Source organism: Streptomyces sp. NPDC088354 (assembly GCF_044753585.1).
Classification (GTDB): Bacteria; Actinomycetota; Actinomycetes; order Streptomycetales; family Streptomycetaceae; genus Actinacidiphila.
This window is the reverse complement of record NZ_JBIVNJ010000005.1, coordinates 261,370-319,040: the sequence shown is the minus strand read 5'-3', so window position 1 is coordinate 319,040 and position 57,671 is coordinate 261,370. Positions and strand designations below refer to the sequence as shown.

General features: G+C 73.8%; 47 protein-coding genes. 26 read left to right on the top strand and 21 right to left on the bottom strand.

Annotation, left to right across the window (positions count from 1 at the left end; all coding sequences use genetic code 11):
• Window positions 1-130 precede the first annotated feature (130 nt).
• The 6 genes from ACIP98_RS11435 to pstC all read right to left on the bottom strand — a co-directional run bounded on the left by ACIP98_RS11435 (window position 131) and on the right by pstC (window position 9,863).
• Window positions 131-1,051, bottom strand: coding sequence for a sortase (locus tag ACIP98_RS11435; protein ID WP_319658973.1), 921 nt, complete (start codon window positions 1,049-1,051; stop codon window positions 131-133).
• A gap of 75 nt (window positions 1,052-1,126) precedes the next feature.
• The gene (locus tag ACIP98_RS11430) at window positions 1,127-3,097 is read right to left on the bottom strand and encodes an Ig-like domain repeat protein (RefSeq protein WP_401975158.1); all 1,971 of its coding nucleotides are present in this window, start codon (window positions 3,095-3,097) and stop codon (window positions 1,127-1,129) included.
• A 131-nt stretch (window positions 3,098-3,228) separates the two neighbouring features.
• Complete coding sequence (locus tag ACIP98_RS11425; RefSeq protein WP_401975156.1) at window positions 3,229-5,850, bottom strand: hypothetical protein; 2,622 nt, start codon at window positions 5,848-5,850, stop codon at window positions 3,229-3,231.
• A complete protein-coding gene (locus tag ACIP98_RS11420; RefSeq protein ID WP_401975153.1) occupies window positions 5,847-7,547 on the bottom strand; it encodes a phosphate ABC transporter substrate-binding protein PstS in 1,701 nt (566 codons plus the stop codon). The genes ACIP98_RS11425 and ACIP98_RS11420 overlap by 4 nt, the downstream gene beginning before the upstream one ends.
• Entirely contained in the window at window positions 7,547-8,836 is a 1,290-nt protein-coding gene (gene pstA, locus ACIP98_RS11415) for a phosphate ABC transporter permease PstA (protein WP_401975151.1), read from the bottom strand. The genes ACIP98_RS11420 and pstA overlap by 1 nt, the downstream gene beginning before the upstream one ends.
• Before the next feature lies 1 nt (window position 8,837).
• Window positions 8,838-9,863 carry a phosphate ABC transporter permease subunit PstC gene (pstC, locus tag ACIP98_RS11410; RefSeq protein ID WP_401975148.1) on the bottom strand — a complete coding sequence of 342 codons (1,026 nt, stop codon included), beginning with the start codon at window positions 9,861-9,863 and terminating at the stop codon, window positions 8,838-8,840.
• Window positions 9,864-10,212: 349 nt separating this feature from the next.
• On the opposite strand from pstC, the gene ACIP98_RS11405 reads away from it, so the two are divergent.
• The 7 genes from ACIP98_RS11405 to ACIP98_RS11375 all read left to right on the top strand — a co-directional run bounded on the left by ACIP98_RS11405 (window position 10,213) and on the right by ACIP98_RS11375 (window position 21,568).
• Window positions 10,213-11,478 carry a cytochrome P450 gene (locus ACIP98_RS11405; protein WP_401975146.1) on the top strand — a complete coding sequence of 422 codons (1,266 nt, stop codon included), beginning with the start codon at window positions 10,213-10,215 and terminating at the stop codon, window positions 11,476-11,478.
• A complete protein-coding gene (locus ACIP98_RS11400) occupies window positions 11,475-12,716 on the top strand; it encodes an aminotransferase class I/II-fold pyridoxal phosphate-dependent enzyme (protein ID WP_319658980.1) in 1,242 nt (413 codons plus the stop codon). Before ACIP98_RS11405 ends, ACIP98_RS11400 begins: the two co-directional genes overlap by 4 nt.
• Window positions 12,713-13,900: a hypothetical protein gene (locus ACIP98_RS11395; RefSeq protein ID WP_319658981.1), complete on the top strand. Its 1,188-nt coding sequence runs from the start codon at window positions 12,713-12,715 to the stop codon at window positions 13,898-13,900. Before ACIP98_RS11400 ends, ACIP98_RS11395 begins: the two co-directional genes overlap by 4 nt.
• Complete coding sequence (locus tag ACIP98_RS11390) at window positions 13,897-14,805, top strand: NAD-dependent epimerase/dehydratase family protein (protein ID WP_401975143.1); 909 nt, start codon at window positions 13,897-13,899, stop codon at window positions 14,803-14,805. Before ACIP98_RS11395 ends, ACIP98_RS11390 begins: the two co-directional genes overlap by 4 nt.
• A 40-nt stretch (window positions 14,806-14,845) precedes the next feature.
• Complete coding sequence (locus ACIP98_RS11385; protein WP_319658983.1) at window positions 14,846-16,081, top strand: condensation domain-containing protein; 1,236 nt, start codon at window positions 14,846-14,848, stop codon at window positions 16,079-16,081.
• Between the two features lie 46 nt (window positions 16,082-16,127).
• Complete coding sequence (locus ACIP98_RS11380; protein WP_319658984.1) at window positions 16,128-17,204, top strand: glutamate--cysteine ligase; 1,077 nt, start codon at window positions 16,128-16,130, stop codon at window positions 17,202-17,204.
• A 704-nt stretch (window positions 17,205-17,908) separates the two neighbouring features.
• Entirely contained in the window at window positions 17,909-21,568 is a 3,660-nt protein-coding gene (locus tag ACIP98_RS11375; protein ID WP_401975139.1) for a CHAT domain-containing protein, read from the top strand.
• Window positions 21,569-21,598: 30 nt separating this feature from the next.
• Here ACIP98_RS11375 and ACIP98_RS11370 read toward each other — a convergent pair whose 3' ends face one another.
• Together ACIP98_RS11370 and ACIP98_RS11365 are read right to left on the bottom strand one after the other, a co-directional pair.
• Entirely contained in the window at window positions 21,599-22,498 is a 900-nt protein-coding gene (locus ACIP98_RS11370; RefSeq protein WP_319658986.1) for a hypothetical protein, read from the bottom strand.
• Window positions 22,499-22,500: 2 nt separating this feature from the next.
• The gene (locus ACIP98_RS11365; protein WP_319658987.1) at window positions 22,501-22,857 is read right to left on the bottom strand and encodes a hypothetical protein; all 357 of its coding nucleotides are present in this window, start codon (window positions 22,855-22,857) and stop codon (window positions 22,501-22,503) included.
• 33 nt (window positions 22,858-22,890) lie between these two features.
• Between ACIP98_RS11365 and ACIP98_RS11360 the strand changes: the two genes are divergently transcribed.
• Complete coding sequence (locus ACIP98_RS11360) at window positions 22,891-23,751, top strand: aminoglycoside phosphotransferase family protein (protein WP_319658988.1); 861 nt, start codon at window positions 22,891-22,893, stop codon at window positions 23,749-23,751.
• A 205-nt stretch (window positions 23,752-23,956) separates the two neighbouring features.
• Here ACIP98_RS11360 and ACIP98_RS11355 read toward each other — a convergent pair whose 3' ends face one another.
• The 4 genes from ACIP98_RS11355 to ACIP98_RS11340 form a co-directional block, all read right to left on the bottom strand.
• A complete protein-coding gene (locus tag ACIP98_RS11355) occupies window positions 23,957-24,664 on the bottom strand; it encodes a 3'-5' exonuclease (RefSeq protein ID WP_319659244.1) in 708 nt (235 codons plus the stop codon).
• 94 nt (window positions 24,665-24,758) lie between these two features.
• Window positions 24,759-26,006: an SAV2148 family HEPN domain-containing protein gene (locus ACIP98_RS11350; RefSeq protein WP_319658989.1), complete on the bottom strand. Its 1,248-nt coding sequence runs from the start codon at window positions 26,004-26,006 to the stop codon at window positions 24,759-24,761.
• A gap of 124 nt (window positions 26,007-26,130) precedes the next feature.
• On the bottom strand, window positions 26,131-27,429 hold the full coding sequence (locus ACIP98_RS11345) for a copper amine oxidase (RefSeq protein ID WP_401975134.1): 1,299 nt from the start codon (window positions 27,427-27,429) through the stop codon (window positions 26,131-26,133).
• A gap of 19 nt (window positions 27,430-27,448) precedes the next feature.
• Window positions 27,449-28,228, bottom strand: coding sequence for a Tat pathway signal sequence domain protein (locus tag ACIP98_RS11340; RefSeq protein ID WP_401975132.1), 780 nt, complete (start codon window positions 28,226-28,228; stop codon window positions 27,449-27,451).
• A gap of 318 nt (window positions 28,229-28,546) precedes the next feature.
• Between ACIP98_RS11340 and glgX the strand changes: the two genes are divergently transcribed.
• From glgX to ACIP98_RS11325, 3 genes are all read left to right on the top strand, one after another.
• Window positions 28,547-30,664, top strand: coding sequence for a glycogen debranching protein GlgX (glgX, locus tag ACIP98_RS11335; protein ID WP_319658993.1), 2,118 nt, complete (start codon window positions 28,547-28,549; stop codon window positions 30,662-30,664).
• Window positions 30,665-30,715: 51 nt separating this feature from the next.
• On the top strand, window positions 30,716-33,184 hold the full coding sequence (gene treY, locus ACIP98_RS11330) for a malto-oligosyltrehalose synthase (RefSeq protein WP_401975129.1): 2,469 nt from the start codon (window positions 30,716-30,718) through the stop codon (window positions 33,182-33,184).
• Window positions 33,185-33,255: 71 nt separating this feature from the next.
• Complete coding sequence (locus ACIP98_RS11325) at window positions 33,256-33,816, top strand: hypothetical protein (protein WP_319658995.1); 561 nt, start codon at window positions 33,256-33,258, stop codon at window positions 33,814-33,816.
• A gap of 46 nt (window positions 33,817-33,862) precedes the next feature.
• Here ACIP98_RS11325 and ACIP98_RS11320 read toward each other — a convergent pair whose 3' ends face one another.
• Window positions 33,863-34,438, bottom strand: a complete 576-nt coding sequence (locus ACIP98_RS11320; protein ID WP_319658996.1) for a DUF1707 and FHA domain-containing protein — start codon at window positions 34,436-34,438, stop codon at window positions 33,863-33,865.
• A gap of 276 nt (window positions 34,439-34,714) precedes the next feature.
• Here ACIP98_RS11320 and ACIP98_RS11315 point away from each other — a divergent pair, with 276 nt between their 5' ends.
• Window positions 34,715-35,623 carry a GNAT family N-acetyltransferase gene (locus ACIP98_RS11315; protein ID WP_401975125.1) on the top strand — a complete coding sequence of 303 codons (909 nt, stop codon included), beginning with the start codon at window positions 34,715-34,717 and terminating at the stop codon, window positions 35,621-35,623.
• A gap of 29 nt (window positions 35,624-35,652) precedes the next feature.
• The gene (gene treZ, locus ACIP98_RS11310; protein WP_401975124.1) at window positions 35,653-37,431 is read left to right on the top strand and encodes a malto-oligosyltrehalose trehalohydrolase; all 1,779 of its coding nucleotides are present in this window, start codon (window positions 35,653-35,655) and stop codon (window positions 37,429-37,431) included.
• Between the two features lie 23 nt (window positions 37,432-37,454).
• Here treZ and ACIP98_RS11305 read toward each other — a convergent pair whose 3' ends face one another.
• Complete coding sequence (locus tag ACIP98_RS11305; protein WP_319658999.1) at window positions 37,455-38,321, bottom strand: PPK2 family polyphosphate kinase; 867 nt, start codon at window positions 38,319-38,321, stop codon at window positions 37,455-37,457.
• 436 nt (window positions 38,322-38,757) lie between these two features.
• A complete protein-coding gene (gene zapE / locus ACIP98_RS11300; protein WP_319659000.1) occupies window positions 38,758-39,852 on the bottom strand; it encodes a cell division protein ZapE in 1,095 nt (364 codons plus the stop codon).
• 87 nt (window positions 39,853-39,939) lie between these two features.
• Between zapE and ACIP98_RS11295 the strand changes: the two genes are divergently transcribed.
• The 5 genes from ACIP98_RS11295 to ACIP98_RS11275 all read left to right on the top strand — a co-directional run bounded on the left by ACIP98_RS11295 (window position 39,940) and on the right by ACIP98_RS11275 (window position 44,083).
• Window positions 39,940-40,740, top strand: coding sequence for a pyrimidine reductase family protein (locus ACIP98_RS11295; protein ID WP_401975122.1), 801 nt, complete (start codon window positions 39,940-39,942; stop codon window positions 40,738-40,740).
• Window positions 40,741-40,909: 169 nt separating this feature from the next.
• Window positions 40,910-41,383 carry an indole-3-glycerol phosphate synthase gene (locus tag ACIP98_RS11290; RefSeq protein ID WP_319659002.1) on the top strand — a complete coding sequence of 158 codons (474 nt, stop codon included), beginning with the start codon at window positions 40,910-40,912 and terminating at the stop codon, window positions 41,381-41,383.
• A 104-nt stretch (window positions 41,384-41,487) separates the two neighbouring features.
• Window positions 41,488-42,879, top strand: a complete 1,392-nt coding sequence (murC, locus tag ACIP98_RS11285; protein WP_319659003.1) for a UDP-N-acetylmuramate--L-alanine ligase — start codon at window positions 41,488-41,490, stop codon at window positions 42,877-42,879.
• Between the two features lie 28 nt (window positions 42,880-42,907).
• Window positions 42,908-43,315 (top strand): peptide-methionine (R)-S-oxide reductase MsrB, encoded by a 408-nt coding sequence (msrB, locus tag ACIP98_RS11280; RefSeq protein WP_319659004.1) that lies wholly within the window; start codon window positions 42,908-42,910, stop codon window positions 43,313-43,315.
• Between the two features lie 141 nt (window positions 43,316-43,456).
• Window positions 43,457-44,083 (top strand): LysE family translocator, encoded by a 627-nt coding sequence (locus ACIP98_RS11275; protein ID WP_401975118.1) that lies wholly within the window; start codon window positions 43,457-43,459, stop codon window positions 44,081-44,083.
• Between the two features lie 7 nt (window positions 44,084-44,090).
• On the opposite strand, the gene ACIP98_RS11270 is transcribed toward ACIP98_RS11275, so the two are convergent.
• From ACIP98_RS11270 to ACIP98_RS11260, 3 genes are read right to left on the bottom strand one after another with little or no spacing between them, the layout of a single operon-like run.
• Window positions 44,091-44,762 (bottom strand): ABC transporter, encoded by a 672-nt coding sequence (locus ACIP98_RS11270; RefSeq protein WP_319659006.1) that lies wholly within the window; start codon window positions 44,760-44,762, stop codon window positions 44,091-44,093.
• Window positions 44,759-45,607 carry an ATP-binding cassette domain-containing protein gene (locus ACIP98_RS11265; RefSeq protein WP_401975115.1) on the bottom strand — a complete coding sequence of 283 codons (849 nt, stop codon included), beginning with the start codon at window positions 45,605-45,607 and terminating at the stop codon, window positions 44,759-44,761. Before ACIP98_RS11265 ends, ACIP98_RS11270 begins: the two co-directional genes overlap by 4 nt.
• A gap of 1 nt (window position 45,608) precedes the next feature.
• Window positions 45,609-46,286 carry an AIM24 family protein gene (locus tag ACIP98_RS11260; RefSeq protein ID WP_319659008.1) on the bottom strand — a complete coding sequence of 226 codons (678 nt, stop codon included), beginning with the start codon at window positions 46,284-46,286 and terminating at the stop codon, window positions 45,609-45,611.
• On the opposite strand from ACIP98_RS11260, the gene ACIP98_RS11255 reads away from it, so the two are divergent.
• The 5 genes from ACIP98_RS11255 (at window position 46,228) to ACIP98_RS11235 (ending at window position 51,457) form a co-directional block, all read left to right on the top strand.
• Window positions 46,228-47,031 carry a peptidyl-tRNA hydrolase gene (locus tag ACIP98_RS11255; RefSeq protein WP_401975113.1) on the top strand — a complete coding sequence of 268 codons (804 nt, stop codon included), beginning with the start codon at window positions 46,228-46,230 and terminating at the stop codon, window positions 47,029-47,031. The two genes, ACIP98_RS11260 and ACIP98_RS11255, sit on opposite strands and share 59 nt — an antisense overlap.
• A 120-nt stretch (window positions 47,032-47,151) precedes the next feature.
• Window positions 47,152-48,549 carry a DUF692 domain-containing protein gene (locus tag ACIP98_RS11250; RefSeq protein WP_319659245.1) on the top strand — a complete coding sequence of 466 codons (1,398 nt, stop codon included), beginning with the start codon at window positions 47,152-47,154 and terminating at the stop codon, window positions 48,547-48,549.
• A gap of 160 nt (window positions 48,550-48,709) precedes the next feature.
• Window positions 48,710-49,447, top strand: a complete 738-nt coding sequence (locus ACIP98_RS11245; RefSeq protein ID WP_319659010.1) for a DUF4142 domain-containing protein — start codon at window positions 48,710-48,712, stop codon at window positions 49,445-49,447.
• A gap of 13 nt (window positions 49,448-49,460) precedes the next feature.
• A complete protein-coding gene (locus tag ACIP98_RS11240) occupies window positions 49,461-50,639 on the top strand; it encodes a DUF1996 domain-containing protein (RefSeq protein WP_319659011.1) in 1,179 nt (392 codons plus the stop codon).
• Between the two features lie 71 nt (window positions 50,640-50,710).
• The gene (locus ACIP98_RS11235) at window positions 50,711-51,457 is read left to right on the top strand and encodes a TIGR04222 domain-containing membrane protein (RefSeq protein WP_319659012.1); all 747 of its coding nucleotides are present in this window, start codon (window positions 50,711-50,713) and stop codon (window positions 51,455-51,457) included.
• 57 nt (window positions 51,458-51,514) lie between these two features.
• On the opposite strand, the gene hemQ is transcribed toward ACIP98_RS11235, so the two are convergent.
• Entirely contained in the window at window positions 51,515-52,246 is a 732-nt protein-coding gene (gene hemQ, locus ACIP98_RS11230) for a hydrogen peroxide-dependent heme synthase (protein ID WP_319659013.1), read from the bottom strand.
• A gap of 4 nt (window positions 52,247-52,250) precedes the next feature.
• Window positions 52,251-53,720, bottom strand: coding sequence for a protoporphyrinogen oxidase (hemG, locus tag ACIP98_RS11225; protein ID WP_319659014.1), 1,470 nt, complete (start codon window positions 53,718-53,720; stop codon window positions 52,251-52,253).
• Between the two features lie 126 nt (window positions 53,721-53,846).
• On the opposite strand from hemG, the gene ACIP98_RS11220 reads away from it, so the two are divergent.
• Window positions 53,847-54,806, top strand: a complete 960-nt coding sequence (locus ACIP98_RS11220) for a DUF4349 domain-containing protein (RefSeq protein WP_319659015.1) — start codon at window positions 53,847-53,849, stop codon at window positions 54,804-54,806.
• Between the two features lie 63 nt (window positions 54,807-54,869).
• Here the strand turns inward: ACIP98_RS11220 and hemE are convergent, their stop codons facing one another.
• On the bottom strand, window positions 54,870-55,913 hold the full coding sequence (gene hemE / locus ACIP98_RS11215; RefSeq protein WP_401975107.1) for a uroporphyrinogen decarboxylase: 1,044 nt from the start codon (window positions 55,911-55,913) through the stop codon (window positions 54,870-54,872).
• Between the two features lie 89 nt (window positions 55,914-56,002).
• Here hemE and ACIP98_RS11210 point away from each other — a divergent pair, with 89 nt between their 5' ends.
• Both ACIP98_RS11210 and ACIP98_RS11205 read left to right on the top strand, forming a co-directional pair.
• Window positions 56,003-56,650 carry a DUF3000 domain-containing protein gene (locus ACIP98_RS11210; protein ID WP_319659017.1) on the top strand — a complete coding sequence of 216 codons (648 nt, stop codon included), beginning with the start codon at window positions 56,003-56,005 and terminating at the stop codon, window positions 56,648-56,650.
• A gap of 224 nt (window positions 56,651-56,874) precedes the next feature.
• Window positions 56,875-57,537: a response regulator transcription factor gene (locus ACIP98_RS11205; protein ID WP_319659018.1), complete on the top strand. Its 663-nt coding sequence runs from the start codon at window positions 56,875-56,877 to the stop codon at window positions 57,535-57,537.
• Window positions 57,538-57,671: the final 134 nt, after the last annotated feature.

Below are 57,671 nucleotides of genomic sequence, written 5' to 3'. Positions count from 1 at the left end.
CGGCGGTCTTCACGAGCGCGACAGGCGCGTCGGAGACGTCGGAGGCCTCGGCGGCCTCGGCGGCCTCGGCGGCCTCGGCGGCGCGGACGGGCTCTGCGGACTCGGCGATGTCGGTCATGGTTGGTTTCCTCTACAGCAGGTTCGGGAGCAGCTGGGTGACCTGGCCGGCGACCTGGAGGCCGACGACGGCCACCACCGGCAGGAAGACGATCCAGGTCTGGTGGCGGCCCCAGCGGTGCCAGGCCCACACGGCGGCGATGGAGACGAGGGCGAGCGCCTGCAGCCACATCACGAGCGGCCACGGCACGCCCGTTCCGGCGGCCATCGGCTGCTCGGAGTCGGGCAGGGTGCCGGACTGGATGACGGCGGGCGGGCTCTCGACGGTGGCGGACACCTGCTCGGCGTCGACGCGCAGCACACCGGCCGGCAGATAGGACGCGCCGGTCGCGGTCACCAGCACGAGCCGGCCCTTGCCGGCGGCGAGGGTGGCGGGCGCCGGGTCGCCGGCGCGGCGGATGTCCGTGACGCGGTAGGAGACCTTGCCCTGTCCGGTGGTGACCGTGAGCGGATCGCCGGCCCGCAGCCGCGCCAGGTGCCCGAACGGGCCGCCGTACGCGGCCGCGCGACCCATCAGCACGCTCGTACCGGCCTGGCCGGGCATCGGGGTGTCCCGGCGGTGGCCGGGGCCGTCGGCCAGCACCCGGGAGTCGGTCCCCTCCAGCACGACCTCGCGCACGTGCAGCGACGGAATGTCGATGAGCGCGAGCGGGGTCCCCGGGGCGAGCAGCTTGCCGTCCTGGTCGGTCTGCGCGACCGGGGCGGTGCCCAGCGCCAGGTTCGCGCGCAGTGCGTCGAACGCCCCGTGCTGCGCGGCCCGGTACTCCAGGTGGCTCACGACCACCAGTTGCGCGGTCAGTCCCAGCAGCAGCGCGGCCAGGGTCAGCAGCGCGCCCCGGGCGAGGTGCTGCGTGGTGGGTATCCGTGCGAGGGACAGCGTTACGGTGGCGCCCCGTTCACGGATACGGGGCGGATTCGGTGCGACGACCGTCACGGCGGTCTGCCTCCTGCGGATGCGGTCGGGGGGCGCCGGGGAGGCCGCGCGGACGCGGCCTCCCCGGCGGGTGGATCAGGTGGACTTGATGGTGAAGTTCGCGCCGTTGCGGGCGTTCACCGTCGAGGAGCCCAGGTAGCGCACGTGCAGCGTGTGCTTGCCCTTCTTGAGCTTCGGCAGGGTGACGGTCGTCTTGCCGGCGCTCAGGGTGCGGGTCGCGATCACCTTGGAGCCGTCGAAGATCTGCACCTTGCCGCTCGGGACGGTGCCCGAGGCGGTGACCTTCACCGAGACCTTGGCCTGCTTGGTGTGGCTGACCGAGACCGGGTGGGAGGCGGACACCGCGGGGGTGGCCTTGGTGACCGTCAGCCGCACGGTGGCGGTGGAGGTGTTCAGGCCGCCGTTGCCGGAGTAGGAGACCGTCAGGGTGTGCGTGCCGACCGGGAGGTGGCTGGACAGCGCGACGGACGCCTTGCCGTGGCTGTCGAGGACGGCCGTACCGCGCGTGGAGCTGCCTTCCTTCACCGTGACCTTGCCGCTCGGCTTGACCGAGTTGCTGCCGGTGACGGTGACGGCGATCCGCGGCGTGCGGCCGTAGGCGGTCGTGGCGGCGGCGGCGACGGTCTTGCTGGCGTAGCGGACCGCGCCGGTCCAGTGGGCCGGCTCCTCGCTCGCACCCACGAGGTTGTTCGCGACGAGGGTGGCGGAGTAAGTGCCGGCGGTCAGGCCGGTCGCCGTGTACGAGGTGGTGGTCGCCGTCAGGTCCTTGTTGACCACGACCGAACCGTCGGCGCGGGTGATCAGCACGCGGTAGTCGGTCACCGGGATCTCGTCGGCCGCGGGGCCGGCCCAGCTGAGCTTCAGGCTGCCGCTGCCGAGGGTGGCCTTGACCGCGGGGGTATCCGGCAGCTGCTGCTGGGTGCCGTCCTCCAGGCCGCCCTGCTTGGCGTGCCTGGCCAGGCTGATCGAGCCGTTGTACGGCTCGTTCATGAAGCCGAAGTCGTCGATGACGTCCTCGGCCGTCTCCGAGGCCAGGGCCGCGGTGTGGCTGCCGTTGGTGACGAAGATGTCGTACAGCGCCTTGTCGAAGAAGACGCTGGTCGGGTCGATCGCCCGGGTCGGGACGACGTTGTAGACGTCGCGGCCGAAGGTCGCGTTGTCGTAGTAGCCGGCGACCGGGGCGAGCTTGCCGTTGACCTTCGTGACCGGCGAGGTGGGGCCCTCGTCGTTGGCGAACTGGATGTTGGCCAGGTAGGCGCCGCCGGCGCGCGCCGTGCCGCTGTGGTCGGGGGCGATGCCGTTGTTCTGGGCGATCCAGCTGGCGACCGAGAACGGCACCAGGGCGCCGTCCGCCTTGAGGGCGTCGTCCGCCTGGTTCTCTTGGACAACCGTCGCGACCTTCGACACGATCTCGTCGTTGAGGCCGAGCGCGGAGACGAAGAACTTCCGGGTACCGGAGCCGCCCTGTGGGATGAAGGGGTGGACGGCCTGGCCGTTCAGCTCCTTCAGCGTGCCGCTGTAGATGTCGTGCAGCTGGTCGACCGTCAGGTTCTGCAGTTCGGAGCCGCGGGCGGCGACGCCCACCGCGTCCCGCGCCATCGGAATGTAGGTGAGGGCGGTACCGCTGGCGCTGGGGCCGCCCGAGGAACGGGCGAAGCTCACCTGGCCCTTGATGGCGACACCGTCGCCGTTGGGGTACTTGCTGCCGGACAGCGACGCGCTCAGAGCGATGCGTCCGTTGCCCGAGCCGTTGGGCCGGTTGAACGCGACGCCCTTGTCCCGGGTGGTGATCGTGGCGGAGCCGACCGCGTCGTAGGACGCGATGCGGGCGCTGCCCGAGGACACGGCGGTGCCGGCGTAGCTCTTGCCGTTGACGGTGTCGCCCGCGAGCGCGTTGAGGACGTCCTGGGTGGTGTCGGAGCCGACGCCGACCAGCTGGCGGAAGGCACCGGCATCCGGGTCGGCCTGGGCCGGGCTCGCGAGAGCCAGGCCGCCGGCCACGACGGCGGCCACGAGGGCCACGGCCGTAAGGCGCGTAGAGCGCATGAAAGGTCTCCTGCTCATGAACGTGAAACCGGTCGTTGCCAGGAATCTGGCAGGGTGGTGCCAACCGTCCGCCCCGACTGCCTTTCGGGGCGGACGGCCGTTCGTGGGAGCGGCTCAGCCGCCCGCGCGGATCACAGACCCACGCGGCGGCGCAGCCGCCCGAATTTGTCCCGCAGGACCGCCTCCTCCGGCAGCAGCGTGAACCCGCGGCCGCCGGGAAGCGGGACGCGCAGCGGAAGCCGGGGCTTGGCCCCACCCGCGAAGGGCGCGCCCACGGCGGCGACGGCGCCGAGCGCCGCTCCGGCCGGGACGGCCCAGCGCAAGGTGTTGGCCGGGTCGGCGGGGGTGGTGCCATTGGCGGTGACCTGGACCGCGTCGCCGCCGTCGAAGGACGGCTTGGCGCTCGGCGTGGTGCTCACGGAGGCCGATGCGGTCGGATCGCCGGGGGTGCCGCCGTACGAGGGCCCGGTATCGTCCACCGCGCCGCCCCCGCCGCCGTCGATGTCGTCACCCGAGGCGTCGTCGCCGGCCGCCGAGTGGGCGGGCTTGAAGGCGGCGAGCGCGTCAGCGACCTTGTCGGCCCGCGCGCGTAGGCCGGCGGGCAGCGGGGCGTAGCCGGGCGGGAGTTCGCCGGGACCGGTGCCGGTGTTCTGGCCCGCGCCGGCGGCGAACCGGAGCAGGTTGGCGTAGTCCTTGCGGGCACCGGCGTCCAGCGCGGCGGGACGCACGGCGGCGTGGACCAGCTCGGCCAGCGGGTAGGCGTCCTTGGCCGTGGCCGTGGCCGGGTCGATCTCGGGAACCGAGGCGTCGGAAGAACTCGTGGCGGCCGCGGCGAGGGCGTTGCCGGTCGGAGCGGCGAACGCGCCGGCGGCGTTCAGCAGCCGTGCCGTCTGCAGACCGTACCGGTCCGCCGAGGCGGCGTCGGTGATGGTCAGCACGAAGCGTGAGCCGACGGTCTGCGGGCCGGGGCTCTTGAAGGCCGGCGGGCTTGCGAGCGCGTCCCAGGTGGACTTCCACAGGGTGTCGGCGCGACGGGTGTGCAGGGCACCGGCGTGCATGTCGTCCACGTAGGGATGGAAGTCGATCATGCATTGCTTCTGGTCGGTGTCGGCGCCCGGCGGGACCGTGCACCAGGGGTCGCTCTTCGGGTAGTCGTCGCGGTTCGGGTCGAAGACCCCCGCGGCGTTCACGTCGGCGTTGGTGCTGTAGTTCGGGTTGACCGTCATGCCCCACTCGTCGGGGATGCCGGCGAGGAAACGCCGGGCGTCCCTGTCGGCGTTGATCCACCTCCACACCGCGCGGGCGGAGTCGGAGTGGCCGATGGCGGTGATCAGGTCGGTGTCGGTGGCCGGGGTCTCGGCGACCGACAGCTGTGCGAACTCCGGGTTGTACGTGAGGAAATCGGGGTCGCTCACCAGACCGTCCGGGTTCTTCAGGGCCCACCCGTAGCCCTTGGCCGGGGTCGGGGAGGACGCCGGGCCCGTGACCGAGCCCCACGTGGAGTTGCGGTACGACTCAGTGAGCAGCTTGGCCACCAGGCGCGGGGTGAGGTCGAGGGACTCCACCTTCGTGCCGGTCAGTTTGCGCACCGAGTCCGGAGCGCCGGCCCTGGCGCGGCGTTCGATGGTGAAGCCGATGACCACTCCGGACAGCGCGACCGGCGCGTAGGAGGCGTCGTCGGTTGCGTTCAGTGGCCGGGTGGTGAAGACCAGGCCGCTGTCGCCGTCGTTCTCCAGGCGGGCGCGGGCGTCGGGCTCACCGAGCTCGGTGTAGCCGTAGACCGAACCACTCGCGCAGAGCGCGGTCTGCCAGCTGGTGATGGCGTCCGCGGCGAGTTCGCTGCCGCTGGTCGGGCGCTCCTTGGAGCCCAGCGCGCAGGTCGCGCCGACCTTGTTGAAGTCCAGCTTGACAGCGATGCGGTTCTTCCAGTTGGTGGAGGAGACCGGCGAGCCGGCGTTGACCTGGGTGTGGTCGGCGTAGGGCTTGCCGTCCAGGTCGAGGTGGCCCTGCGGGACGATGACCAGCCAGCAGGAGCGCGGGGCGGTGTGCCCGTCTCTCGTCACCGGCATGCCGCAGCCCAGGTGCGGGGCCTCGTAGGCGGTCTGAACCTCGAAGAACTCCTTGCCCGTGCCGTCGGCGCTGGTGCGGGCGAAGTCGATCTCGTTGGTGGTGTTGTAGTTGTACAGCCGGTTGTTCTGCAGGTTGCTGGTGATCAGCGTGCCGTCGACCGACTTGAAGGGCACCTCACCCGGGGCGTTGGGATTGGCCGCCCCGTACTGACTGTCCTGCCCGTAGTTGGTGGGGTCGGCGCTGTAGAAGACCTTGCGGCTGTCGTCGATGTCGTTGCCCGGCCAGGTGCCCCGGCCGGTGGTCGGCGAGGCACCGTACTGGCACTGGGTGCGGGACGGTCCGGGGTTGCCGGGGACGGTGCCGTCGTCGTCGCCCCAGCACTGCATGATCTGCACGAAATCGGTGTTGAACTGCGTGCCGGCGAAGGCGGTCGGCGTACCGCCCTTCCAGGAGACCGTGACGGCCTGGCTGGTCAGTGCCTTGGTCTGGCTGACCGTGAACGTCATGTCCTTGAACTCGCCACGTCCCTGGACGCTGACGGAGGAGTTCCCGGGGTCCGCGGCGACGGCGGGCTGCGCGGCCTGCGCGACCAGGCCGCCCAGCAGGGCGCCGACGGCGGCGCCGGCGGCGAGGCGCGCGAGGAGCCGCCGCACGCGGCTCCCCCGGGTGATCGGGCGCTTCATCGGGATCTCCTTCGCAGCAGCTGGGAGACGGCGGCGGGGAGCAGCACCAGGCCGAGCAGGGTGACCACGGCCAGCAGCATCAGCGTCTGCGCGCCGCCCCAGCCGCTCTGGGCCGCGACGGTGACCGGCTGCGCCAGCGCGACCGTGCCGGTGGCGCCGCCGGAGGTGCCGGTGCCGCCCGCGCCACCGTTGTCCGCGGCGACGTTCTGGCCGGTGTCGGGGTCGACCGAGGGGGTGCCGCCGGTACCGCCGGACGCGCCGGTGCCGCCCGTGGAGCCGTCGGTGCCCGTACCGCCGGTGGCGCCACCCGTGGTGCCGCCGGTGGTGGCGCCGCCGGACGACCCCGAGCCGCCGGAGGTGCTGGAGCTGCCCGTGGCGCCACCGCTGCCGGTGGTGCAGGGCGGTGCGCCCTTCTTGTCACAGGCCTTCGGGAACGGCGCGGTCTCGGCGAGGCGGTTGTGGCCGTCCGCGCTGAAGGTCGGGTTGTTGCAGTTCTTGATGTTGATGGACTGCGTCTTGACGCCGGGGATGCGGCGGATCTGGTCGAAGCCGGCCTGCACCAGGTTGATCGGCAGCGGCGAGTAGCCGAGCTGGGGCGCCTGCTGCTGGCCCTGGCACATGAAGTAGTACGAGAAGGCGCCCAGCGTCTTGCCCTTGGCCTTGGTGAAGGTGCCCTGCTCCTTCAGCGGAAGGATCATGTACGAGTAGCTGGACAGCGGGTAGTTGCGCCGGTCGGTGTCGTTGTAGACACCCTCGAGCTGCTGGGTGAGGTAGTCCGCCGAGCTCTTGTCGGTGTTGATCCGCGCCTTCAGCAGCGACACCGCGACGTTCTGCGCCGTGGGCTCGGTGTAGTAGCCCGCGTGGTTGAGGACCTTGGCGACCGGGAAGTGCGCGTTGCGGGCGTACGAGTAGTTGACGTAGCCGATCGCGCCCTCGCCGTAGCCCTGGGCGACGTAGCCCGCCACCCCGAGGTCACCGGACTGGGCGATCATGCCGGGGAGGGTCGGGAAGTACGAGGTCTGGCCGCACGCGCCGGAGCGTCCGACCTTGCCGCAGTAGGCCTGCCAGAGCGACTGGTGCTGGTTGGCCATCCACATCGTGAACTGCGCGGTGGAACCGGAGCCGTCGGAGCGCACGACGGGGATGATCGAGCGGTGCGGCAGCTTGACGCCGGGGTTGTCCGCGGTGATCGCCTTGTCGTCCCAGTAGCTGATGGCGCGGGTGAAGATCTTGGTGACCACGTCGCCGGAGAGCCGCAGGTTGGTGACCCGCTTGCCGTTGATCGTGAGGTGGTACATGAACACGGTGCCGCCGGCCACGATCGGCATGTACGCGTACGTGCCCTTGGCCGGGTTCTCGGCGGCGGAGCCGTCGGTGGGCTTGGTCTGGAACGGGATGTCGGAGACCGCGAAGTCCACCTGGCCGTTCAGGAACTGACGCCGGCCGTCGGAGCTGCCCGTGCCGGAGTAACTGACCCGCATGCCGTACTGGTTGACGCCGCGGCGCCACTCGTCGACCGCGTTCTCGGCCCAGGTGGAGCCGGCACCGGAGATCGGGGTGTAGCCGGCGTCGGCGACGGCGGGCTGCGCGGCCGGCACGACCACGGCGGCCAGCACGCCGAACAGCGCGGCGAGCGCGCTCAGAGCGCGCCATCTGGCCCGGACGGCCGTGTGCCGTCCGGTGAGGGGATTGCGCATCAGTCGTTGTCTCCAGGAGCGGTGGCGGTGGCGGCGCCGAGCACGGAAGGGGCGGGGGCGTGGAGCTGGGCGAAGCGCTCGGCGTCGCGGCGGGAGGCCCGCTCCGCGCGGCGCGCCTGGCGCTTGGTCTGCTGACCCGGTCCGCGGCCGCCGAGCACACGGGCGATCGCGAAGAGCACCAGGACCAGGGCCATCAGCACGGCAGCCGCGCCGAAGCCTCGGGCGATCATGGTGGGTTCCGGGGACTTGACGAAGTTGAAGACGGCCAGCGGCAGGGAGATCATCGGGCCCTGCAGCGGGTCCGCGTTGAGCGCCGCGGTGAAGCCCGCGGTGAGCAGCACCGGAGAGGTCTCGCCGACGCCGCGGGCGGTGCCGAGGATGACCGCGGTGGCCAGGCCCGAGCGCGCGGTGGGCAGCACGACGTGCCACACGGTCCGCCAGCGCGGCGCGCCCAGCGCCTCGGAGGCCTCGGTCAGCGTGCCGGGGACCAGCCGCAGCACCACGTCGGAGGCGCGGATCACGATCGGCAGCATCATCACGCTGATGGCGAAGGCCGCCGCCAGGCCCGACTTCTGCATGCCGAGGCCCAGGATCCAGGTCGCGTAGACCATCAGGCCGGCCACGATCGACGGGAGCGCCGTCATGGCCTCGACGATGGTGCGCACGAAACGGGAGAAACGGCCGGGGACCTGGTTGAGGTAGACCGCGCAGGCCAGGCCGAGCGGCACGGTGATGGCCAGCGCGATGGCGATCATGATGAGGGTGCCGAGCATGGCGTGCGCGATGCCGCCCGCGCTCAGCGGGTCCAGGGGCCCGGCGGCCTGCATGTCCTGGGTGAAGAAGTTGCCGTGCGGCAGGGCCGAGCGGCCGCGCCACAGCGTGAAGCCGACGACGAGGACGAGCGCGGAGAACAGTACGGTGGCGGCCGACCACAGCACGACCGTCATCACCCGGTCGCGGACGGCGGGACCGTCGTCCTCCAGGCCGGTCAGGATGGCGTAGGAGGCCAGGAAGGCCAGGTACGCGGTCACGGTGAAGCCCAGCGCGCCGGACAGCGGCGCGAGTTCGCCGAACAGCAGCACCGCCAGGCACAGGCCGGACGCGGCGGCACCGGTGAGGGCCAGCACCGCGTTGCGGTCCGCGCCGCCGATCCGGCGCGGCCGGTCGGGGGGTTCGGCTGCGCCGGGCGCGGCCGGGGCGCCGGCGGCCGCGGCGGTCGTGGGCGCTGTGGGCGTCGTGGCCGCGGCGTCCTGCACGGCGGCCGCGGGGGTCTCTTCGACGACGGTCATGTCATGCCTCGCTCTGCGAGCCGGAACGGGAACGGGCCACAACGGAGGAGGCGGTGAAGTTGACCACCAGCGTGAGCAGGAACAGCGCGAGGCCGGCCGCCATCAGCGCCGACATGCCGAAGTCGGAGGCGTCTCCGTAGTGGAGCGCGATCAGCGACGAGACCGAGTTGGCACCGGTCTGGAGGATGTGTGGCTGAATGGTGAAGACCGGCGAGATGATCAGGTAGACGGCGATGGTCTCGCCGAGCGCCCGGCCGAGGCCGAGCATGGTGCCGCCGATGATGCCGCCGCGCCCGTACGGCAGCACGACGGTACGGATCACGCCCCAGCGCGTGGCGCCGAGTGCGTACGCGCCTTCGCGTTCACCCGCGGGGGCCTGGGCGAAGACCTCGCGCATCACGGAGCACTGGATCGGCGCCACCATCAGCGCGACCACGAGCCCGGCGACGAAGGACGAGGCGGTGTAGACGCTGCTGGAGGCCAGCGGCTCGCCCGGCTGCGTGCCGTCCACGTGCAGGAAGGGGATCCAGCCGAACCAGTCGGACAGCCAGCGGGACACGCCGATGACGTGGCCCTGCAGGAAGAACAGGCCCCACAGGCCGTAGACCACGGACGGGACGGCGGCCATCAGGTCGACCATCGCGATCAGCGTGCGGCGCAGCCGGCGCGGTGCCACGTCGGAGATGAACAGCGCGGTGCCGAGGGCCAGCGGAAGCGAGAAGACCACGGCCACGGCGGCGATCAGCAGCGTTCCGGTGAGGACCGCCGCGATGCCGAAGTGGTGGACGTCGGGCTGCCAGGCCGACGTGGTGAGGAACGACAGGCCGGTGGCCTTGAGCGCCGACCCGGCCCGCAGGAGCAGGAAGATGCCGACCGCGGCCATGATCGCGAGGACGGTCGTGCCGGCTGCCGTCAGCTGCCAGCGGAAGACGCGGTCGCCGGTCCCGCGGGCCGAGTCCTTCGGGCGCGGTGGTGCGCTCTCCGGCTCCGGTCTGACCGGCTCCACTCCCGCCGATGCGGTGGACATTGCTGCGCCCCTCCCTCGATTACGCCATTTACGGGCGTAGTTCCCGGCAGATTCAATGGGGGGCGCGTGTCGTGAGAGCCGTTCACAAGTGATGAAAATGTGAACAGTGAGTGTGCTGCGGACGTGGAGGGCGTGGAAGTACCGCAGAGACCGGAGAAGGTGAACGGGCGACCGTAGCGGACCGACCTGCGCAAGCGCCAATTACGTTCACGAGTGGGTGAAATGTGCCGTCCAGGCTGGCTCCGGACGCATTCGCCGGAGCACTCTGCTGGGCACGTGCCAATCGCCCCGCCTTCCGGAGTGCCCTGCCCGGCGCGCCCGCCCCCGATGCCGGAGTCCGTATCCCCTCGTGATCCATCTGACCTCGCCCCCGCTCTCCCCCGCCCTCGACGCGCGCTCCGCGGCGGGCCTCGTACGGCGGTGGCGCAAGGCGGTGGAACCGGACGAACTCGCCCGCGTCTACGACGCGTTGGCCGTGGCCGGTCCGCTCGTGCCGACCCCCTGGGGCGCTCTTCTGGTCACCGGCCACGAGGACTGCCGACAGGTGCTCGCCGACCGGGTCTGGCGCACTCTCGGCGCCCGCTGGCGTGACGCCCACCGCCCGGGATGGCGGAGCAGCCCGAGCACGGTGGGGCTGTGCGAGACCCCGCTGCAGCAGGACCCGCCCGAACACACCGCGCGCCGCCGCCCGTTGAACTCCGCGCTGGCCCCGCGCGCGATGCGCGAGGCGGCGGAGAACCTCGTGGAGCCGCTCGTCGCCGCGTACGTCGACCGGTTCGCCGCCGCCGTGCGGCGCGGCGGCAGCGCCGACGTGGTCGCCGAGGTGTGCCGTCCGCTGCCCACCGCCGTGCTGGCGGGGCTGACCGGGCTGCCGCCCGAGGTCGACCGGGCCTGGCTGGCGGCCGAGAGCGCCGCGATGGTGCGCGTGGAGGAACTGGCCGCGCCACCCAGCGTGGTGCGGCGCGCGGACGCCGCCGCCGTGGCGCTGCTGGACCGCTACGACCGGGTGCTGGCCGAACGCCTCCGGCGCCCCGCCGGCGACCTGCTGTCGCGGTGGGCGGCCGAGGACCCGCACGGGGCCCGCTATCTGCTGCTCACGCTGTTCTCCGCGGGGGTGCCGACCACGGCGGCCCTGCTGGCCGCCGTGGCCCTGGCGCTGACCACCCGGCCGCTGCTTGCCGAAAGGATCCGTCAGGACCCCGGATTCGCCGAGCGGCTCACCGACGAGGTACTGCGCTGGGACCCGCCCGGACGCGTCGTGACCCGGGTCGCCGCGGCCGGCACCGAGCTCGCGGGCCGCATCCTGCCGGCCGGACAGGTCGTCCACGCCCTCATCGGCGCCGCCCACCGCGATCCGCTCCTCTTCCCCGACCCGCACGCCTTCGACCCCGACCGGCCCCCGCAGCGGCTGCTCGCCTTCGGCACCGGCCTGCACTACTGCCTCGGGTCCCACCTGGCCCGTACTCAGGCGGTGGCCTTCGCGCGGGGCTTCGCCCGCGCGCTGCCCGGGGCGCGCGCCGCGGCGCCGCCGGAGCGCCATGCCGGCCCCAGCATGGCCGACATCGCCCGTCTTCCCATCCACTCGCCCCTCAGTCAAGGGAGTCCGAGCCAGTGACCGACATCCAGGACGCCACCGACGTGTTCGACAAGGACCTGTCCTCGTCGACGTTCGTCCGGGCCATGGAGACGACCGGCATCCGGCCCTTCTACCGGCCGATGCACGCCTCGGCCGACGGCGAGGCCCTGGTCGAGGGCCGCCCGGTGGTGATGGCCGGCTGCAACGACTACCTGGGCCTGTCCACCGACCCGCGGGTCACCGCGGCCGCCGCACGGGCGCTGACCCGCTACGGCGCCTCCTGCTCCGGGGCCCGCACCCTCAACGGCACCCTGCCGCTGCACGGCGAACTCGAGCGCCGCGTCGCCGACTTCCTCGGCACCGAGGCGGCCGCCGTGGTCACCACCGGCTTCCAGGCCAACCTCGCCATCGCCGCCCTCCTGGGCAAGGGCGACATCGTCTTCAGCGACATGGCCAACCACGCCTCGCTCGTCGACGGCATCCGGCTGGGCGCCGCCCGCCGCGCCCTGTACCCGCACTCCGACACCGGCCACCTGGACACCCTGCTGGAGCAGGCGACGGCCGCCGACCCGGCCGCCGGCAAGGTCATCGTCACGGACGGCATGTTCTCCATGGACGGCGACCTGTGCCGGCTGCCCGACCTCACCGCGCTCGCCACCCGGCACGGCGCGCGCCTGATCGTCGACGGCGCGCACGACATCGGGCTGCTCGGCGCGGGCGGCCGCGGGGTGGCCGAGCACTTCGGGCTGCTGGACCGGGTGGACCTGTTCACCGGAACGCTGTCCAAGTGCTTCGGCTCCACCGGCGGCTTCCTCGCCGGACCCGCCCGGGTCATCGACTACCTGCGCTACACCGCCCGTTCCGTGCTCTTCTCCGCCTCCATGCCGCCGGCCGCGCTGGCGGCCGGACTGGCCGCGCTCGACATCGCCGAGACCGAACCGTGGCGGCGCATGCGCGTCCTGTCGCTCGCCGACCGGCTCCGCGCGGGACTCCGCGACCTCGGCTACGACACCGGGAACTCCGTCACCCCCGTCGTGCCCGTCCTGATCGGCGACGCCGCCGACTGCGCCCGGATGTGGCAGGCCCTGCTCGACGAGGGCGTGTTCACCAACGCCGTCGGCGCGCCCGCCGTGCCCGAGGGGCGCTGCGTCATCAGGGTGACCGTGCAGGCCACGCACTCCGACGGTCACCTCGGCCGCATCCTCGGCGCCTTCGAGGCGGCCGGCCGCCGCGTCGGCCTGCTGCCCGCGCTCCCCCGCCAGGCGGCCACCCGATGAGCGCCGCCGGCTCCGCCGCCGCCACGCGCACCGCCCCCGGCGCTCGCGTCACGGTCTCCCCCGTCGAGGGCCGGGCCGACACCAACGCCTTCATCCGCCTGCCGTACGCGCTCTACCGCGACGACCCGCACTGGGTCGCGCCCCTGGAGCGGGAGATGCGCGCCTTCCTCGACCCGCGCCGCAACCCCACCTTCGACACCGCCGAGATCCGGCTGCTGCTGGCCCGGCGCGGCAAGGCCGTCGTCGGCAGGATCGCGGTCATCTCCGAACCGCGCTACCAGGAACGGCACGACTTCACCTGCGGCCACTTCGGCCTCTTCGAGTGCGCGGACGACACCGAGGCCGCCGCGGCGCTGTTCGACGCCGCTGCCGGCTGGCTGGCCGAGCGGGGGCTGACCCGGATGCTCGGCCCGCTCAGCTTCTCCGTCAACGACGAGTGCGGGCTGCTCGTGGACGGCTTCGACGGACCGCCCAGCGTGGGCATCCCGTACAACCCGCCGTACTACCCGCGGCTGCTGACCGAGTGCGGCTTCGGCAAGGCCAAGGACCTGCTGTCCTGGCTGGTGCCGATGCCGCCCGACGGCGAGCCGCCGGCCGGCATCCGCAGGGTCGCCGAGCGCACCCTGTCCGACCCGTCGGTCACGGTGCGGCCGCTGGACCCGGCCCGCTGGGACGACGAGATGGCCGCCATCAAGGACATCTACAACGACGCCTGGGCCGAGAACTACGCCTCCGTCCCTTTGACGGACCAGGAGTTCCGGCACATGGCGGCCCAGCTGAAGGCCGTGCTCAAGCCCGAACTGGTGCGGATCGCCGAGGTCGACGGCGAGCCCGCCGCCTTCACCCTGTGGCTGCCCGACGTCAACCAGGCGCTGCGCCCCGCACGCGGCCGGCTCACCACCTGGGGGCTGCCGGTGGGGCTGCTGCGCGTCACCCGCGGCATGGGCCGCATCACCCGGGTGCGGGGCGGCACTTCGGGCGTGCGCAAGGAGCACCGCAGCCGCGGACTGGTCGCGGTGCTGCTCGCGGACGCGCAGCGCGCCGCGCACCGGCTCGGCTACACCGAGACCGACCTGTCCTGGATCCTGGAGGACAACCGCGGCTCCAACCGGCACGCCCAGGCCATGGGCGGCGTCCACTTCCGCACCCACCGGCTGTACGTGCGCGACGGCGGCCCCCGATGAGGTACCTGGTCACCGGCGCGACCGGTTTCGTCGGCGGTCACCTCGTCCGCCATCTCGCCGAACGCGGCGACCAGATCACCGCCCTGGTGCGCGACGGCCGCCGGGTGCCCGGGGCCCGGCTCGCCCCCGGCGACCTGCGCACCGGCGAGGGACTCGACGACGCGCTGCGCGACGTCGACCGGGTCATCCACCTCGCGGGGATCACCAAGTCGGCCGACCCGCGCGCGTACACCGCCGTCAACACCGACGGCACGCGGCGGCTGCGCGACGCCGTCGCCGGACTCCCCGTGCCGCCGCGGCTGGTCTACTGCTCCTCCCTGGCCGCCTCGGGTCCGGGACGCAGGCGCCGCGCGGAGGAACCACCCGTGCCCGTCTCCCTGTACGGGCGCAGCAAGCTCGGCGGCGAACTGGCGCTCCGCGAGTCGGCCGGGCAGGTGCCCGCCGTCACCATCCGGCCGCCCATCGTCTACGGCCCGGGCGACCGGGAGTTCCTGCCCCGGCTGGTGGGCGCGGTGCGCACCGGACTGCTCCCGGCCGTCGGACGGCCGGGGCCGCGGCACTACTGCCTCATCCATGTCGACGACCTGTGCCGCGCGCTCATCGCCGCGGCCGACCCGGCGACAGCCCCCGGCACACACCACGTCTGCGACGGCACCGAGCACCGCTGGGACGACATCGGCGCCGCCGTCGCCGCCGTCCTGCGCCGCCGCGCCCCCCGCGTCGTCCACATCCCCGCCCCGCTGGCCGCGGCGGCCGCGCGCCTGGCCGGCCGCTCCTCCATGCTCAACCCCGACAAGGTGGCCGAGGCCCGCCATCCCGCCTGGACCTGCGCCCCCAGCGACACCCTGCCCTTCGGTCCCGCCACCCCGCTCGCCGAGGGCCTGCGCGCCTCCCTCACGGGCTGACCGGACCCGGCATGCACACCCCGAGGAAGGTGAGACCGTCATGCGCCGTCGACTGTCGCCGTACGAACGCGTGATCTGGGCGGCGGGCGAACGCCTCCCCGTCAACATCGCCGCCGTGGCCCGGGTGACGGGCCGGACGACCGCCGGGCAGGTGCGGGAGGCCGTCGCCTTCGCGCGGGAGCGGCATCCGCTGCTCGGGGTGCGGGTGGCGGACCCCGGGTGGTGGCAGGCACGGCTGACGACGGCGGGCGCCGAGGACCCGCCGGTGCGCGTGGTGCGGGCCACGGACGCCGGGGGAGCCGCCGGGCAGGACGTCTGGCCCCGCGTCGTGGAGGAGGAGCTCCAGCGTCCGTTCGACACGGCCACGGGCCCACTGGCGCGCTTCGTGCTGGTGGACGCGGGCGAGGCCTTCGACCTCGTCGCCGTCTTCCACCACCTCGTCGCGGACGCGGTGTCGGCGGGCGTGGTGGTACGGGACCTCCTGACGCACCTGGCCGCCGCCCCGGTCGCCGGCACCGGCCCCGTACTGGCCCCGCCCGCCGACCGCCTCGTCCCCGGCCCGCGGGCCAACCCCGCCGACCTGCTGAGGACCGCCCGTGCGCTGGGCGGCCCGGTGAAGGTGCCGCGTCCGCGCGGCGGGCCGCTGGCGTTCCACCCGTGGACGCTGGACCGGGAGGAGACCGCGCTGCTGCTCAAGCGGTGCCGGGCCGAGGGGACGACCTTGCAGTCCGCGCTGTGCGCGGCCTTCGCCCGGGCGGCGACGCCGGGGCGCGCCGCGCGCATCGCGGTGGCGGCGGACCTGCGCCGGGTCCTGGATCCGCCGCCGGGCGAGGCGGTCGGCCTGTACGCGGCCAGCTTCGTGATCTCCGCGGACGGCGGGGACGACCTGTGGACGGCGGCCAGGGACGCACGGACCGACATCCACGCCCGGCTGACCCCGGACGCGCTGCGGCCCCTGGTCCGCGTCTTCCGGCTGACCTCCGCCGTCCCGCACCGCGCGATCGGCGCGCTGCTGCGCCGCGGCGAGGAGCGCGGGCCCCGCTTCGACGTCTCCGTCAGCAACGCCCGGATGCCCATCCCGGAGGAGTACGGGCCGCTGCGGCTGTACGCGGTGCACGGCGCGGCGCACACCAGCCTGTCCGGCGCCCCGCTGGTCATCGTCATCGGCTTCGGCGGCCGGCTGTTCTGCAGCGTGACCTCCACCGACGGGGACGCCTCCGCGGACCTGTGCCGGCGTGCCATGGAGCACCTGACGGACGGCGGAACCGGGATCTGAACCGGCCGCCACGGGTACCGCCGCCCTCAGCGGGTATCGAACAGTCGTGGCACGCACCGTCGGGGTCGAGGAAGAACTCCTTTTGGTGGACGCGCGGACCGCAGAGCCGCGGGCCGTCGCAGACGCCGTGCTGGACGGCAGCCAGTGGGCCCGGGAACTGGTGGCGGAGCTCCAGCAGGAGCAGCTCGAACTCAACACGTCACCGTGCGTCACGCTCGACCAGCTGCGCGGGGAACTGCGCACCTGGCGCCGCCGGGCGGCGCGGCTCGCCGCCTCCCAGGGCGTGGACATCGCTGCCCTCGGCACCTCGCCGACGCCCGTCTCCCCGAGCCTGACGCCGCAGGGCCGCTACCGCAGGATGGTGCAGAACTTCGGCCTCACCGTGCAGGAGACGCTGACCTGCGGCTGCCACGTCCATGTGGGCGTCGCCTCCGACGAGGAGGGCGTCGCGGTCATCGACCGCATCCGGCCCTGGCTGCCGCCCCTGCTGGCCCTCAGCTCGAACTCCCCGCTGTGGCAGGGCACCGACACCGGCTACGCCAGTTACCGCTACCAGGTCTTCGGCCGCTGGCCGACCGCCGGGCCGACCGCGGGCTTCGGGTCCGCCGCGGACTACCACCGGGCGGTCTCGCGGCTGCTGGGCACGGGCATCCTGCAGGACCAGGGCATGGTCTACTTCGACGTCCGGCTGTCGGCGAAGTTCCCGACGGTGGAGGTGCGGATCTGCGACGTGTGCGCGGACTACCAGGACTCCGTGGTGCTGGCCGCACTGGTGCGGGGCCTGGTGGAGACCGCGGCCCGCGACTGGGCGGACGGCCGCCCGGCCCCCGGCCCCGGCCTCGACGTGCTACGGCTGGCGTCCTGGCGGGCCAGCCGCTCCGGGCTCGACGGCGCCCTCCTGCACCCGGACACGCACCGCCCGGCGGGGGCGCACGACGTGGTCGAGGCGCTGGTCTCCCACGTCGAGGGCGCGCTGAAGGACTCCGGTGACCTGTACGCGGTCCGCGCCGGCGTCGACCGCCTCACGTCCCAGGGCACCGGCGCCCACCGGCAGCGCGAGGCCTACGCACGGGGCGGCCCGGTCGCGGTCGTCCGCGAAGCGGTCGCCCGTACCCGGGCGTGACCGGGCCACCCGAACGTCCGCGACGCACCCGGCGGGCCCCCACCAGGCACCCGGACGCGCCGCTTTCCGGCGGCCCGGCCAGAGGCCATCGACAACCAGCGGCACACGCGCGAACCGTCCAACGGCGCACCGGCGCCGCACACCCGGCGGCGTGCGACAGCACCGAGACCTCCGCGCCCGCCGACACCAATCGCCTCACCGTGGCACTGGCCGGCTACGCGACGCGGCACGCGTCCGCGCCCAGCGGCGTGCGGCAGCACCGGGCGGCACCCGCCCGCCCCTCGGTAGCCGGCCAAGAGGCCGTCGACGACCCACGGCAGAGCGCGAACCGGGCAGATGGCGCCCGCGCGCGCCGCACGCGGCAAAGCCGAGCGGCTGCGTCGCGGAGCCCACGGCGGCGGCCGATGCACAGCCGCCGCACACACAGCGGCGTGCCACAGCATCCGGCGGCGCGGCCCCGTCACCGTCGTCCGGGGAACCGTCGCCCACACCCCGGGCAGCACCCCAACGCCGCACTCCCGCAGCCCGTGTGCGCCGGCACGCGAGTCCTCCGGGGAGCCGTCGGCGGTCCAAGGTACGGGCACCGCAGCCGGGGGTGACCGGGCGGTCACGGGGAGCACGGGGGCGCGGTATCGTCCCCAGGGACGCGTGCTGCCCCAGCACATGCGGCGCACGCGGCACTCGCACGGACCGGGGGACGGTGCATGAGCGACGCACGCGCGGCGGTGGACCGGATGCTGGCGCGCTTCGGGGTGTCCGCGCCGCCGCGGACCGACCGGATCGTCGCCGGTGCCGGTACGACCCCCGGGAGCCTGCTGCGCACGGCCATCGAGTTGCTGCGCGCCGCCTGGGGCGGCGAGCGCAAGCCCGCGGCCGCCGCCGCGCTCGCGCTGATCGTGCTGGCGCTGGACACCGCACCCCGGGACCACCCGCTGCGCGCCCGGCTCGTGCTCCATCTGCAACTGGCCGAGCGCACCTTGACGTCGTACGGCGACGTCCGGGTGTCCGCGGAGGTGCGCCACCACCTGGCCGCGCAGACCCAGCACCGCTCCCCCGACGACCTGGTGTCCGTCGCCGCCCGCTGGCCGGGCGGGCCCGCGCAGCAGCCGTTCGCCCCGGCCGACCCCATCGAGGCGCGGGTGGACGCGCTGCTCGCCACCCTGCCGCCGGACGACCTCTGCCGCCCGGGACTGCTGGCCAGGCTCGCGCACGAGGCGCTGATCCGGTACGAGTACGGGGCCATCGACGAGTTGCCCGGGCTCTGGCCGCGGGCCCGCGCCGCGTTCGAGGGACTGTCCCCGCGGCACGTCGACGCCCCCGACGCGGGCCGCGTCGCGGTGCTCGCGGGCGTCACCTGGATGCGCGCCCATCCCCAGGACCGGGACGCCGTGGACGTCGCCGTGCGGGGCGGCCGGCTGGCCCTGGCCGCGACGCGGGAGCAGACGGCCTCGGGCGGGGTCCGCGACCGGCACAAGGTCCGCACCGTGCACCTGGCACTGGCGGCCGCCCTGATGTGCACCCTGCCGTGGGCACCGAGGCGCGAGACCGTCGACGAGGCGATGGAGCACCTGGAGGCCTACCGCGCCGAGGGCCTGCCGGACGACGATGCCGCGTACGAGATCAACGTGGCCTCGCTGCTGACCGCCCGCGCCCTGATGGCCTGGGATGTGGCCGACGCCGACGAGGCCGCGCGGATGCTCGGGGAGGTCCTGCGGCGGCTGCCGCCGGACCACCCACTGCTGCCGCACATCGAGGACAAGGCGGCCCGGGTGGGCCAACTGCGGTCCGCCATCTCACGGTTCCCGCGCCCGATGGGCTCGATGGCGGCGAAGTTCCTGCCGATGGCGATGCGCGTCGCGCCCGCGCTGCCGCCACTGCAGCTCCGGACGGTGTTTCCGTCGCCCGGCGCGCCGGTCGACGCACCGCCGTCCGGCGGCTCCATGCCGCCGGACCCGCCGGAGCCCCGACCGGCCGCAGCCCCGCAGTTCACGATCCCCGTACCGCCCGAACTCGCGCCCCTGCTGGAGGCGCTGGCGAAGGGCCCCGGCGCCGGAGCGGGCTTCGACCCGGCCTTCGTCGCCGACGCCGAACGGAGGTTGCGGGCGGCCCTGGACGAGACCGCGCCCGGCAGTCGCGAACGCGTCGAGGTGGCGGGCGCGCTGATGTCCGCCGTCGGTATGCGTTACATGAAGGACCAGGACGCCGCCGCCGTCGAGGAGGCCACCGCCATCGGCGACCGCGTACTCGCCGAACTGCCCGACGGGTCCCCCGCCCGCACCGACCTCGTTCTCCTGGCCGCGCCGTGGCATCACATGCGGGCCATGGTCGCCATGGACGTCGACGCCCTGCGGGTCTGCTGCGAGGACCTGCGCGCCGCCCTCGACCGGCTGCCCGAGGACAACCCGAGGCGCATCGCCGGCGAGGTCGAGTACGCCAACGGCCTCACCAACCTCGCGGGCCTGACCCAGAACGCCGCCCAGGCCGCCGAGGCCCGCCGGCTGAGCAGGCGGGCCGCCCGGCGCGTCCTGCAGACCCCGGTCCTGGCGGACCTGCTGGGCGGCGTGGCCACCTCGTACGGCCACTGGGCGGACTTCACCGAAGCGGTCGTGCGCGGCGACCCCGACGAGATCCGCGCGGCGGAGGCCGTCCTCGCGGGCGAGTTCGGCAGTGACGTACCGGCGGTGCGCTTCGAGTCCGCCCGGAACGCGATGGGCGACGCCCTGGAACGCCATGCCTGGGGCGAGGCGGCCGACGCGGCCGAACGCGCCCTGGAGATCCTGCCTCTGATCGCCTCACGTGCCGTGGGCCGGGACGACCGCCGGACCCTGCTCGACCACGCCCTGCTGGGACGCCGCTACCCCATCTCCCAGCCCGGAACGGACGGTGCCGGCGACCCGGACGCCGCAGGACGCCCGGATCCGCTGACCGGCACCAGCCTCAGCCGCACGGGATGCGCGGCGGCGATCGCCGCCGGACGGCCCGCGCAGGGGCTCGCCCTGCTGGAACAGGGCCGCGCGGTCCTGATGAACCAGGACCTGGAGGGCCGCGCCGACCTCGGCGGCCTGGCCGCCGCGCACCCGGCGCTGGCCGCGGAGTTCCGGACGCTCGCGGCGCGCCTGCGGCGGGCCGAGACGCCGGACGAGGCGGGCGCGGCGGACGCGGGGACCGGGCGTCACCTGGAACGCCACGTCGCGGCGGCCGAGTGGGAGGGGTTGCTGATGCGGGTCCGCGCCCGCCCGGGATTCGAGCGCTTCCTGCTGCCGCCGACCGAGGAGGAGATGCGGGCCGTCGCCGCCGAGGGCCCGGTCGTCGTGGTCAATGTCGACCGGTTGCGCTGCGACGCGCTCGTCGTCACCGAGGAACGGATCACCGCCGTCCCCCTGCTGGAGGTGACAGAGGGGCAGCTCGCCTTGCGCGCCCGAGCGTTCCTGGCGGCCGTGAACCTGCGCCGGGACGCACCGCGCGAGGAGCACGAACGCGCCCGCGAGACCGTGCTGGACACCCTCGCCTGGCTGTGGCACACCACCGCGGAACCGGTGCTGCGCGCGCTCGGCCTCACGCGGCCGCTGCCGCCGGACGCGCCCGCGGCGGACGCGCCGCGCCTGTGGTGGTCCGCCTCCGGGCCGCTCGCGTACCTGCCGCTGCACGCGGCGGGGTTGCAGCGCAAGCACCAGCTCGCGGAGCGCCGCACCGTCCTGGACCACGTCGCCTCCTCCTACACCCCCACCCTGCGTGCCCTGCGGCACGCCCGCCGGGCCCCCTCCGGCCGCACCGGGGGCCGGCTGCTCGCGGTCGGCAGGCCGACCGGGCACGGCGGTTCCGCCGGTGCCTCCGCCCGCGAGATCGCCGCGATAGCCGACGCCCTGGGCGGCGTACGGGCCCTGGAGGGCGAGGCCGCGACGCCCGGGCGGGCGCGGGAGGCCCTGCGCACCGCGCGCTGGGTGCACTTCGCCTGCCACGGCGTCAGCGACACGGCCGACCCTTCCGAAAGCCATCTCGCGCTGCACGGCGGGACACTCAGCGTCGGCGAGGTCTCCCGGCAGGAGCTGCGCTACGCCGAACTCGCGGTGCTCCTGGCCTGCCACACCGCCCACACCGGCCTGCTGCCCGACGAAGCGGTCCATCTCGCCTCCGCCTTCCAGGTCGCGGGATATCCGCAGGTCGTCGGCGCCCTCTGGGAGGCCGGCGACACCGCCTCCGCCGTTCTCGCCGGCCGCCTCTACGCCGCACTGCGGGCACCCGCCCCCGGCGCCGTCGCCTCCCTGGACGCCGGCCGCGCCCTCAACCACATCACCCGCGCCCTGCGCACCCGCTACGCGCGTTCCCCCGAGGCCTGGGCCGCCTTCGTCCACATCGGCCGCTGAGGCCCGGGCGGCTCCGCGGCCGACGCGCCGTCACCGCTGGCGGCGCAGCAGCAGGTCGAGTTCCAGCCAGGTGGCCGGCGCCACCGGCCCCGGGGGCACGGGCAGGCCCGCCGCGCGGGCCAGGGACCGCATGCGGAGGTCGACGAGGGCGTCGGCCAGGTCGGCGAGGACGAAGAGGCGTTCGCGCCCGGTCCACCACGCCGCCGCCATGACGGCGGCGCCGGCGATCAGGGCGGGCCACCACAGGGTGCCCGCCGCGAGCAGGACGTAGAGCAGGCCCCAGGCGGACAGCCGGGCCGCCGCGTCGAAGGAGGCGGCGGCGGCGCGGATCTCCGCGCGGTCCGCCTCGGACGCGGCCAGCCACAGCCTCGGCCAGAGCGCCGTGAAGGGCACGGCGTAGTACTCCCCGACGCGGTGCTCCAGCGCGTGGACGCGGTCCCCCATGCGGGTGGGACGGGCGGGCGGCACCGGGGAGATGCGGTCCCGGCGCGCCTCCGCCGCGTGGGCGGCGGCGAGTTCGGCGGGGTCGCCGTCGGTCTCGTGGCGCCGGATGTGCTCCGCCACCCGCTGGTCGGCCCGGGAGCGCCGCTCACGCCGCCTGCGGACGAGCCGTTCACCGGCGCCGGCCGGCCACGGCCCGAGCCACAGGAGCTGGACACCGCGCGCGAGCAGCTGCACGACGAGCCCGGGGACGACGGCGAGGAGCAGCAGGGCGACCAGTACGAGGACCAGTCCGGCGGCCCCGTGGGCGTCGGTCCAGCGCATTGGGCGTTCGGCCTCCCGCAGCAGCCGTGCGGCGTCGAACGGCCGTCGTGCGCCGAGCACATGGGCGGCCCACGCGGTGCCGAGGAAGAGGGTGCCGGGCAGCGCGAGCAGGGCGACCCAGCGCTCGGCGAGCTTGCCGCCTATCGCGTCCAGCAGGCCGGCCACCTCTAGTACCGCACGCGTCGCAGCTCGGCGCCCCAGACCGCGCAGCGCGGCGCGGAGACGGACGCCGTGGGGTCCTCGCTCCGCGCGCACATCCCGCGCGGGCAGCGGTAGCGGAGGATGCCGCCGCCGCCACCTGTCAGGCCGGGCACGGTGGCGTACGTCCCGGCGTCGCCGCGCCGGCCGTCCAGCCGGACGCCGAGCCGCGTGGCCAGGTCGCCCACCACGATCAGGTCGCCGCGGCCCGCACGGACGGCCTCGGCGACCGCCTCGACCTCGGCCGCCTCGTCCGGGTCGGCGCGGGCCGTGCGCCGCAGCTCCGGCAGCGCCTCACAGAACGTCATCACCGCGGCCTCGTCCACCGGCCCAGCGTACTGATCTGCGATCATTGCCGTATGGCGTTCACCGAAGAGCTCGCGCGGGCCGTGCTCGCGGCGGACGGGCACCACCAGGCGAAGCTGATCGCCCTCGGCGAGAACGCGGTCTTCGAACTCGCCGACGGCACGGCCGTCGCGAAGGTCGGCCGCGGTCCCGAGCTGCTGGAGCGGGCGGCCCGCGAGCTGCGCACGGCGACCTGGCTCGCCGCGCACGGCGTGCCCGCGGTGCGGGCGGCGGAGCCGGAGGCCCGGCTCGTGGACGGCCACCCGGTGACGTACTGGGAGCGCCTGCCGGACACCGTGCGCCCCGCGGAGCCCGCCGACCTGGCCGCGCTGCTGCGGCTCGTGCACGCCCTGCCGGAGCCGGACTTCGCCCTGCCCCGCCGCGATCTGCTGGACGGGGTGGAGCGCTGGCTGCGGCTCGCGGGCACGGCGGTCGACCCGGCCGACGCCGCGTATCTGCGTGAGCGGCGTGACGGGTTCGCCGCCGCGGCCGCCGCCCTGACGCCGCACATCGCGCCGGGGCCGATCCACGGCGACGCGCTGCCGCGCAACGTCCACATCGGCCCGCAGGGGCCCGTGCTGGTCGACCTGGAGACCGTCTCCAGCGATCTGCGCGAGCACGACCTCGTCGTCATGGCGCTCAGCCGGGACCGCTACGGCCTCGACCCGGCGGCCTACGACGCCTTCACCGCCGCCTACGGCTGGGACGTCCGCGACTGGGAGGGCTGTGCCGTCCTGCGCGGCGCCCGTGAGACCGCCAGCTGCGCCTGGGTCGCCCAGCACGCGCCCGGCAACCCGGCGGCTCTCGCCGAGTTCCGGCGCCGTGTGGCATCCCTGCGCGACGACGACCCGACAGTGCGCTGGCACGCGTTCTAGGCCTGGTTGTCACATCCCCCATGCCCCGCGGCGTTCCCCCCGGCCTTCGGCCCGGGGAAATGGCCGAATCGTCCCAGCAGCCCCGCTGCAAGAACGGCTGACGACCCTCCGCCCGCTGGGATGCACCGCAGACCAATAGCGCCTGCCCGCGGCAGCCGGGGAGCCAAAGCGACGACTGGGCCCGGCCCCGCCGTGCGACGGCCCGTCAGGCCGGCTCGCGCAACGGCCAGCGCGTGTCGATCTCGACCTCGGGGGCACCGCCCTGGCGCACCAGCCAGCGCTGGTAGCCCTCGGCCCAGTCGGCGTACCAGCCGATCTGGGAACGGTGCAGTTCGCGCAGGCCGCCCGCGGCCCGCGGGTAGCGCTCGGCGATGGCGCAGGCGACCCGGACGGCGGCCAGCGCGTCCGCGCTCGCCTCGTGCGCGTCGTCCAGGGTGACGCCGTACTCGCGGCAGGCGGCCTCCAGGTTCCGCTTGCCCTTGCGGTAGCGGTCGAGCGTGCGGTCCATGACGAGCGGATCCACGACGGGCCCGACCTCGCCGCCCAGCCGGTCCTCCAGGGACGGCAGCTGATGCCTGCGCAGCTCGGCCGCGAGCAGGCTGAGGTCGAAGGGCGCGTTGTAGACGACGACAGGGACACCGGCCGCCCAGTGGGCGACAAGGGCGTCGGCGATCTCGTCCACCGCCTCGGCCGCCGGCCGGCCCTGCTCCGCAGCGTGCTCACTGCTGATGCCGTGCACCGCGGTGGCCTCGGCGGGGATGGGGACGCCGGGGTCGACGAGCCAGCCCAGGTGGCGTATCGGCTCCCCGTCCCTGACCTCGGTGACGGCCGCCGTGACGATCCTCGACCGGAGCGGATCCGTGCCCGTCGTCTCCAGGTCGAAACCGACCAGCAGTTCCCGGTGCCATCCCATGGCCATTGGCGTACGTCCTTCCCGCGGTTCCCCCGTGTGCTGTGCCATCATCCCGTGCGCCACTGACAGTCCCGCCGCCGGGCGGCCGCCGGCCTCAGGACACCGGCCGGGAGTCCACCCACACGCCCTCGAACTCCTCGCGGTAGATGCCGAAGAGCCCTTGCTCCGCCTCGGCCGCCTCGCCGTCCTTGGTCTGCACGAGGTCGCGGGGCCCGCCGCGGAGGATGATCACCGGGGACTCCATGCCCCGGGCCCTGCGCAGGTAGGACTGGACGACGGCGACACCGTTCGCGGTGTCGCCGTCCACCAGGTAGGCGGTGAAGCGCGGGGTCTCGTCGAAGACCCGGATCTCGAAGGCGCCGGGGTCGCGCAGCCGCGCCCTCACCCGGCGCATGTGCATGATGTTCATCTCGACGGCGCGGCTCAGCTCCCCGCGGCCGAGGCCGAGTTCGCGCTCGCGGCGCCGGACCGCGCTGCTGGCCGGGTTCAGGAAGAGCAGCCGCATCCGGCAGCCGGACTCCGCCAGCCGCACCAGCCGCTTGCCGGAGTAGTTCTGCACGAGCAGGTTGAGCCCGATGCCGACGGCGTCCAGCCGCCGGGCGCCGCCGAACAGGTCCTCGGCCGGCAGCTGACGCTGGAGCCGCACCCGGTCCGGGTAGACCCCGACGACGTCGGCGTACCGGTCGGCGACCAGTTCCTCGACGGCGTCGACGGGCAGGCGGTCGGCCGACGGGTAGCCGGGACCGGAGCCGAGCATGTCGAGCAGCCGGGCGGCGGCCCGCTCGGCCTGGTCCAGTACGGTGCGGGACAGCGCGCGGTTGCGGGAGACGACGTGCCGGGCCACCTCCAGTTCGTCCAGGGCGAGCTCGAGTTCACGGCGGTCGTCGAGGTAGGGCTCGAAGCACGGCCAGTGCTGGACCACCAGCTCGCGCAGCTGCGGCAGCGTCAGGAAGCTGAGGATGTTGTCGTCCGCGGGGTCGAGCAGGAAACCCTTGCGGCGGCTGACCTCGCGCACGGCGGCGGCGCGCTGCACCCATTCGTGCCCGGCGGGGCCTGCCGCGGCGACCACCCACTCCTCGCCGTGCACGGGCTCGTAGATGGGGCGCAGGACGGCGTTCACCACGGCGCGGAGCCGCTGCTCGACCAGATTGAGCCACACATAGGCCCGCCCGGCGCGGCGGGCGCGGGTGCGCACCTCGGCCCACTCGTCGGCGCCCCAGTCCAGTTCCGCTCCGATCTCCAGCGGCAGTGCCAGGGAGGCGGTTCCGGTGCCGTTCCCCTCGCCGATGCCGCCCTGGTCCCCCTGATCACCACCACCAGGGAGCACCAGACCTCCCGACATCACGACTGCACCCGCCTTCCCGCCCCCGTACACGATCAAGGAAGGGTACTGCGGGGCGGTGGGCGGTGCAGCCGTAACGACGCTACTTCACCACATGCTTACTCGCTTCGACCTGCCAACGGCCTCAATGGGCACGGCCGTTGTGGCCCGCGAGGTCGTCCGGGGTGAGCGGGCTCATCGCCGTGACGTCCCGGGGCACGAGCTGGAAACCCTGCCAGTGGATCGGCATGGGCGTCTGGTCCTCGTCGCGGGGGATGTGGTGGAAGCCGACGTTCACCCACACCACGGGGTGGGTGAGGGTCTCGGCGTTCGCCCACTTGTCCACCGAGGTGCCCCGGCCGGCGCAGGCCGGGTCGCTGTTGCCGCTGGCCAGTTGCTCGCAGGCGCGGTACTGGGTGACGTACACGTCCTTGGAGGTGTAGGCGTGGGCGTCGTAGTGGTCGGAGTGCTGCTGGACCAGCTCCCAGGAGCGCGGGTGCCGGTCGGTGTTCTTCGCGGTCGGGGAGACCACGCGCCACCAGCGCCGCAGCGCGGAGGTCGCGGCCATTTCCTTTGCGACCGGGGTCCGGGTGGTCTTCAGGACGGCGGAACCGCTCCCCCGGCCGGCCGTCTTGGTGTCGTCCTGCTCGACCTTGGAGCGGGCGGAGCCGTCGGCGGCGAAGTCCAGCCGCCAGAAGACGGAGTGGTAGTGGCTGGTCGCGTGGTCGTGGCCGCCCTTGCCGATGGGCCAGCCGGTGCCCTCGCCGCTGTAGTCGGAGGGCGACAGGTCGCCGGTGGCGCCGACCTTGGCGGTGACGGTGCCGTCGTCGGAGAAGTTCCACTGGGTGACGTACTCGTACCAGCCGAGCTGCGAGACGGAGAAGACCACCAGGTCACTGCCCTGCTTGGTGTACTTCTTTGCGTTGCCCCGCTCGTCCTGGACATCGCTGCGGTAGGCGTAGCCGTGCGGCGCGGTGGTGGCGCACAGCGCCTTGACGGTGCGTTCCTGCTGCGGGACGTAGGCGGAGCCGATGGTGCCGCCGGGGCACTCGTCGCTGCCGATGTCGACGGCCGTGTTGCCGAAGCCGATGTCGGACAGGTCGTTGTACTCGGTCAGGCCGGAGTCGTAGGGCACGTTGACCTGGGCGAGTGCCGCGGAGTCCAGCACCTTGATCGGATGCGGTTCCTTGCGCGGCTGGTAGGCGATCTTCTCCAGGACCAGGCCCTTGGTGCCGCTGATGCGCCAGCACATGGTCCAGGTGGTCCCGTTCGGCAGCTTCTTGGTGAGGGCGGTGGCGGTGCCGCAGCCGGCGGCCGCCTGGGCGGCGCGTGGCGCCGCGACGGCCGCGGTGGCCGTGCCAGGTGTCGTCCCCGCGACGAGCGCGGGCAGGAGCAGGAGCGCCGAGGCCGTACCGACGGCCCGGCGCACGTGTGCGGTGCGCATGGTTGCTGGGTCTCCGCTCTTAGTGGATCCGGCCGACGGTGCGGTCGCTGAGATCGACGACGAACCGGGTCGTGTCGATCCACGGCCCGTCCTTCACCTGCGTGAACAGACGTACGCACCGGTGCTCGCCGCACTTGCGCAAGCCGGCCGGTGCGGACTGCTCCGCGGTGTTGAAGGAGATGCCGCGCAGCCGCAGCTGATCGGGCGAGGTGAGCGCGGCTCCCTCGGTGGCCGCCGAGAAGTCGTCCCGCAGTCCCTGGCCGAGCGGGTCCTTGATGAGCAGCCCGGCCGCCTCGGCGGTCTCGTCGGCCGAGGGAGGCGGCTGCAGGCCGGAGGCGGTGTCCGTGCGCTCGACGGTGCCACGGGTGAGGTCGACGGTCTTCTTCACGAGCCGGTCGTGCCCGTAGTCGTAGAACAGCACCTCGGCCCGGCGGTCCTCATCGGTCCGCGCGGGGTCGTCCGCCGGGGCCGCGAGGTCGGTGTCGAGGTACTCCGGCCCCCGCCCACCGTCCACGTCCCGCGCACTGCGCAGACCGTCGCGCTGCAGGGCTATGGACTTCGCCCGGTCGACCTCGGCCCTGGTCAGGGGCCCCGGTCCGGTCTGCTGTCCGCCCTGGGGCGCCTGAATGACCGTCACGGCGTCACTGCCCGTGCCGGTACCGCTGTCGCCACCGGCTCCTTGCTGCGACGGCGCTCCCGACGGCACGGCGGAGCCGGCCGTCGTGGAGTGGTCGTCGCCCGCGGAAGCGGCGCGCGGAAGGGTGATGCCCACCATCACCGCGGTGGCGGCGACGGCCACGCCGGCGCCCCATAAGACGCGCCTGACGCCACGTCCGGCCGCCCCCGTTTTCCCCGTGGGACGGCTTTCCCCCTGATCTGTCACGTAAGTCCCTCCTGTGTCGTACTGTCACCTGTTCAGATGACGGCGCGGCGACCCAGGTTGCCCGCGGCGAGCGGATTCTTGCGGCAGGCAGGGGAATTGGAACACTCGTACCGGGGAAGATCTCGGCAATAGCGTGCCATCGCGGGTGCGGGTGCGTGACGATGCCCTTTCGGCACGTTGTGACCGGGGGTGCGGGCTACCGGCGCCCGGCAGTGGAGTGGAAGAGTCGACGACATGCAGGTCTGGCCGGGTCAGGCATACCCCCTCGGCGCCACGTACGACGGCGCCGGCACCAATTTCGCGGTCTTCTCGGAGGCGGCGGAGCGGATCGAGCTGTGTCTGCTGCACGACGACGGGTCGGAGACCGCCGTCGAGCTGCGTGAAGCCGACGCCTTCGTCCGCCACGCCTATGTGCCGGGCATCATGCCCGGTCAGCGGTACGGCTTCCGGGTCCACGGACCCCACGAGCCGACCCAGGGGCACCGCTGCAACTCGGCGAAGCTGCTCCTGGACCCGTACGCGAAGGCGATAAGCGGCTCGATCGACTGGGACGAGGCGGTGTACGGCTACCGCTTCGGTCAGCCGGAGTCCCGCAACGACCTGGACTCGGCGCCGCACACGATGTCCTCCGTGGTGGTGAACCCCTACTTCGACTGGACCGACGACCGCAGCCCGCGCATCGACTACCACCGCACCGTCATCTACGAGGCCCACGTGCGCGGCCTGACCATGCAGCACCCGGAGCTCCCTGAGGAGATCCGCGGCACCTATGCGGCACTCGCCCATCCGGCGGTCATCTCCCACCTGGTGGAGCTCGGCGTCACCACGCTGGAACTGATGCCGGTGCACCAGTTCGTCCACGACCACCGTCTGGTGGACGAGGGGCTGCACAATTACTGGGGCTACAACACGCTCGGCTTCTTCGCCCCGCACAACGCGTACTCCTCGATGGGCGACCGCGGACAGCAGGTGCTGGAGTTCAAGACCGCGGTGCGCGCGCTGCACAAGGCCGGCATCGAGGTGATCCTCGACGTGGTCTACAACCACACCGCCGAGGGCAGCCACCTGGGGCCGACGCTGTGTTTCCGGGGCATCGACAACGCCTCGTACTACCGGCTCGCCGACGACCCGCGCTACTACATGGACACCACCGGCACCGGCAACTCGCTGCTGATGCGCAGCCCCCACGTGCTCCAGTTGATCATGGACTCACTGCGCTACTGGGTCACCGAGATGCACGTGGACGGCTTCCGCTTCGACCTCGCCGCGACGCTCGCCCGGCAGTTCCACGAAGTCGACCGGCTGTCGTCGTTCTTCGACCTGGTGCAGCAGGACCCGGTGGTCAGCCAGGTGAAGCTGATCGCCGAGCCCTGGGACGTCGGCGAGGGCGGCTACCAGGTGGGCAACTTCCCCCCGCTGTGGACCGAGTGGAACGGCAAGTTCCGTGACACGGTGCGCGACCTGTGGCGCGGGGAGCCCGCCACGCTCGCCGAGTTCGGCTCCCGGCTGACCGGCTCGTCCGACCTCTACCAGGACGACGGCCGCCGCCCGCTCGCCTCCATCAACTTCGTGACCTGCCACGACGGCTTCACGCTGCGTGACCTGGTGTCGTACAACGAGAAGCACAACGAGGCCAACGGCGAGAGCAACCGGGACGGCGAGAGCCACAACCGCTCATGGAACTGCGGCGCCGAGGGCGACACCGACGACGAGGCCGTGCTCGCCCTGCGCGAGCGCCAGATGCGCAACTTCATCGCCACCCTGATGCTCTCCCAGGGCGTGCCGATGATCTCCCACGGCGACGAGTTCGGCCGCAGCCAGCAGGGCAACAACAACGCCTACTGCCAGGACAACGAGCTGGCCTGGGTGCCCTGGCCCAAGGAGGGCGACACCAGGGCCGAGCAGCTGCACGAGTTCACCCGGCAGATGGTGTGGCTCCGCCGCGACCACCCGGTCTTCCGGCGCCGCCGCTTCTTCCACGGGCGGCCGATGGAGGGCACGCACGACGAGCTCTCGGACATCGCCTGGTTCACCCCTGAGGGTGACGAGATGACCCAGGACGACTGGGAGGCCCAGGCCAACGCCCTGGTGGTCTTCCTCAACGGCAGCGCGATCTCCGAGCCGGGCGACCGCGGCGAGCGCATCGCCGACGACTCCTTCCTGCTGATGTGCAATGCCTGGCACGAGCCGCTGGACTTCGTGGTGCCGGTCAACCACGGCAAGGAGTGGCAGGTCGTCGTGGACACCCAGCGGCCGGAGGGCGTGCCGGCGGGCAGCGGGCGGAAGGTGACTCAAGGCGACCGGCTGCGGCTGGCCGACCGGAGCATGGTGGTGCTGCAACGGCCGGCGTAACCGGCGTCCCGGTGTGATGGGCACACCGGCCGGCGGGGTAGGCAGAAAGCTATGACAGAAAGCGCCGCGACCCCGCCGACCGCTGTCGCCCCCGCCGTGCCGACGGCCACCTACCGCCTGCAGCTCCAGCCGGACTTCCCCTTCGCCGCCGCCGAGGCCGTCGTCCCCCACCTGGCCGCGCTCGGCGTCTCCCACCTCCACCTGTCCCCCGTGCTGCAGGCCGTCCCCGGCTCCACCCACGGCTACGACGTCGTGGACCACACCCAGGTGCGCGAGGAACTGGGCGGCGAGAAGGGCCTGCGGTCGCTGGCCCGCACTGCCCGGTCGCACGGCCTCGGCCTGGTGCTGGACGTCGTGCCCAACCACATGGCCGTACCGGCGCCGGAGTACCTGGCCCGGCCGCTGTGGGAGGTGCTCCGGGAGGGCCCGGCGTCCCCGTACGCGCGCTGGTTCGACATCGACTGGGCCGCACAGGGCGACCGACTGCTGCTGCCGGTGCTCGGCGCGCCCCTGGAGGACGTGCTCGACGACCTGCGCGTGGAGCGCGACCGGGACGCCGGCGAGCGGGTCCTGCGCTATCACGACCACGCCTTCCCGCTGCGGCCCGGCACCGGGGAACTGCCGCTGCGACGCCTGCTGGACGCCCAGTGGTACCGGCTGGCGTGGTGGCGGCAGGCCCGCTCGGAGCTGAACTACCGGCGCTTCTTCACCATCTCCGAACTGATCGCCGTCCGCGTCGAGGACCCCGAGGTCTTCGCCGCCACCCACGCCACCCTGCTGCGGCTGCTGGACGAGGGCGTGGCCGACGGCCTGCGCATCGACCACCCGGACGGCCTCGCGGACCCGGCCGGCTACCTGCGGCGGCTCGCCGAGGCCTCCGCCGGCCGCTGGACGGTCGTGGAGAAGATCCTCACCGGTGACGAACGCCTCCCGGCCGGCTGGGCCTGCGCCGGCACCACCGGCTACGACGCGCTCGACCGCCTGGACGGGCTGTTCACCGACCCCGCGGGGGCCGAGGAGATCGCCGGCTTCTACCGGGAGTTCACCGGCGCGGCCGCCGAGCAGGGCGGTCTCTGGGAGCCGACCGTGCGGGCCGCCGCGCACCGGATCGTCGTCCACGACCTCGCCGCCGAGGTGGACCGGCTGACCCGCGCCGCCGTCCGGGCCACCGGAGGGGACGAGCGGGTGCTGCGCGAGGCGCTCCGGGAGGTCCTGGTGCGGCTGCCGCGCTACCGGCCGTACGTCGTGCCCGGCGAGCCCGCTCCCGAGGAGGACGTCGCGCTGCTGGAGGCCGCGGCGGAGGCCACCGGGCTGCCCGCCGCGGAGACCATCCGCGACCTGGCGCTCGGGCGGTTCGGTGACGGCGGCGGGGACGGGGACGGCGCCGAGGGCGGCGCCGAGGCCGGTGGCGCGCTCGGCGGCGAGGACGGGGACGGCGGCGCGGACGTGGCCGATTTCGCCGTGCGCTTCGCGCAGGTCTCGTCCGCGCTGCGCGCCAAGTCCGCGGAGGACACCGCCTTCTACCGCTACTACCCGCTGCTGTGCCTCAACGAGGTGGGCCGCGAACCGGACCGCCCCGCCACCTCACCCGAGGATTTCCACGCCTTCTGCGAGCGGCTGCGCTCCGACTGGCCGCTGACCGGGACCGTGCGCTCCACCCACGACACCAAGCGCAGCGCCGACGTCCGCGCACGCCTGGCCGCCCTCACGGAGCTGCCCGGCCCCTGGGCTCGGTGGCTGACGGAGACCTCGGAGCAGCTGCGCGCCTACCTCGCCGGCCGCGGGGTGCCGCTGCCCGAGCGGCACGTGGAGTACCAGGCGTGGCAGTACGCCGCGGTCTTCTGCGACCCGGCCGCCGCGGACCTGGTCGCGGCCACCATGCTCAAGTCCGAGCGGGAGGCGGGTCTGCGCACCGCGTGGACCGACCAGCGCCCGGAGTACGAGCGGGAGCTGACGGACTTCGTCCGGGAGCTGGTCGGCGGGCCGTCGGCCTTCGCCACCGGGCGCATCGCGGACGAGCTGGCCGCCCCGGAGCGCGTCAACGCCCTCGGCGCGCACCTGGCGCACCTGACCATGCCGGGCGTGCCGGACGTGTACCAGGGCGACGAGGAGCGGCAGTTGCTGCTCGTCGACCCCGCCAACCGCGCGCCCTACGACCCGGGCGCGGCCGACGGCCCGCCGAGCGAGAAGCGCCTCGTCACGGTCGCCGCGCTGCGGCTGCGCCGGTCCCGGCCGCAGTGGTTCACCGGCCCCGAGGCGGGCTACGAGCCGCTGTACGCCCGCGGCACGGCGGGCGCGCACTGTGTCGCCTTCGTCCGGGGCGGCCGGGCGCTGACCGTGGTCACCCGGCTCTCCCGGCGGCTTGCGGAGGCCGGCGGCTGGCGCGGCACCGAACTGGTCCTGCCCGAGGGGGTGTGGACGGAAGTGCTGACGGACCGCAGGTTCGAGGGCGTGCTGCCTCTGGAGGCGCTGCTGGACCGGCTGCCCGTGGGTCTCCTGGTGCGCGACATCGAGCACTGACGGGGAGCCCGCCGCGGACCGGGACGTCCGCGGCGGGCCGGAGTGTCGGACCCCGCGGCTAGCTTTTCCCCATGGACGCATCGAACTCGGCGCACCTTTCCGCCGTACCTGAGGACCTGCTCGCCCGCCTCGCGAGCGACCCGGCCGTGACCGCGTACCTCGCGTGGCCGGGCGATTTCGACCTCGGCCGGCGGTCGCCGGTGGAGGAACTGACCCTTCCCTCGGGCGATCCGCTGCGCCCGATAGCGGGGGACGGCGCGGGAGGCACGTACTTCCTGGTGGGGAAGGAGGGCGACCCCGTCCGGCCGGTCCTGTACGCGGACTCCGAGGGCCAGGCGGCGCTGATCGGGGCGAGCCTGCGCGAGGCGGTCGAGCTGGTGGTCGTGTGCCCGCTGTGGCGCGACGCGGCAGCCGGTTTCCCGCTGCCCGAACTGGAGGCGCAGGTCCGCGCCGACATGCCGGACTTCGACCGCGCGCGGGAGGAGGTGGCCGCCGCCCTCGGGCTGACGCCGCCGCCGGCGGACGAGGCGGTGGCCCGGCTGCTGGCGACCGCGGCGCGCACGGTGCCGGACTTCCTGCCGTACGTGGACGACGACGACCACGAGCCCTATGAACCGCTGATCGGCGGCTAGGACGAGCCGGGGTGGGACCGCCGGCGGCGGACCCGGGCCGTGCCCGTCAGACCGCCGCCAGGCGGAAGTGCATGGCGCCGAAGGTGACCCGGTCGCCGGGGCGGACGACCGCCGCGCCCATGACCCGGCGACCGTTGACCCAGGTCCCGTTCATGGAGCCGAGGTCGCGCAGCACCCAGATGCCGTGCTCGTGGCGCAGTTCGGCGTGGATGCGGGAGGCGGAGGCGTGGCTGAGGCGGAAGCCGCAGGACAGGTCGCGGCCTATGCGCAGCGGGACCGGCCCGGGGGCGGGGAAGAGCAGCGGGGGCAGCTTCTCGGCCTGCCAGGCGTCGCGGAAACGGACCTGCAGGGCGGAGATCCTGGCGACGCCGCGCTCCAGCCACCGGCCCAGTCGCGCCATCCGGCCCTCGGCGGGCGGGAGGTCGGCGATGAGCGCGTCCAGCTCGTCGGAGCGGCCGGCCGTGAGGGCGAGTTCCACCCGCTGCAGGAAGGTGTCGTGCGAGAGCCGTCCGTCCACGGCACCGCCGCGCAGCACCTCGATGGCGTGCTCGCGCTCCGCCTCGGTGGGCCGTGGCGCGGGTGCGGACGGCGGCGCGGAATAGGTCGGGAACTCGTGGCTCACGTGCGTGATTGTCGGGCCGAACGCCCCGGAGTGTCCAGAAGCCCGGCCCCGACGCGCCGTTGTCGGCGGGACCGGTCGCCCGGCTCCGCGGGCGCGGGCGCAAAAAGCAATGGACGCGCGGGAGTCGGCATGGCTACGGTGCTCACACGCCCGTGACCGAGGAAGGAGGCGGAAGCCATGTACGTGTTCACCACTCCGCGCTCCCGCCCCGATGTCCGCAGGGCGATCTCCGTCTGACCGGGAGCGCCCCACTCTCCCGTGAGGACTCCTCCTGTCATGACCGACCTGGTCATCCGCCCGCTCGTCGCGGGTGAGACGCATCTCTTCCACTCCCTGGTTCCCGAGGACACCGGCCTGGTCGGCCGGTCCCTGCTGGGCCACACCTACGCGATGACCGACGAGGGCGGCGAGTACCGCCCCGACTGGACCTGGGTGGCCCTGCGCGGCGGCACGGTCGTCGCCCGCGCGGCCTGGTGGGGCGCTCCCACCGACGACAAGCCGATCGCCCTGGACTGGTTCGACTTCACCGACGCCGACGCCGCCGTGCGGCTGCTGCGGACAGCGCCGCTGAAGGCCGAGTTCGAGCTGTTGCTGCCGCCCGGCTGGCGGGAGCGGCGGGAGGTCCGCGAGGCCGCCCAGACCCGCATCGACGCGGCGATCGTGTCCGGCATGGAACCGGTCGTCGAGCGCTACCGCTACACCTGGACGCCCGAGTGCGGGCTGCCGCAGCGCACCGGACGGCTGGAGTACCGGCCGGAGCCGGACGACGCCGTGATCCTGGACGTGCTGAAACGCATCGGTACCGGCAGCCTCGACGCCCACACCCGCCGGGCCGTGGCACTGCACGGGGCCGACGCCGCCGCGCGCGAGGAACTGGACGTCCTCAACTGGTTCCCGTCGCCGCGCGAATGGTGGCGGCTGGCGTACACGCCGGAGGGCGCGCTCGCGGGCATCCAGGTGCCCGCGCGCAATCCGACCGCGTTCTGCGTCGGCTTCATCGGCGTCCTGCCGGAGCAGCGCGGCCACGGCTACGCCTACGACCTGCTGGTGGAGTGCACCCACGACCTGGTCGGACACGGCGCACGGCAGATCGCCGCCGCCACCGACCAGACCAATCTGCCGATGGCGGCGCACTTCGCCAGGGCGGGTTATCCGGTCACCCAGGAGCGCGTCAACCTGGTGTGACCCCCCGGCCTGCGGGCAGCATGGTGCCCATGCGCTTCGACGTGTGGGCACCGGACGCCGGTGAGGTGGAGGTACGGGTCGACGGACGGGCTCACGACATGGAGCGCGACCCCGGACGCGAGGGCTGGTGGTGCGCCGAGGCGCCCGCCGGACACGGTTCGCGGTACGCCTTCGCGCTCGACGAGGGCCCGCCGTTGCCCGACCCCCGCTCCCGCCGCCAGCCGGACGGTCCGGACGGCGCGAGCGCGGTCGTCGACCACGACGTCTTCGACTGGACCCACGACTGGGCGGGCCGCCCGCTGCCGGGCGCGGTCCTGTACGAGCTGCACGTGGGCACCTTCACCACCGCCGGCACCTTCGACGCGGCCGTCGAACGCCTCCCGCACCTGGCCGGGTTGGGGATCACGCACATCGAGCTGATGCCCGTCTGCCCGTTCCCCGGCACGCACGGCTGGGGGTACGAGGGCGTGTCCCTGTGGGCGGTCCACGAGCCCTACGGCGGCCCGGACGGCCTCAAGCGGTTCGTGGACGCCGCGCACGGCCACGGGCTCGGGGTGGTGCTGGACGTCGTCCACAACCACCTGGGCCCGTCCGGCAATCACCTCCCCCGGTTCGGGCCGTACTTCACCGACCGGCACCACACGCCCTGGGGCGACGCCGTCAACCTGGACGCGCCCAGCTCGGACGAGGTCCGCGACTTCCTCGTCGGCAGCGCCCTGGCCTGGCTGCGCGACTACCGCCTCGACGGACTGCGGCTCGACGCCGTGCACGCCCTGGTCGACACCCGCGCGGTGCACCTGCTGGAGGAGCTGTCCACGGCCGTCGACACGCTGTCGGCGTCGCTGGGCCGGCCGCTGTTCCTGATCGCCGAGTCCGACCGCAACGACCCGCTCACCACCACGCCCCGCGACGCGGGAGGCCTCGGGGTGCACGCCCAGTGGAACGACGACTTCCACCACTGCCTGCACACGGCCGTCACCGGCGAATCCGCGGGGTACTACGCGGACTTCGCCGTCTCGCCGACCGCGGCCCTCGCCAAGGTGCTGGAGCGCGTCTTCTTCCACGACGGCACGTACTCCGGCTTCCGCGGCCGCCGGCACGGCCGCCCGGTCGACCGCGCGACCGTGCCCGGGCACCGCTTCCTGGCGTACACCCAGACCCATGACCAGATCGGCAACCGCGCCACCGGCGACCGCCTCGCCGCCACCGTGCCCCCGGGCCTGCTGGCGGCGGCCGCGGCACTCGTGCTCACCTCGCCGTTCACCCCGATGCTCTTCATGGGCGAGGAGTGGGGCGCCCGTACGCCGTGGCAGTTCTTCACCGACCACAGCGACCCCGAACTCGCCGCCGCCATCACCCGGGGCAGGCGGCGGGAGTTCGCCTCGCACGGCTGGAACGCCGAGGACATCCCGGACCCGCAGGACCCCGCGACCCGGCTGCGCTCGTGCCTGGACTGGTCCGAGCCGGACGGGCTCCCGCACGCCGGCCTGCTGGCCTGGTACCGCCGTCTCATCGCGCTGCGGCACGCCGAACCGGCGCTGACCGACCCGGCCCTGGACGCGGTGCGGGTCACCGCCGGCGAGCACACCCTGTGCCTGGAACGCGGCCCGTTCCGCGTCGCCGTGAACCTCTCCCCCGAGGACGCCGGGATCCCCCTGCACGACGCCGGCCGGGCCGGGGCTCCCGGCCACGGGGGCTACGAGGTGCTCGCCTCCTGGCAGCCCTGCGCCGACCCCGCGGACTCCCGCTTCCTCACGCTGCCGGGCCACTGCGTCGCGGTCCTGCGGGAACGGCTGCCCAGGGCCTGAACCCGGCCGGGCCCGTGCCCCGTTCAGTCGCCGAGCAGCCGCTTGCGGGCGTGCTCCACGTCGAAGGACGCGGGCGGGCACTGCGGGTCGATGAGTTCCAGGTGCTCCATGAGCAGCCGGCCCACCGCCCAGTCGCGGTACCACTTGCGGTCCGCCGGCACGACGTACCAGGGGGCCGTCTCGGTGGAACAGCGGTTCAGCACGGCCTCGTACGCCTCCTGGTAGGCGGGCCACAGGGCCCGGTCGTCGAGGTCGTCGGGGGTGAACTTCCAGTGCTTGCACGAGTTGTCGAGGCGCGCCAGCAGGCGGGCCCGCTGCTCGGCGTAGCCGATGTGGAGGAAGATCTTGACGACGCTGACACCGTCGTCGGCGAGGGAGGCCTCGAAGGAGTTGATCGTCTCGAAGCGCTCCTCCCAGACCTCCGGGGGGACCTGTCCGCGGACCCGGGCGGCGAGCACGTCCTCGTAGTGGGAGCGGTCGAAGATGCCGATCTGCCCGGCGTGCGGGAGGGCCCGCTTGATGCGCCAGAGGAACGGGTGCGACTTCTCCTCGGCCGTGGGTGCCTTGAAGGCGGTGATGCGGCACCCGGCCGGGTTGAGCAGGCCCGCGAGATGGCGGACGGCACCGCCCTTGCCCGAGGTGTCGGTGCCCTGGAGGACGACGAGCACGGAGCGCGGATCGCCCGCGGTGGCCTGTGCGAAGAGGCGTTCCTGCAGCACGGTCAGGCGGTCCCGGGTACCGGGCACGGCCTCCCGCGCCTCGCGCTTGCCGGGCGGACCGCCGGGGGTGGCGCGGGGGTCGTACGCGCGGAGCCGGACGTTCCCGCCGGCGCCCGGGGGGACCCGGAGCAGCGAGCGCAGCCCGTTCGTTGCGGCCCGTCGATCCGGCACGGCGCCCTCCCTGGCATCGAACGTCTTGTCCGATGGTCCGCCGGATCCGCGGCGCCCGCCAACGGACGCGTCCCCCGGCCCGAGCAGGTTCCGCCGGAAGGCCCCGTACCCCTGTACGGGAGCCCGTGACACCGCGCCCTCCCCGACCCGAGCGGCCGGCCGCGCCGCTCGACGCCCGGAAGGCGTGCCCGCGGCACGCACCGACCCGCCGGGCGGCGACCCGGCCCACGGGAGCCTGGGCACGTGCCGCCGGGCCAGGGCGACGACCCACCAGACACCCCCGGCCCGAAACGGCCACGCCGCTCCCCCGCACCCCAGTTCACCCGAACCGGTCACCCCCGCCAGGCACTCATGCCCCCGGAACGACTCCCCCGGCCGCACACCGACCCGCCGGGCAGCGGCACGCGAGGACCGCGAGAGGGTTCGACCGGGGCGGTCAGTCCGCCAGGCGTGCCGCGTCGCGGGCCAGGGCGGTGAGCCGGGAGATCGCCCGGAAGTACTTCTTGCGGTAGCCGCCCGCGAGCATCTCCTCGCTGAAGATGCGGTCGAAGGGCTGGCCGGAGGCCATGACGGGGACCTCGCGGTCGTAGAGCCGGTCGGCCAGGACGACCAGGCGCAGCGCGGTGGCCTGGTCCTGGACAGGTTCCACGCCGCGCAGGAAGACCGCCTCGACGCCGTCGCAGAGGGCGCCGTAGCGGCTGGGGTGGACCCGGGCGAGATGTGCCAGCAGGGTGGCGAAGTCGTCGAGGGAGGCACCGGCGGTGCGGCCGGCGGCGGCGGTGACCTCGTCGTCCGAGAACGGTGCCGGCGCCTCGGGCAGACCGCGGTGACGGTAGTCCTGGCCGTCGATGCGCAGGGACAGGAAACGGGCGGACAGGCCCTGGATCTCGCGCAGGAAGTCCGCGGCGGCGAAGCGGCCCTCGCCGAGCTTGCCGGGCAGGGTGTTGGAGGTGGCGGCGAGCCGCACGCCCGCGTCGGCGAGCTTACCGAGCAGCGTCGAGACCAGCACGGTGTCACCGGGGTCGTCGAGTTCGAACTCGTCGATGCAGACCAGCCGGTGCCCGCTCAGCGCCTGGACGGCCTGCTGGAAACCGAGGGCGCCGACGAGGTTGGTCAGCTCCACGAAGGTCCCGAAGGCCTTCTGCTCGCGCGGCGCGTCGGTGGCGTGCCAGAGCGAGGCCAGCAGGTGGGTCTTGCCCACGCCGTAGCCGCCGTCGAGATAGACCCCGCCGGGGCCGGCGGGCGCCGCGGGGCCCGCCGCGCGGCGGAACCAGCGCCTGGGCCCGGGGGCGGCGGGAGCGCCGCTCGCCGCGGCGAAGGCGGCGAGCGTGCGCACGGCCTCGGCCTGGCTGGGCTGCCCCGGGTCCGGGATGTAGTTCTCGAACCGTACGGAGTCGAACCTCGGGGGCGGGACCATCTCCGCCACCAGCCGGTCGGCCGGCACCTGCGGCTCGCGGCCGCTCAGCGACACGGGGGGTTCACCACCGGGTATCGGGGTGGATTCGGGCGCTGCGGCGTAGGACGAGGACACAGCTCTCCAGGGTAGTGCCTCGCGGCGGTTCCCCCGGCCCCGAGTGGCCCACCCCACGCCTCCGGGGGCACGTGGAAGACTGCTGCCATGCGCCGCCTGTTCCCCCCGCCCGAGACCCTCAGGACCACCCCGGCCCCGAACGGCCCCGCCGCGTCGCCGGAGGCGGACCTGGACACACCCGAGTCGCTGGCCGACGCGTACGCGTACCCGGCCGGGGCAGACGGGCTTCCGTGGCTGAGGGCGAACATGGTGGCGTCGCTGGACGGCGCGGCACGGTACGACGGGCGCTCGCAGCCGCTGTCGTCGGAGGCCGACATGCGGGTCTTCGGGGTGCTGCGGGCGCTGGCCGACGTGGTCGTCGTCGGGGCGGAAACGGTTCGCCAGGAGGGCTACCGCCCCGCCCGGGCCCGCGAGGCGTTCGCGGCCCGCCGGGCAGCCGCCGGGCAGCCGCCGGCCGCGGTGATCGCCGTGGTGAGCGCCCGGCTGGACCTGGACTTCTCGTTGCCGCTGTTCACCTCGCCACTGGTGCCGACCCTGGTGCTGACCGGTGCCGCCGCCCCCGCGGACCGGGTGGCGGAGGCGGAGAAGGCCGGTGCGCGGGTGGTCGTCGCGGGCGACGGTGCCGGTGTGGAGCCGGCCCGTGCCAAGCGGGAGCTCGCCGCGCTCGGACTGCGGCGGATGCTCACCGAGGGCGGCCCGCGACTGCTGGCGCAGTTCGCGGCGGCCGGCGTGATCGACGAGCTCTGCCTGACCATCGCCCCCCTGCTGACCGCCGGGGACGCCATGCGGATCATGAACGGCCCCGGCGTCGCGGAACCCGTCCGTCTCTCCCCCGTGTCGATTCTCGAGGAGGACGGGTTCCTGTTCACGCGCTACACGCGCGGATGACGGATCGGCGGCGGGCCGGACACCCGGCAAACGCCGCCCGCCGATCCGCCGCCATGCACAATCCGCTTGCTGCCATGCGGGAAGACTTCCACCGCGTGCTCCACAGCCGGACGGGGCAGGATGGTTCCCGTCACCGGCCCGTGGGGCCGCGAGAAAGAAGGACACGTCCGTGTTCACGACCGTACTCATGATCGAGCAGCCGCTCGTCCCCGCCGACGTGGAGCTGGTCACCACGCTCCACGGCGACGAGCCCGTCTCCTTCGTCGTGCTGATGCAACCCCGCGGGGACCAGGACCGGCTGCTGCGGTCCATCGACGACGTCGCCCTGGGCGAACTCGACAAGGCCGTCCACGAGCACGACCGGCCCGAGGGCGAGAACGCCCTGCTGCCCGCCGAACGAGCGCTGAGTCACAGCCTCAAAGCGCTGCGGGACCACGGCAAGGAGGCGGTCGGGGAGGTCGTCGAGCGTCACCCGATCGAGCTGCTGAAGTCCGTCGTCGAGCAGACCCACGCCGACGAGGTGATCGTCCTGACCGCACCGCACCTGGTCGAGGAGTTCTTCCACCGCGACTGGACCTCGCGCGCCCGCCACAAGGTCGGCGTGCCGGTCCTGAAGCTGTTCGCCCACAACGCCGAGGACTGAGCGGCGGGGGCGGGGGACGGGCGTCCCCCGCCCCGCGCGGATGAAAGAATCGGAGGTGGCCCGACCACCACGGCACACGCCCGAGCACGCAGGGAGCAGCGCGCATGAGCCCCACTCTTCCCCCCGCCATGGACCGACCGCACTTCATCGGGATCGGCGGCGCCGGGATGTCGGGCATCGCGAAGATCCTCGCCCAGCGCGGTGCGAGCGTCGCGGGCAGCGACGCCAGGGACTCGGAGACCGCGCAGGCGCTGCGGGCGCTCGGCGCGACCGTGCACATCGGGCACGCCGCGGAGCACCTGGCGCCGGACGCGACCTGCGTGGTCGTCTCCAGCGCGATCCGGGACGACAACCCCGAGCTGGCCGCCGCTCGCGGGCGCGGCGTCCCGGTGGTGCACCGCTCCGACGCGCTTGCCGCGCTCATGGTGGGCCTGCGGCCGATCGCGGTGGCCGGCACGCACGGCAAGACCACGACCACCTCCATGCTCGCGGTGAGCCTGTCGGCACTGGGCCTGGACCCCTCGTACGCCATCGGCGGCGACCTGGACGCCCCGGGCTCCAACGCGCACCACGGCACGGGCGAGATCTTCGTGGCCGAGGCGGACGAGAGCGACCGCAGCTTCCAGAAGTACGACCCCGAGGTGGCGATCGTGCTCAATGTGGAGCTGGACCACCACGCGAACTACGCGTCGATGGACGAGATCTACGAGTCCTTCGAGACCTTCGTCGGCAAGATCGTCCCCGGCGGCACCCTGGTCGTCGGCGAGCACGCCGGGGCACGCGAGCTCGCCGCCCGCGTCGCCGGCCGCGAGGGCCTGACCGTGGTCAAGGTCGGCGAGGACGCCGGCGCGGACCTGAGGATCGCACGGATCACCCCGCAGGGCATGGCCGGCGAGGTCACCGTGTGCCTGGGCGGCCGGGAGCACACCTTCACCGTCTCCGTCCCGGGCCGCCACTACGCGCACAACGCGGTCGCCGCGCTGGCCGCCGGCATGGCGCTGGGCGTCCCGGCGGAGGACCTGGCCAAGGCGCTCGGCACGTACACCGGCGTCAAGCGCCGTCTGCAGCTGAAGGGCACCGCGGGCGGCGTCCAGGTGATCGACTCCTACGCGCACCACCCCACCGAGATGACCGCCGACCTGGAGGCGCTGCGCGAGGCCGCGGGCGACCGGCGCATCCTGGTGGTGTTCCAGCCGCACCTGTTCAGCCGCACCCAGGAGCTCGGCCGCGAGATGGGCCAGGCCCTGGGGCTGGCCGACGCCTCCGTGGTGCTGGACATCTACCCGGCCCGCGAGGACCCGGTCCCCGGCGTCACCAGCGCGCTGATCATCGACGCGGCGGCCGCCCACGGCGCCGACGTCACCGCCGCGCACGACAAGGACGCCGTGCCCGCGCTGATCGCCGGAATGACGGGACCCGGTGACCTTGTTCTCACCATGGGCGCCGGAGACGTCACGGACCTCGGTCCGCGGATCCTGGCCCGACTGGAGAGCTGAGCACGAGGGACACGAGGGAGAGGACACCATGGCGTACGAAGTCGACAAGTCCGAGGAGCAGTGGCGCGAGGAGCTGACGCCGCGGGAGTACGCCGTCCTCCGCAAGGCCGGGACGGAGCCGGCGTTCACCGGTGAGTACACCGACACCAAGACCAACGGCGTCTACTCCTGTCGCGCCTGCGGCGCGGAGCTGTTCACCTCCGACACCAAGTTCGAGTCCCACTGCGGCTGGCCGTCCTTCTACGACCCGCGGGACAGCAAGGCCGTGGAGCTGATCGAGGACCGCTCGATGGGCATGGTCCGCACCGAGGTGCGCTGCGCCCGCTGCGGCTCCCACCTGGGCCATGTCTTCGAGGGCGAGGGCTACCCGACCCCCACCGACCAGCGCTACTGCATCAACTCGATCTCGCTGCGGCTGGAGCCCGCGGAGGGCTGACCCCGACCGGCGTCCTGACCGCCTCCCCGTGCGGCGCGTCCTCACGGACCGCCGCCGGGTGGGTAGCGTGCCGGCCCCCGGCAAACCCGACGCGGGGAAAACAGCTGGTGCGGTCGTGGGCGGCGGCCCCACCATGAGCGGATGCCGACCTTTCTGCTGCCGTTCCTCGGGGCGTGCCTGCTGATCGCCGCCGCCCCGGGGCCGAGCACCGTACTGATCATCCGCCACTCGCTGCGGAGCCGCCGCGCGGGTTTCCTGACCGTGCTCGGCAACGAGACGGGCGTCTTCCTGTGGGGCCTGTCGGCGGCCCTCGGTCTCACCGCGCTGCTCGCGGCCTCGCAGGCCGCGTACGGCGCCGTACGGATCGTGGGCGCGGCGGTCCTGCTCTGGTTCGGCGTCCAGGCGCTGCGGTCGGCCCGCCGCGGCCGCGGGGGCGACGCGGAGGAGCCGGAGCCGCGGGCCGTTCTCGTGACGCCCGGGGCGGCCTACCGGGCCGGGCTCGGCATGAACCTGGCCAACCCCAAGGCGGCCGTCTTCGCGATGTCGTTCCTCCCCCAGTTCGTTCCCGCGGAGGCGCCCCAACTGCCCACGATGGTGGGGCTGGCGGCCCTGTGGGCGGTCTTCGAGGTCGGCTGGTACGGCTCGTACGTCTGGTTCGTCGACCGGCTGAGGTCCGTCCTCGGCCGCGCCGCCGTCCGGCGCAGGCTCGAACTCGTCTCGGGCGGGGTGCTGGTGGCGCTGGGCGTGCGCATGGCGCTGGAGAACTGACGGATCGTCACCCGCGACGGGAGCTCAGCAGCCCCGCGACCGCCACGGCACCCGCCGCCAGGACCACGGCGGCCAGGAGTGACGGCAGCGGGTAGGGGACGCTGCCGGTGTGCGAGGCCGTGACCAGGTCGCGCACGGCGGCATTGGCGGGCGAACCACCCGCGACGAGCACCGCGACCGCGGCGCCCGTGGTGACCGGCACCGCCCAGCCGGGACGCACCAGGACCGGCGGATTGGTGAGCGCCCCCACCGCCGTGCCCAGGAGCGCCGACACCAGGACCGTCAGCACCCCCGACACGGCGGCCGGCCCCAGCGGCACGGCCTTGAGGTGGTCGGTGGTGTGCGGATCGGCAACCCACAGGACCACACCGGTGCCCACGACGCCCGTCAGCGCCGAGCACCCCAGCGCGGCCAGCACCGCCGCCGTGTGTGCCCGCGCCGGTCCCGCGGCCGCGGCCACCACCGCGCGGGCGGCGGGGGGCTCGCCGGTGACGCAGACCCGGACCAGCCACGCGGCGGCCGGCAGCAGCGCGGCCGCGTTCCAGCCGAGGGAGTCCAGCAGCGGCTGCGGCCCCGCGGTGAGGCCGATCGCCAGGAGCGCGGCGTACAGCAGCAGCGGCGCCGGCCAGCGGTACGAACGCAGCAGCAGGGCGGTCTGGTAGCGCAGCAGCGCGGTCATGCGTCCTCCGTCGGCCCGGCCGCCGGGCGCACCGCCCGGATGTGCCAGGGCGGGTTCGCGTCGAGCAACCGCCGCAGGACGGCGTCGGATTCGCGGGCGGGGACGGTCAGCCGGAGCGTGCCGGGCGCGGACGTGCCGTCACCGAGGCCCGCGGGCGGCTCTCCGCGCCCTTCGGCCTCGACGACCACCAGCGGCCCGGCGTCCCCGTCGCGCGACACGGGCACGGGCACGGGCACGGGGACGGGCACCAGCCGGGCGTCCGCCACGCGGTGCGCTGCCGTGGTGTCCCCGGCCAGCCGCCGGACGTCGTGGTCGACGAAGACCGCGGTGCCGCCCGCGGCGACGGTGGCGCGCACGGCGTCGTCCAGCACGGCGCGCGCCTGCGGGTCCAGGCCCGTCCACGCCTCGTCCAGGAGGAGCAGTTCCGGCTCGGCGAGCAGCGCCTGGACGACGGCGACTTTCTGGCACGTGCCCTTCGACAGCTCCCGCAGCGGCGTGCGGGCGTACCGGGCGATGCCGAAGCGCTCCAGCCACTGCCCGGCACGGTCGGCCGCGGTACGGCTGCCGAGGCCGTGCACCCGCCCGAGGTGGACGAGATAGCCCAGCGCGTCGAAGGGCAGCGCGGGCGGGAAGCGCTCGGGCACGTACGCGGTGCGCGGGCGCCCGGTGACGCGCCCGGCGGTGGGGCGGTCGATGCCGGCCAGGACGCGCAGGAAGGTCGACTTGCCGCTGCCGTTGGCGCCCTCGACGCGCAGCAGCTGGTGCCCGGGCAGCTCCAGCCCCACGTCCCGCAGCACCCACGGCCCGCGCGCCCCATAGCGCCGGCCGACCGCCTCCAGCCGCACGTCAGTGGGCGCTGGGCTGGTGCGGCTGCGACTCGCTGGGCCGCACGATCACGAAGCCCTCGCCCTGCAGCATCAGCTGGACCGCCTCGCCCGAACCGCCGCGCAGCATCGAGCCGAAGCTCTGCGAGCGGTGCAGCGAGGTCTGCAGCTGCGCGCTCCAGCCGACGACGGCGTCGGTGTCGACGTAGACCGGCGCCTGCGGGGTGACCGGGATCACGATGGGGTTTCCCTCGCACATCACGCCCAGGCGGCCGTGACCGGTGAACACGCTGTTGAACAGGCCGCCGCCGACCATGCCGGCGCCCTTGACGACCTTTATCTCGTAGGCGAGCGTCGCGTCGAAGACCAGCACGTTGCGGCCGTTGATGGTGAGGCTGTCGCCCGGGTCGATGTCGATGACGAAGCAGTTGGCGGCCTCGTGCGCGAACCAGGCCTCGCCCTGGCCGCGCACCGTCATCAGCGGGAGGCCCTCGCCGGTGAGGGCGCGCTTGAGGAACTTTCCGACTCCCTGACCCTTCACCTCGAACTGCAGGTTGCCGCGGAAGGCGATCATCGAGCCCTGCCGCGCGAAGCACTCGCCGTTGACGGCGTACTTGATCGACTTGGCGTTCTGCAGGGTCATGCCGGGCTCGGTGGCCGGCCGCGCCGTGTTCTCGGTCGCGAAGAGGTCGCTGCGCACGGGCACATCCTGGCCCGGAGGGATCGCCCCTGCCAAGCCCGTCCGGGCCGGGTGGCAGACTGTTGCGGTGAGCACCGATCCTCGTGACAGCCGTCCCCAGTTCGTTCTCCCGCTGGTCGTCCGCATCGAGCGGGACGCGCCCCCCGCCCGCACCGACGCCCTGGAGACCGCCGCCCGCGCGGTCCTGGCGCTGCGCTCCGACGAGCGCGCCACGGCGGAGGACGGCGAGTGGGCCGAGGCCGTGCACGGCTGGGAGGACGCCCGCATCCGCAAGGTGGTGCGGCGGGCCCGAGGGGCCGAGTGGCGGCGCGCCGAGGCGCTGCCGGGGATCACGGTGACGGGCACGTCGACCGAGGTGCGGGTCTTCCCGCCCGTGCCGCTGGACGGCTGGCCGAAGGACCTGGCCAGGCTGCAGGTCTCCGGCACCGAGCTGGAGGACCCCGAGTCGCCCGCGGAGGCCGAGCCGGGCACCCCCGTGCTCTGGCTGAATCCCGGGGTGGAGATGTCGGCGGGCAAGGCCATGGCGCAGGCCGGGCACGGCGCGCAACTCGCCTGGCTCGCCCTGTCGCCGGCCGACCGGGAGCTGTGGCGCGAGGCGGGCTTCGCACTTGCCGTGCGCACCGCGCACCCCGAGCGGTGGGAGGCGCTCGCATCGGGCCGTCTGCCCGTCGTGCGGGACGCCGGGTTCACCGAGATCGCGCCGGGCTCGTGCACGGTCGTGGCGGACCACCCGGCGCTGCGGTGACCGCGGCCGCCGCGGCGGCCGAAGCTCAAATCGAGCTCTGAACCGGCGGCGGACACGGTTCGTGCCACTTCTGCGGGGCCACAACCCCGGCAGGAGGAAGGGGGACCGGTGGAGCACTCGATGTTGGGCACGGGGATCGGCTGGCGTCCGGAGATCGCGGACACCGTCGAGGAGCTGGCGGAGGCCGGCCGCGTCGACTGGGTCGAGGCGGTCGCGGAGAACGTGTGTCCGGGCCATGTCCCGGACTCCCTGGTACGGCTGCGCGAGCGCGGCGTCACCGTCGTCCCGCACGGGGTGTCGCTCGGCCTCGGGGGCGCCGAGCGGCCCGACCCGGAACGGCTGGCCGCGCTCGCGCAGCGCGCCCGGGCGCTGGGCGCACCGCTGGTGACCGAGCACATCGCCTTCGTCCGCGGCGGCGGCGAGACGACCGGCTCCGCCCCGCTGGAGGCCGGGCACCTGCTGCCGGTGCCGCGCACCCGCGACGCGCTGGACGTACTCTGCGAGAACGTGCGCATCGCACAGGACGCGCTGCCCGTGCCGCTCGCGCTGGAGAACATCGCCGCGCTGGTCGCCTGGCCGGACGAGGAGATGAGCGAGGGCGCCTTCCTCGCCGAACTCGTGGAGCGCACCGGGGTACGGCTGTTGATCGACGTGGCCAACCTGCACACGAACCACGTCAACCGGGGCGAGGACCCGGTCGCCGCCCTGGGCGCGCTGCCGGCCGGCGCCATCGCCTACGTCCATGTCGCTGGCGGCTACGAGAAGGACGGCGTGTGGCACGACAGCCACGCCCACCCCGTGCCCCCGGCCGTGCTCGACGTGCTGGCGGCGCTGTACGAGCGGGCCTGCCCGCCCGGCGTCCTGCTGGAGCGCGACGACGACTTCCCCGCGGGGGACGAGCTGGCGGCCGAACTGGCCTCCGTCCGCGCGGTGGTGGAGGGCGGGGCACGTCTCCCGGCCGGTGCGCCGCCCGCCCTGCCCGACGCGGTCGCGCCGGCGGCGCGGGCCGCGCGGCAGCGGCTCGCCCTGCGCCAGACGGCACTGCTGTCCGCGCTCGTGGCCGGCACTCCGGTGCCCGAGGGCTTCGACCGGGTCCGGGTCGGCGTGCAGAGCCGGGCCCTCGCGGCCAAGCGGGCCGGCATCGTGGCGAAGGTCGCGCCCGAACTGCCGGAGATCCTCGGCCCGGTCTACCGGCCCGCGTTCCTGCGGTACGCCGCCGCCCGACCGCTCGGCGGGGGCTACCGGCGCGACGCCCTCGACTTCGCCGCCCACCTGCTCGACGGGGCGGGCACACCCGGCACAGCGCGCACAGCCGGCGCTTCCGGCACTGCCGGCACCACCGCGCTGCCCGACGCCGCGGCCCTGCGCCAACTCCACGTCTGGTGGCGGGAACGCTCGGGTCCGGCCCCCCTGAACGGATGGCAACGACGGCTGCTGCGGCACCGGTCCGCGATCTCGCGACAGCCCTCACGCGTATTCATACGTATGCGGGACACGCTCCGTTCAAAGCTGCCATAATCTTTTTCAACAGGCCTCCGACCTGCGACGCAAATACCAGCGGAGGCCGTTCACCGGGAAACGCAACAACGTACCAAGAACTGCGCGGTGATTCCCCGGATTCGCGAATACGTGATGTTAACTCGCCCGGACCGCGTCAAACGCACTAACGTGCGGTCCCATGCGATCCACCCGTTACGCCACCGGACTGAGCCTTGTGGTCGGGGCTTTCGTGGTCACCCTGGCCGCGCTGGCCTACCCGGTCATGTCAGGGCTGAACAGCCCCGCCGTCACCGCGGCCGCCGCCCAGACGGTCGCCACGCAGTACGGTCCGCTCACCCAGCTGGACCGCACCTTCGTCACCAAGGTGCGACTGGCCGGCCTGTGGGAGTTCCCCGCCGGACAGATGGCCCTGCAGAAGGGGACGACCCCCGCCGTCAAACGTGCGGGACAACACCTCATCGACGGGCACACGGGCCTGGACGAGACGTGTCGCACGATCGCCCCCCTATTGGGCATCACCCTGCCCAATCAGCCCACTCAGCAGCAAATGGGCTTTCTGGCCACCTTTTCCGCGGCCAATGGCAAGGACTTCGACCAGAAGTTCGCGAACATCGTGCGGCTCGCCCACGGCCAGGTCTTCTCGGTGATCGCCCAAGTGCGTGCCACCACCCGCAACTCACTGGTCCGCCAGCTCGCGGACCAGGCGAACGCGACGGTGCTCGACCACATCACCGTCCTGGAGAAGACCGGGCTGGTGAACTTCGACCAGATCGCCGTCGACACGACCGCGAGCCCGACCAACCCCGCGGCCGCGATACCGGTCTCCCCGGCCCCCGGAGAACCGACCTTCGTCGTCACGCCGTCCCCCACGTACTCCCTCCCTCCCGCGGCGTCCTCACCCCAGCCGTCGCAGTAGAAATGAGCTATCCATGCCCACACGACAACAGATGAACCACCGGCGCAGGTTGAGCACCAAGCAACTCGTGCTGATAGCCGTGCTGGCACTGCTCGGCTCCGGCGGCACCTTCGCCCTGGTCACCGGCTCGGCTTCGGCCCACTGGCGGCCCTCCTCCGGCCACTCCGACGGGTGGCAGAAGCCCAACCCGTGGAACAGCACCAAGGCCGACACCGGGAACAACAACGGAGGGAACCAGAACAACGGCGGCCAGAACGGCGGGACCGCCGCGCCGTCGGCCTCCGCCTCCGCCTCGGCGTCCGCGTCCGCCCCCGCCGGCGGTACGCAGACCAACGGGCCGGTCGCGGCGGACTTCGCGGACATCCGCTCGGTCCAGCCCAACGTGCAGCGGGCGGCCAACCAGCGGGGCGCCTCGCGCGGCGCCTTCACCGCGCGCTGCGGACGCAACGAGAACAAGCACAACAACCCCGACAACTTCATCGTGGCCCCGGGTGTCTCCAACGGCGCGCACCACGTGCACGACTACGTGGGCAACCTGAGCACCGACGGCTTCTCGACCAACGAGACGCTGGCGGCGGCCGGCACCACCTGCGCCCGCGGCGACAAGTCGGCCTACTTCTGGCCGGTGCTGCGCACCCGCAGCGCCAACGACGCGCCCGACGCCGACGGCAACACCGGCACCATCCTCCAGGCCCGGTCGGTCAGCCTGACCTTCAAGGGCAACCCGACCGCCAAGGTGGTCGGCATGCCCTCCACCCTGAAGATCATCACCGGTGACGCCAAGTCCTTCACCAACGGCGTCGCCAACGCCAAGGCGTCGTGGAGCTGCACGGGCTTCGAGAACCGCCAGCTCACCGACAAGTACCCGCTGTGCCCGCGGGGCAGCCAGGTGGTCCGCACCCTCAACTTCCCCAGCTGCTGGGACGGCGTGAACACCGACAGCGCCAACCACCGCACCCACATCGTCTTCCCGGACGGCGCCGGCCAGTGCCCGTCCGGCACCAAGGCGGTCCCCCAGCTCCAGATGCGCCTGACCTATCAGGTGCCGCAGGGTCCGAACTACGCGGTCGACAGCTTCCCGGAGCAGCAGCACAAGCCGGTGACCGACCACGCGGACTTCGCCAACTTCATGCCGGCGAACCTGATGAACCAGGTCGTCAGCTGCATCAACCGCAACCGCACCTGCGGCTGACGCCCCGGGGCCGCCCGCCCGTTCCGGGAAACCCCGGGCGAACCCCACGGGGGTTGGGCTAGAACTCCCCCATGTGGATGCTGTTCCTCTGCGTGGCCTGGGCCGCGGCGATCGTCTCCTGCGCACACCTGTGCAGGGCGGCGGTCGCCGCGGCCCAACCGCCGTCCCGGGCCCCCAGCGAGGGAGAGCGCCGGCTCGGGCTGTACGAGATGGCCTACCTGTCCGGCGGGCCGCGCAGGGTAACGGACCTGGCGATGGTCACGATGGGCCGCCAGCGGCGTCTGCACCTGGCGGGGACCGGCTGGGCGACCGTCGTCGACCCCGAGGGGCGCAACGCCATCGAGCGCGCCCTGATCGCCGCGATCGGTCCCGAGGGCCAGCGGGAGATCCCCGCGACCCGCGTCGCGCACGCCGGCTCCGACGTCGTCGAAGCCCTGGCCGACCGCCTCACCGCGGCCGGTCTGGCGGTTCCCGCCGCGGCCCGCGAGTCCGTCGCCGCGGGCATGCGCGAGGTCCGCGCCGCCCTCGTGGTCATCGTCGTCGCGCTGGCCGCCGCGACCGCGGGCAACCCGGGCGGCGGCGCCCCGATCGCGCCCTGGTTCGCGCTTCCGCTGCTGCTGACCGCCGGCTGCCTCGGCATCGCCCACGTCGAGGTCCACCCCTACAGCCGCTGGGCCTCCCCCACCGGCCAGGACCTGCTGCGCGCCGTCCCCGTCCCGCGCGCCCCCGCCCCCGACGACCCCCATCTGCTCACCGCCCTCGCGGTCCGCGGCCCGTCCGCGCTGCCCGACCCCGAGCTCCGGGCGGCGCTGGCCTGAGGACGCCGAAGGGGCGGCCGGTTCCCCGGCCGCCCCTTCACACGTACGGCGGCGCCGTCAGGCCAGGCCCGCCACCAGTTCCGCCACCGACCGGCGGCGGCCGGTGTAGAACGGAACCTCCTCACGGACGTGCATCCGCGCTTCGGAGGCCCGCAGGTGGCGCATCAGGTCCACGATCCGGTGCAGTTCGTCCGCCTCGAAGGCCAGGATCCACTCGTAGTCGCCCAGCGAGAACGACGCCACCGTGTTCGCCCGCACGTCCGGGTAGCCCCGCGCCATCTTGCCGTGGTCGGCGAGCATGCGGCGGCGGTCCTCGTCGGGCAGCAGGTACCAGTCGTAGGAGCGGACGAAGGGGTAGACGGAGACGTAGTCACGGGCCGTCTCGTCGGCCAGGAAGGCCGGGATGTGGCTCTTGTTGAACTCCGCGGGGCGGTGCAGGGCCATGTTGGACCAGACCGGGTCCAGACCGCGGCCGAGGCGGGTGCGGCGGAAGCGGTTGTAGGCGTCCTGGAGGGCGTCCGCGGTCTCCGCGTGCCACCAGATCATGACGTCCGCGTCGGCGCGCAGACCGGAGACGTCATAGGTCCCCCGGACCGTCACGTCCTTGGCGGCGAGCTGTTCGAAGAGCTCCTCGACCTCCTCCGCCCAGCCGGCGCGGTCCTCGGGCAGGACGTCGCGGAGCCGGAACACCGACCAGAGGGTGTAGCGGATGACCTCGTTGAGGTCCTTGGCCTTCTTGCCCGCGTTGGGGGCCTTGGCCGGTGCGTCGGAAGCAGTCGAGTCGGTCATGGGGCTATTGTCCCGCGCCCGGTTCCGCGGACGGCCGCAGGGTGCCCAGCACCTGGTCCGCGGCGCCGCGCGCGCTCGCCACGCAGGCGGGGACGCCCACGCCCTCGTACACCGCCCCGCAGACCGCGAGGCCGGGCAGCTTGGCGACCTGCTCGCGCACGCGGGCGACGCGGGCGAGGTGGCCGACCGGGTACTGCGGGAGGCCGCCGTCCCACCGGGTGACCCGGGCCGCCACCGGCGCGGCGGTGAGCCCGACGGCCTCGCCGAGGTCCTCCCGGGAGAGCCGCACGAGGTCGGTGTCGTCCCAGGCGAGATCGGCCTCCTGGCCGTACCGCCCGACCGAGGTGCGCAGCACGTAGACGTCGGAGTCGGCGGTCCCGCTCCAGTGCCACTTCTGGCTGGAGAAGGTGGACGCCTTGATGGTGCGCCCGTCGACCGGCGGGACGAGGAAACCGCTGCCGGGCAGGGCGTGCGTGATCTCGCGGCGCCGGAAGGCCATCGTCACCAGGGCCACGCTCGCGTACTCCACCGCCGCGAGATCGGCCGCGGCACCCGGGGACTCCGAGCCGAGCAGCTTGGCCGCGGCGGGCGCCGGCACGGCCAGCACGACCGCGTCGGCCTCCAGCACCTCGCGGACGCCCTCGTGGTCCCAGGTGACCTGCCAGCCCTCCGGGGTGCGCCGCAACTGCCGTACGGGCGCGTCGGTCACGATGCGGGCGCCGGCGGCGCGGCACGCCTCGGCGACCGCGACGGGCAGCCGTCCGACACCGCCGCGGATGCCGGCGAAGACCGGCGCCGGCTCCTTTTTCGCGGAGGCGGCCGCGGAGGCCGCCGCGGCCGCACGGCGCTGGGTCTCGCGGACCGCCTCGATGAGGGAACGGCCGGAGCGGGCGCTCTCGTACAGCTGCGGGATGGCGGCGCGCAGCGAGATCTCGTAGGCGTTGCCCGCGTACACCCCGCCCAGCAGCGGGTCGACGAGCCGGTCGACGACCTCGTGGCCGAGCCGCGCCGCGACGTAGTTGCCGACGGCGACGTCGTCGCCCACCTTCGTGCGGGGCAGCACGTGGTCCAGCGGCAGCCGCGCCAGACCGGCCGCGGAGAGCACGCCGGAGGCGGCGAGCGAGCCGATGTCGCCGGGGACGCCCATCACCCCGCCCTTGGGCATGGGCCGCATCCTGCCGCGCGTCCAGAGCCCGGCGGTGGTCGTCGCGGGCGGCTCCAGGTCGTCGCCGAGGCCGACGGCACGGGCCAGGTCCACCGCCTCGGGGCGGCGGGCCAGCAGCGACTCCGCCCCGAGGTCGACGGGGACGCCGGCGATCTCGTCCGCGTACAGCTTGCCGCCCAGCCGGCCGGAGGACTCCAGCACCGTGACGCGTGCCGCACCGCCCTCCAGCAGGAAGTGCGCCGCGGAGAGTCCGGAGACCCCGCCGCCGACGACCACCACGTGTCCGGCCCGGGGCTGCGTTTCGCTCATGCCTCCACTGTCTCAGACGCCGGAACGAGCCCTAACCGTGACCTCTTCGGGATCACGGATCCGAAACCCCCCTCGGGTCGGCGGCGTCGAACCTGCAACATCGGCACCGGCCCCAGGGGGGACCCCATGAACGCACCAACGACCACTGCCCGCAGAGCACTTGCCGCGCTCGCGCTGGCGGGCGTGCTGGCGCTCACCGGATGCGGCGCGTCGGCCGACGGCGGCAGCCTCCAGAGCAGCGCGGACGACAAGGCCGCCGCGGCGCCGGAGAAGGCGGCACCGGCGGACGGCATGGCCCAGGCGCCCTCCGGCGCCACCGGTTCGTCGGGGGCGAAGGGCACCCGGACCCCCGTCCTGGACCGCAGCCTCATCGTCCGTACCGCGACGCTCACCGTCGAGGCCAAGGACGTCCCCGACGCACTCGCCGAGTCCCGCACCCTGGTCGAGGCCGCGGGCGGCTACATCGGCGACGAGAGCACGTCCCTGGACGACGAGGGCCGCGAGCACTCCCGCGTCACCCTGCGGGTGCCCCCGGCGGACTACGAGCGGGTGCTCGGGGACCTGGCCGGCCTCGGCAAGCTGCTGCAGCGCAAGGTCACCGCGGAGGACGTGACGAGCCAGGTGGTCGACGTCGAGAGCCGCATCAAGTCGCAGCGGGCGAGTGTCACGCGGGTGCGGGAACTGATGGACCGGGCGACCCGGCTGAGCGACGTCGTCACGCTGGAGGGCGAACTCAGCACCCGCCAGGCCGATCTGGAGGCACTGGAGGCGCAGCAGGCCTCGCTCAAGGAGCGGACCGGCATGGCGACGGTGACCCTCGTCCTCACCGAGCCGGAGAAGGCCGCGGTGCCGGAGAAGGCCGACGGGTTCTGGGCCTCCGTGGGCGACGCGCTCGGCGCGGGCTGGCACGCGTTCTACGTGACCCTGCGCGCCCTGCTGATCGCCCTCGCCGCCGTGCTGCCGTTCGCCGTTCTCGCCCTGCTGGGCGTGTTCGCCGTCCGCATGCTGCGCCGCCGCCGCGGCGGCCCCGTCGCGCCCGCGCCGGTCACCGCGCCGGTCGCCGCGCCCGTGGAGCCGCGCCCCTGAGGCGACGCGCGCACGGTCCGTGCGGCACGGCTCCCGCCCGCCGCACGGACCGCGCGCGGAGCCTCAGCGCGCCGTCTGCTGGTGGACGAACTCCACGAGCCGGGTGAGCGCGTCCGGGTCGGTCGACGGCAGGACGCCGTGCCCGAGGTTGAAGATGTGCCCGGGCGCGGACTGCGCGGAGTACAGCACCTCGCGCGCCTTCTTCTCCACGGCCGCGGTCGGGGCGAAGAGCACGGCCGGGTCCAGGTTCCCCTGCAGCGCCTTGTCGGGGCCGACGCGGCGCGCCGCCTCCTCCAGGGGCACCCGCCAGTCGACCCCGACGACGTCCGCGCCGGCCTCGCCCATCAGCCCGAGCAGCTCGCCGGTGCCCACGCCGAAGTGGATGCGGGGCACGCCGTACCCGGCCACGGCGTCGAAGACCTTCACCGAGGCCGGCATGACGTAGCGCCGGTAGTCCTCCGGGGCCAGCGCGCCGACCCAGGAGTCGAAGAGCTGCACGGCGCTCGCGCCGGCCTCGATCTGCACCTTGAGGAAGGCCGCGGTGATGTCCGCGAGCCGGTCCAGCAGCCGGGCCCACAGCTCGGGCTCGCCGTACATCAGCGCCTTGGTGCGCTCGTGGTTGCGCGAGGGGCCGCCCTCGACCAGGTAACTGGCCAGCGTGAAGGGCGCGCCGGCGAAGCCGATCAGCGGCGTGGCGCCCAGTTCGTCGGTGAGCATGCCGATCGCCTCGGTGACGTACTTGACGTCGTCGGGCTCCAGCGGACGCAGCCGGTCGAGATCGGCGGCGGTGCGGATGGGCTCGGCGAAGACGGGGCCGACCCCGGGCTTGATGTCGAGGTCGAGCCCGATCGCCTTCAGGGGCACCACGATGTCGCTGTAGTAGATGGCCGCGTCGACCTTGTGGCGGCGCACCGGCTGCAGCGTGATCTCGGTGACGAGGTCGGGCCGCATGCACGACTCGAGCATCGGGATGCCCTCGCGCAGCTTGAGGTACTCCGGCAGGGAGCGGCCTGCCTGGCGCATGAACCACACGGGGGTGTGCGGCACGTGACGACGCCGGCACGCCAGGATGAAGGGGGAAGCAGCGGTCTGCTGGTGCGCACTCACCCCCAAATCTTCGCATGCGCCAAGTGGGCGACCCGCCCAACCGGGTGTCGTCCCTCACTGAAGCCGCCCTTCGGCCTACGCTTCCGGGCATGGCAGCGGCTCATGGGCACCTCTCGGACGGGAACGACGCCCCTCTCCCGTTCCAGCACGCGGTCGACGCGCTGCGGCGCGCTCGCGTCCGGAACGAGGTCGAGCTCGAACCCGTACCGCCGCCCAAGCGCCTGGCCCCCCACGCGTACGCCGTGGAGGCGGCCGTCGTGGTGGACGGCGAGGAACTGGCGGACGGACGACTGGTGCTGCTGTACGACGCGGACGGCCAGGAGGGATGGCAGGGCGCCTTCCGTCTGGTGACGCTCGTCCGGGCCGAGCTGGAACCGGAGATGGCGGGCGATCCGCTGCTGCCCGAGGTCAGCTGGTCGTGGCTGACGGGCGCCCTGGAGACGCACGGCGCGGCCTTCGAGGCCGCGGGCGGCACGGTGTCGCGCAGTTCCTCGCACCACTTCGGCGCGCTCGCCGAGCGCGAGGACTCCACCCGTATCGAGATCCGCGCCTCGTGGACCCCGGTGGCGGCCGCCGGCGGCGTGCCGGACGTCGCCGCGCACCTGGCGGGCTGGTGCGACCTGATGTGCACGAGCGCCGGGCTGCCTCCGGCACCGGCCGACCCGCGCCCGCCGCTGGGCGGGGCGCCGTCCGTCGTACCGCTGCCGAAGCGGCGCGGTCCGCAGCAGACCCGCTGACGCGAGCACATCCCACCCCTGCGCCCGACCTCGCGCTTTACCGCCGTCAACACGGGCTCACACGCGATGAACGCGATCTTCACACCTTCGATCGACAACGATCGACAGGGCGTCCGAATTGCCGGAATTGTTACTAAACAAACCGTGATCTTTCTCTAAAGCCGGGCGAAGTTGCTGCCGAAGGAACCTGTGACCCTTCCAGCCACAGTCCCCCAGGAGGCCCGGTGTCGGTTCTTCTCGAGCACCCCACAAGCCTGGTCGCCTACCGCCCGAACAAGCCGACCGCAATGGTGGTTGTCGCCGACCCCCGCGTTCGCTCCACCGTGACCCGCCACCTGTGGGCGCTCGGGGTGCGCGACGTGATCGAGGCGTCCTCCGTCGCTGAGGCCAGGCCGCGGGTCGGCACCCCCCGAGACATCTGCGTCGCCGACGTCCACCTCCCCGACGGATCCGGGCTGACCCTGCTCGCAGAGACCCGCGCCGCAGGCTGGCCCAACGGCCTGGCCCTCTCGGCCGCCGACGACATCGGCGCCGTGCGCAACGCCCTCGCGGGCGGCGTCAAGGGCTACGTCGTCACCGGTACGCGCACCAATCTCGGCATCCCCGGGCGCCCCGGCGGCGCCCCCATCGGCGCGGCAGGACAGCGCGTCCAGCGCCGGCCCCCCGGTGCCCCCGGCCACGGGGGCGGCTACCGGGAGCTGTCGGGCCGCGAGGTCGAAGTCCTCCGGCTGGTCGCGGAGGGCCAGTCGAACAAGGCGATCGGCGTCTCGATGGGCCTGTCCGCGCTCACCGTCAAGAGCCACCTGGCGCGCATCGCCCGCAAACTCGGCACGGGCGACCGCGCGGGCATGGTCGCGGTAGCGCTGCGTACCGGCATCATCCACTGATCGCAGTCACCGCCCCGGGGGCGCCCCCCCCCCCCCCCCGCCGCCGCGCCGCGCCCCCCCCCCCCCCCCACACCAGAGAAGGGGGCCCCCCCCCCCCGACACCCAACCCACACAACCACCCCCCCCCCCCCCCC

Coding starts and splice junctions, on each gene's coding strand:
- ACIP98_RS11375 (WP_401975139.1), top strand. CDS start 17,909: ATGAGCGACGCACGCGCGGCGGTGGACCGGATGCTGGCGCGCTTCGGG.
- ACIP98_RS11395 (WP_319658981.1), top strand. CDS start 12,713: ATGAGCGCCGCCGGCTCCGCCGCCGCCACGCGCACCGCCCCCGGCGCT.
- ACIP98_RS11350 (WP_319658989.1), bottom strand. CDS start 26,006: ATGTCGGGAGGTCTGGTGCTCCCTGGTGGTGGTGATCAGGGGGACCAG.
- ACIP98_RS11355 (WP_319659244.1), bottom strand. CDS start 24,664: ATGGGATGGCACCGGGAACTGCTGGTCGGTTTCGACCTGGAGACGACG.
- treY (WP_401975129.1), top strand. CDS start 30,716: ATGACAGAAAGCGCCGCGACCCCGCCGACCGCTGTCGCCCCCGCCGTG.
- ACIP98_RS11275 (WP_401975118.1), top strand. CDS start 43,457: ATGCCGACCTTTCTGCTGCCGTTCCTCGGGGCGTGCCTGCTGATCGCC.
- ACIP98_RS11270 (WP_319659006.1), bottom strand. CDS start 44,762: ATGACCGCGCTGCTGCGCTACCAGACCGCCCTGCTGCTGCGTTCGTAC.
- ACIP98_RS11315 (WP_401975125.1), top strand. CDS start 34,715: ATGACCGACCTGGTCATCCGCCCGCTCGTCGCGGGTGAGACGCATCTC.
- ACIP98_RS11255 (WP_401975113.1), top strand. CDS start 46,228: ATGCCGGGCTCGGTGGCCGGCCGCGCCGTGTTCTCGGTCGCGAAGAGG.
- ACIP98_RS11295 (WP_401975122.1), top strand. CDS start 39,940: ATGCGCCGCCTGTTCCCCCCGCCCGAGACCCTCAGGACCACCCCGGCC.
- hemQ (WP_319659013.1), bottom strand. CDS start 52,246: ATGACCGACTCGACTGCTTCCGACGCACCGGCCAAGGCCCCCAACGCG.
- murC (WP_319659003.1), top strand. CDS start 41,488: ATGAGCCCCACTCTTCCCCCCGCCATGGACCGACCGCACTTCATCGGG.
- ACIP98_RS11250 (WP_319659245.1), top strand. CDS start 47,152: ATGTTGGGCACGGGGATCGGCTGGCGTCCGGAGATCGCGGACACCGTC.
- hemG (WP_319659014.1), bottom strand. CDS start 53,720: ATGAGCGAAACGCAGCCCCGGGCCGGACACGTGGTGGTCGTCGGCGGC.
- ACIP98_RS11385 (WP_319658983.1), top strand. CDS start 14,846: ATGCGCCGTCGACTGTCGCCGTACGAACGCGTGATCTGGGCGGCGGGC.
- ACIP98_RS11425 (WP_401975156.1), bottom strand. CDS start 5,850: ATGAAGCGCCCGATCACCCGGGGGAGCCGCGTGCGGCGGCTCCTCGCG.
- ACIP98_RS11345 (WP_401975134.1), bottom strand. CDS start 27,429: ATGCGCACCGCACACGTGCGCCGGGCCGTCGGTACGGCCTCGGCGCTC.
- msrB (WP_319659004.1), top strand. CDS start 42,908: ATGGCGTACGAAGTCGACAAGTCCGAGGAGCAGTGGCGCGAGGAGCTG.
- ACIP98_RS11390 (WP_401975143.1), top strand. CDS start 13,897: ATGAGGTACCTGGTCACCGGCGCGACCGGTTTCGTCGGCGGTCACCTC.
- ACIP98_RS11210 (WP_319659017.1), top strand. CDS start 56,003: ATGGCAGCGGCTCATGGGCACCTCTCGGACGGGAACGACGCCCCTCTC.
- ACIP98_RS11325 (WP_319658995.1), top strand. CDS start 33,256: ATGGACGCATCGAACTCGGCGCACCTTTCCGCCGTACCTGAGGACCTG.
- ACIP98_RS11235 (WP_319659012.1), top strand. CDS start 50,711: ATGTGGATGCTGTTCCTCTGCGTGGCCTGGGCCGCGGCGATCGTCTCC.
- glgX (WP_319658993.1), top strand. CDS start 28,547: ATGCAGGTCTGGCCGGGTCAGGCATACCCCCTCGGCGCCACGTACGAC.
- ACIP98_RS11430 (WP_401975158.1), bottom strand. CDS start 3,097: ATGCGCTCTACGCGCCTTACGGCCGTGGCCCTCGTGGCCGCCGTCGTG.
- ACIP98_RS11240 (WP_319659011.1), top strand. CDS start 49,461: ATGCCCACACGACAACAGATGAACCACCGGCGCAGGTTGAGCACCAAG.
- ACIP98_RS11420 (WP_401975153.1), bottom strand. CDS start 7,547: ATGCGCAATCCCCTCACCGGACGGCACACGGCCGTCCGGGCCAGATGG.
- ACIP98_RS11360 (WP_319658988.1), top strand. CDS start 22,891: ATGGCGTTCACCGAAGAGCTCGCGCGGGCCGTGCTCGCGGCGGACGGG.
- pstC (WP_401975148.1), bottom strand. CDS start 9,863: ATGTCCACCGCATCGGCGGGAGTGGAGCCGGTCAGACCGGAGCCGGAG.
- ACIP98_RS11220 (WP_319659015.1), top strand. CDS start 53,847: ATGAACGCACCAACGACCACTGCCCGCAGAGCACTTGCCGCGCTCGCG.
- ACIP98_RS11245 (WP_319659010.1), top strand. CDS start 48,710: ATGCGATCCACCCGTTACGCCACCGGACTGAGCCTTGTGGTCGGGGCT.
- treZ (WP_401975124.1), top strand. CDS start 35,653: ATGCGCTTCGACGTGTGGGCACCGGACGCCGGTGAGGTGGAGGTACGG.
- pstA (WP_401975151.1), bottom strand. CDS start 8,836: ATGACCGTCGTCGAAGAGACCCCCGCGGCCGCCGTGCAGGACGCCGCG.